Genomic DNA, 57,671 nt, shown 5'->3' with positions numbered 1-57,671 from the left:
AAAGCTTATTTGACAGAACAATTAGCCCTGTATCCTTCAGCTCTCCCTCCAGGATTTCCGGGTTGGTTTCAATTGCATAGTTGGCGATTTTTACCACCGGAATCAGAATTCCAAAGATACCAATCGTATAGATAAAAGGCATCAATTCAACCTTCATATGAATCAGTCGTTCAACTGCATATGCACTGAACATCAGGAAGTATAAAAAGATTAGAATGTCCACATCTCTTGCGCTAACGACATTCTTTTTTCTGCTATATTTAAATGAAATTGCAATTGAAATAATGAAATAAAATGCCAGAGATATCAGGTACAAGGTGTGGGCAAATCCGTAGGTTTTAATTAAATAACCACCATAAGGTCCATAATGGAATTCCACTGTTTTGTAGAAAATATCAAGCTGGCCTGCCGTACAGGCAGATAAAAATAGAACTATCTGAATCAAATACAAAACGATTTTTGTCTTTGTATATAAATGAATTTTGCAGATATCGCAGATATTAAAAAAGAAAAGCATTGGCGAAAACATACCTATAGTGTAGGTCAATTCATTGCTAAGCAGCGCCTCATTCAAAGATGTGGAGCTGGCCAGAGCATAGTAACCTGCGTCACCTATAACAGTAACAAAGGCTACAAGAATCGCGTTTGTGCCAAGCTTTCTTTCATTAGATATTATCCATACTAATATGGCTAGCGAACAGATAAAACAAACCAGATAATACATACCAATCCCCCACCTAATGTATTATTCCTTCTTATCTATTCTCCCTATCAATCATTATGCCATATAACGTAAGATTTTTTAACCAGTTTCTTGAAAATACTTAAAAAATACAAGTGAATGTGATGATGCCATCGCGCCAGTTTACTTTGATATCACCGTGATAGCGCTCCATAAGCCCCTGTGCTATAGAAAGGCCTACACCATAGCCTTCCTTGTCGATATTGTGTGCCTCATCGCCTCTGTAAAATCTATCAAAGAATCTGTGGTAATCAATGCCTGCACCAGATTCATAGCTGTTTGAAACTCGCAGATAGATATGCTTATGTTTTTTGTCGCTTCCAAGTCCAACAGTGACTTTACCCTTTGGATCACAATACTTAATGGCATTATCTATAAGCAGTGTTGTAATCTGACGGATGTCTCCCTCGTGAGCAAGAAGTTTAACATCAGATGCTATGCTAAGCTCCATTGTCTTTTCATCGGAAATGGCAACTGCCTCAAAGGATTTTGCAGTGTCAGTGACGATGGCCGAGAAATCTGTCTCCACTCTATCCTCTTTACTATCCTTTTCACTTGCTCGTGTAACCAAAACAAGGTTTTGAATGAGGCCTGTCAGTCTATCTACCTGGCGCATGGTAGACTTAGTCCATTCGTTTTCAACGCCCATGATTTCAAGCATTTCTGTATTTGCCTTGATAACCGCAAGTGGAGTTTTCAGCTCGTGGCTGGCATTTGTAATAAATGATTTTTGCAGCTCTGCATTCTTGATTTCAGGCTGAATAATCTTACCAGCCCAGGATTTGATAACAACTGCAGAAATCACCATACCAAATCCAATCAGGATACAAGCCAGTAATACAAGTCGACGATTGATAGCAACCTGAGTACTACAATCCAAAACTACAACAATTGTGCCTCCTGCATCTCTTGGGGCCACCATGTAGTAATAGTCGTCGTAGCTTCCAAACTTGAACCAGCGCTTCATTACTGTGTTGGCATATGTCACTGCCTGATCCGCTTCCACTGCTGCAGTGTGAGATGTGATTACCTTTTCAACATCTCCATCCTCAGTGTATGTGACAGCGAAGTATCTGGTTGAATAATAGAATTCATCAGATTTGTAATCGCTATCCACTCCAAAAAGCTTTTCAAGCTGATACACTAAATCGTTGTTATTATCGATTGTATCTTTGTTATCATTAGCATCATCTGATTCGATGCTTTCATACTGCATAGGCAAGATACCATCATTTTCAACAATATACATAATGTTATCTTTGATTTGTCCACGAGTCATCAGTGAGTTGATAACATAAATGCAGCCTGCAATAAAGCTCATTACAATAAAGAATGACACCATTGCAGTTATTATGAACTTATTCTTTAATGCTCGAATTGATTTTTCACTCATTCACTACCACCTGGAAAGAACCGCCCTTTTCACCTTTAATAGTTACTCCAGAATTAATGTACTCCAGCTTGCCCTGTAAGAAATTAACATAGAGCCAAACTGTATCTTCCTCAACATCTGTCTCATCATTCCAAACATGCTCTATTAGATAGTTTGTGTCCACTGGATGTTCCTGATTTAAAAGAAGAGCCTGCATCAATGAGAATTCCTTTAATGACAGACGAACTGTGTTGGCACAAATAAGCTCAAGACTTTCGGATTTAAGTGTGATATCACCAAAAGAAAGCTCCTTGGCTGCGTACTGGCTGCCTCGTCTTGTCATGGCCTTTACTCTAGCCATCAGCTCCTTCATGGCAAATGGCTTAGTAAGATAATCATCTGCTCCTGCATCCAGCCCTTCTACTCTGTCATCCACCTCTGCCTTTGCTGTAAGCATCAGCACTGGTGTGACGATGTTCCTTCTTCTTATTTCCTTTAATACTTCAAGTCCATCCATCTTTGGCATCATGATGTCTAGGATGATGCCATCATAGCCATTGCTAAGTGCAAGCTCCAAAGCCTGTGCTCCATCAATGGCACTGTCTACTACAAATCCCTGCATTTCCAGCATGGATGTAATAACCTTATTTAAATCAAGTGTATCTTCAGCAAGTAATATTTTCATAAATTTCCTCTCTTATTCGTCAATGCTTTCTGAGCGAATCAAGTCTCTGATTGTCTGCATAGACATATCAGTAGACGCCAGCTCATCAGCACATCTTTTTAGCTCAGCACTGATAAGTGCATCGCTTTTGGATACCTTTTTCTTGTAGCGCATATGATGCTCCAAGGCAGCCCATGTATCCATAGAAATGGTTCTTAACTGTATCTCTACAAAATATTTATTATCGTATTTCAAAATCATGTGCAAGCTTCTGTAGCCGTTTGGCTTAGCCTGCTTTATGTAATCCTTTTCCTCGATTACTTCCACCTTTTCCATTGTTCTAAGATGGTCACGAACAGAATAGACATCACTAATAAATGCACAAACAACTCTGATACCAATTGCATCATGAATCTGCTGCAATGCTGATTCTGTAGTCTCAGGAAGATTCTGCCTTCTGCATTTCTCCCTCATGCTTTCCTCGTCCTTAATGCGCGCCAAGCAATGCTCCACCGGATCACTGCCAAATTCCTTTATCATATCCTCCCTCAGCTCATCAATTGAACCAAGGATTATATTCATAACATTTTCCATCTCACTGCGATGGTTACCGTATATACTTTCTTCCAAAACTTTCTCCTATTTCTTATTGAATCCTAAACAAATTTAGTTTCAATGATAATTATTCCACATAAAAAGAGTTTACCAAAAAACCTTGGTAAACTCTCTTAAATTTTTCTAAAATTTATCTGAACTTTACTCGATGACTGCGTCAATCAATACAAAATATTTACCCTCGCCCTTTGTATATGTGGCAAAAGTACCAACTACTGTGATTGCCTCACCGTCGTCCGGGTACTCCTCATCCTCTGGAAGCAGGTACTCAATTCCCTCAGTGCAGCACCCCAAAGCATCGTAAACAATACAAGAATGTGTGCCACCATGAGTGGTGTTGCTGTCCCCATCCATTCGCACAAGCTGCCCCTTGTAGTTGGACGGATTTGCAAGCATGTCCGCCACATAAGAGTACACCATGGTAGATGACATGGTTGTTAAATCCACATCCACGTCTCCTACTTCAGAGCTCTTTCCACATCCTACGAAGCTAATGATTATGGTAAATACTAATAATAAACTAAGATATTTCTTCATAAGCCATAGTTTAACATATAATTTTTAAAAATCTATTACGGAATCTGCCACACCCATAGTGGATTTTCTGTGAGAAATTAACACTACCGTCTTGTCCTTGGCCTCTTCCTTTAGAGATTTCAGGATAATTCCCTCATTCAAAGAATCCAGTGAGCTGGTAGGCTCGTCCAAAAGAAGCATGTTACCACCATGCAAGAACGCACGTGCAATGCCGATTCTCTGTTTTTCTCCACCAGAAAGTGTAGAGCCAAGCTCTCCCACCTTTGTGTCATAGCCTTCTGGAAGACTCATAATGAAATCATGTACGCTGGCTTTCTTCGCTGCTTCCATAATCTCTTCTATGGTTGCATCCGGCTTAGCCACTGCTATATTTTTAGCAATAGTGTCCTGGCTAATCCAGGTTTCCTGGGTGACAAAGGATTGATTCTTTCTGAGGGACGCCGTGTTCACATCACCTATCTGGGTAGGCCCCTCAGTTTTATCGTAGTAATAAATCTGGCCCTTATCAGGCTTCCAAAATCCCATTAAAAGTCTAAGCAATGTGGATTTGCCGCATCCGCTTGGTCCATGGATTCCAAGGATATGTCCCTTTGGAATATCGATGGTTCTGTCCTTGATGACCTCCATATCCTCATAGGCAAATGAAACATTGTTTACTGTAGCGATGTTGCCCTTTGAGTTGGCCACCATTTCCAAATCCACCCCATCAGTCTCTTCCTCTACAAGAGGCTTTTCATCAAGAAGTGCAAGCACTCTCTCGCCACTGGCAAGAGTTTGATTAAGGTTGTTTGACAATGAAGCAAGGGCAACCACTGGCCCAAATGAACTCATCATACCAACAACTGCTATCATAACCTGTTCAAATGAGACACGGCCTTTGTTGTAGGCAACCACCATTACCACCAAAATGATTAATGAGAATGCCTGTATAGACAGATTTGTAAGTAGCTTCTGATTCTTTTCGTAGTCCACCAAATCGGATTTGATTTCAGCCAGATTATCCGATTTTGCATTTAATCTGTTTAGCTGCTTATGACCATTTTTGAATTGAATGGTATCATCAATGCCATATAAAGCACCTAAGATAAAGCTGTTCATCTTGCCAAACTTGTTTCTGAATTTAAGCCCTGCCTCGGCCGAACTCATCTCGTTAGAAACAGGAATCATTCCACCTACAGTCAGGTAAGCAATGGCAGCAATAATACCTGCCACTGGATACTGTAGCCACAAAAATCCTGACATAAACAATGACACTATTATCGCAATTGCGATAGGTGAAATGGTGTGAGCAAAGAACACCTCCAAAAGCTCTATATCAGTGGTAATCATGGTAATAAGATTACCCTTTTCTTTTGTTTCCAGCTTGGCTGGGCACAGCACACGAAGCTTATCGAAAACCTTGTGTCTGATGATGGCCAGAATTCTAAAGGCAATGTAGTGATTGCAATATTGCTCCCCATAGTGAAGCAGACCTCTAAGTATTGCAACTACTACAATAAGCTGGAAAAACTTTGGCAAGGTACGAACAAGTACTGGGTTCTCCAGACTGTTGATTACCATCACTATGCCCTCAGCTCCAAGCACTGTTACAAAAATGGCGCATAAATGCCCAAGGCTTCCCAGCAAAATTCCAAGAATCATAATAAATATCAGTGGTTTCACCAGGCCAATTAGACGTGCCATGATTTTTAATCCAGATGTTTGATTCTTCATTACATGGCACCTCCTGCATAGTTTTCCAAAGCATGCTGCTTCTTGTAAAGAGTAGCGTAGGCTCCATTCTTTTTAATCAGCTGACTATGGGTTCCAGATTCTACGATACTTCCACTATCAAGCATAAATATCTGGTCCGACTTCACCACATTTGCAAGTCGATGTGATATAAGGATAACCGTCTTTCCAAGCTCTTTCGAAAGCTTGCGGATGATACTCATTATGATTTCTTCTGATTCCATATCTATATTGCTGGTAGCTTCATCAAAAATATAGATTGGTGAGTTTTTAAGCAAGGCTCTCGCTATACATAGGCGCTGCTTTTGACCACCAGAAATATTAGCTCCACCCTCTGCAAGCTCAAACTCCAGTCCTCCAAGAGGTGCAAACTCATCCCAAAGATTTAAAAGCTTTAGAATGTTTACAAGCTTTGTATCATTAGCCTTTGGCTTACCCAAATGAAGATTGTCACGAACTGTTCCGTGGAAAATATAGCTATTCAAAGAAACTGCTGTCATAGCAGACATAAGTGATACTTCAGAAATATTTTTAAGCTCCTTGCCTGCAACAGTAATTGATCCATTGTAGTTTCTGTTTTGCTGTCTGAGAAGACTGGCGATTGTGGACTTTCCTGAGCCTGACACACCTACAATTGAAACAAGCTGCCCCGCCTGAATATCCATGGAGATATCCTTTAACGTCTCCTCTTTATTGTAAGCATATGACACCCCCTTAAATCGAATGTCGTATGGTCCCTCTGAAATTAAATACTTCCCTGCCTCAGGCTCTGGCAAATCTAAGAACTCGAATATCTTGTCTGCTGCCTTCATTCCATTCATACCAATGTGGAAGTATGAGCCAAGGAGTCTCATTGGAAGGAAAAACTCTGCCGACAAAAGCAAAAACATAATGGCGCTAACGAGAGTCATATTTCCATCTAGGAACTCACTGATTGTGGTGATGATTCCCACTGCTGCTCCTGCATAGGCAACAATATCCATAACGATGGTGCTGTTGAGCTGCATAGAAAGCACCTTCATGGTGATTTTTCTAAAACGCTCTGACTCTACATCCATCTCCTCCGCTGCCTGTCCATCAGACTCATAAATCTTTAGAGTTGTAAGACCATGAAGCTTTTCAAGGAATGTATCTCCCAGGCCATAGTATACTTTGAAGTATTTGTCCAAAAGCTTTCTGGCAACCTTCATAACAATCATGATAACAATTGGAATAAGTGGAACTGCGACAAGTAGAACAACTGCCGCTCTCAAATTGTATTGAAATAGAATTCCAAATAATGTGAGGGGAGCAATTAACGCATATACGAACTGGCTGATATACTTTCCAAAGTATATCTCCAGCTGCTCAACGCCCTCTCCCATCATCTGGGTAATCTGCGCAGAGGATACTTTGCTACGGTAGCTGCTTCCAAGACGAAGAAGCTTGCTGTAGATTTCCTCTCGCATCGTTTTTTTAACATCTACACTGGCTTCAAAAGAAGCTTCAGTGTAGAGTCTTTCAAAAACTAATCTAGAAAAAATGCAAAACAAGGCAACAGCAAGATAAATCACCAGGTGCTTTGTGTCTAATTTGCCGGCGTATGTGCCTCCGATTATTCTGGCAAAGCAACCTACTATGATAATCTGAGCAACAAGACCAAGCCACTGCCATAGAATTGACATGAACACGTGGCGTGTGCCTTGCTTCATCATTTTTAGTAATCTTGTTTTAATCATATTCTTCCCTCAAAACTATTTTTTAAGGAGTGCATATGCTCTAAGTATTTCGCCTACAGACCAAGCCTGCGCAAAACATCCCTTTGGCTGATATGGCTTTTCACTGTTAAAGTTCTCTGAGTAATTGCCAATACATTCTGTTACAAGATGCTTTTCTACTGGCTCAAACATAGCCTTTGCTTCTTCGATAGCCTGTGCGCTATGTCCGCCAACCTTAAGATATGCCTCAATAAATGCACCTAGCATGAAGCCCCAGGCTGTGCCTTCCTCCAATGATTTGATACCAACACCAACATACAGATTGTCTTTTACGACCTTTACTACAGACTTTTCCTTTTCAACGTCAAGCATTGTAAATGGAAGGCTGATAGCAAAAAGCTGATCAGGGCAGAGCGCTGTATCATTCTCCTCTTCGCTGATGGAATTGTATAGGTAGCCGCCCTCTTCGTACCAGAAATCTGTGTTGAATGCCTCCTTAACCCAGATAGCAAGCTGGCTGCAACCACCTGCGTATGCCAGATAGTTCTCTGGCTTGTTGTGAGTTCTTCTAGCGATTCCTCGTGAGATTTCCTCCATTGTCATAAGTGCGTTGTACCAAAGAGCATTAATATCAACAGGCTTGCACTTGCCTACCTGCATCAAAGCATCATCATCCATCTTGATAGAATATGATGTACCCTTTCTGTACGCTCCCATGATTTCCTGAAGATGAGGATAAATTTCATCCTCAACAAACTTCCAGGCCTCATCAGTATCAACGTATTTCAGATAATTATAAACTGCATAGAAATACCAGAGTGACGCATCAGCTGTATTGTTTGAAGGTGTGCCTCCCTCCTCCGGGAACTCATTAGGAAGCAAACCATTTTTAATATACTTTGCATATGTAAGAAGAATTGATTTGGCATCATCAAAGTGACCTGTCTCAAGGCAAATGCCTGTGAATGCCACCATTGCATCTCTACCACGGTCTGTGAGCCATGGATAGCCTGCAATAATACTCTTTTTATTAGAAGACTTTCTCTTTACGATAAACTGATTTGCCGCAACAGTAAGAACCTGTGCAAGCTCATCATCCTCATCAAATCCAGCAGTTTCAATAAGCGCCTGGACTCTATTCTTCTCTTTTTCAGCCTCTACAAAAGCTGTATCTCTATCAATATCTTCAAAATCTGGCCAGTTAACCTTCTTGCGGCCTGTGCTTGATTTCACATCCACAGAACAAACAAATGAAGCCTTTGAAACTCCACCTGCCGCAACTTCCATAACAAAATCATATGGCTTAATATGACAATCCAAACCATCCTTGCCATCATCAAGCTCATGCTGAAGCTCCATATTTTCATCGTACACGTTGTTGCGCTTTACCATCTCACAGCCTGCAGAAATAAGAGAAATTCTCACATCTGAATTGCTAACAGGACTATAGTAAAATCCAACATTGCCATTATTCTCGTTACGAATCTCCTGGAAAACTTCCTCTGGCAACTCAAATCTCAAATCATTGATAGTCATATGCGCTGAGTGCTTGCGATAATTCATAAGAGGTGTGATAACTACGCCTGCTGCTGGACCATTATTCTCCAACGTATATGCGATAGTACACTGATTCTTTTCATGAACCAAAGTAATTGTCTTTGTGAGACGCATACCACCCGCCTCATAAATAAAGGTAACATTGCCATCATACTTAAACTGACTCAAGTGCATATTACCCTGATTAAACTCGCTAGTATAAGGGCCCTTATGCTGAGCAGTAGTCAAATCATAAATCCTGCTACCACACACAAGGCGCTCATTTGTCTTTGAAAACGCAAGCACTCTATCAACCGGCGCCTGCAAGCTAGCAATCAAATAGCCCTGATGAATTCTCGAGTGTGCACCGATAATGCTACTGCTTCCATATCCACCAAGGCCATTTGTCAAAAGCCATTCTCTATTTAAATTATTCTTATAATTATTAAGCTTATCTAAAGCAAATTCAAAATTCATTTATTATTCTCCATCGTACACGCAAAAGTTTACATCTACATTATACACAAAAATCCCCCCATTTCTTCATTAAATTTGCAAAAAAACCGTATATAAATCATATGCTAACCTCTACATGATGTCCGGCAAAAATAAAAGGACCAGGCATGGGCGTGCCTAGTCCTTACAAAAAGGGAGAAATAATACGAATATATTAGACTAAATCAAAGAAGCTACACACTTCTCGACTTCTTTCATGTCAGCTGTTGGCTCGAAACGGGCAACTACATTACCCTGACGGTCAACGATGAACTTTGTAAAGTTCCACTTGATTTCTGGATTGTTCTTGTAATCCTTGTCAATCTTCTTGAGCATTGCGCTCATAGCAAGTGCCTTAGCACCCTTACCAAATCCTTCAAAGCCCTTCTGAGACTTAAGATACTTGAAAAGCTCGATAGCTGTTTCACCATTTACATCAGCCTTCTTCATCTGAGGGAACTGTGTGTTGTAGTGAAGCTGGCAGAACTCGTGAATTTCCTCGTCGTTTCCAGGTGTCTGACCTGCAAACTGGTTGCAAGGAACGTCTACGATTTCGAAGCCCTGAGCGTGGTACTGCTCATAGATGCTTTCGATGTCCTTGTACTGTGGTGTGAAACCGCATCCTGTAGCTGTGTTGACAATCATGACAACCTTGCCCTGATAATCGCTCATAGCCTGCTGCTCGCCATTTGTCTTTTCAACTGTAAGATCATAAAATCCCATTACTTTTCCTCCTTCACAGAAAAACATGTTCATATTTCTTTTTAATTTAATTGTGTGCAATCGATTATGATTGAATTGTACGCAATTAAATTTTATTTGTCAACACTTTTTTCAAATTTTATTTTTTTCCTTGTTCTGATAAAATAAAAATAACATTTGTATATGGAGGAAATATTAATTTGAACCTAAAAAATTTAAAAAAGATTTTTACTAAGACTGCCTTGTCCCTAGCCTTGGCATTGACTATTAGTTTTACAGTGCCTATGGCATCACTTCAGGCTGAGGCTGCTTATTATTCTGTTACACCTATATCTGCAGTGCTTTTGTCCTGCAATGGTACTGAAGTATTTGCTGATGCAGATACCACCACTTTCGTAAAAACTCTCGCAGTTAATACACCTGTGCAGGTTACAGGCCAGACATCAAATGGCTTTTGGCAGGTTAGCCTTGATGGCGGAATTTACTATATTTCTCAGCAGGCTCTTTCTGCTGCAGCAAATACTACTGCTGTTCGCTTTACTTCTTATGATGTAAATGCAGCCCTTGTTGCTAATGCAGCTTCAGGCAAAATCATTTATAGCCAGGGAGCAAATGACAAGCTTGAGCCAGCCAGCACCACAAAGATTATGACTGCTCTTCTTGTTATAGAAGCTATCGAGGCTGGACAGCTCACTTTGGATACACCTGTTTTGACTTCTGCAACAGCAGTTGCTTCTCTTCCATCTGATGCAAGCCACGTGGAGCCAAGACTTCAGGCTGGAGAAATCCTTACAGTGGATCAGCTTCTTACAGCAATGATGGTTAGCTCTGATTGCCAGGCCTGCAATATTCTTGCTGAGGCCGTTGCCGGTTCCGTGTCAAACTTCGTAGCACTTATGAATGCTAGAGCAACTCAGCTTGGTTGTGTAAATACAAACTTTACTAATCCATCTGGCTATCCAGACAAAAACATGTACACAAACGCTTACTCACTGTATTTGATTACAGCTAACGCTTACGCTCATCCATTGTTCAAGCAGTATTTTGGTATGGCAAGCGCTGTGCTTCCAGCCACAAACATGTGCGCTGCTCCTAGAGCACTTGTAAACACTGACGCTCTCGTAATTCCAGGCTCCGCTTACTACAACCCATACGTAGTAGGCGGCAAAACAGGAACAGCCAACCGCGCTGGCCAGTGTCTTGTGACTGTTGCTTCAAGAGAAGGCAAGACAATTATCACTGTTGTACTTGGTGGAAAGAACCGCACAATGTACGATGGAACCGTAAAATCATCACGTTATTATGAAACTAATCGTTTAATAGAACTTGGCTTTGCAAATTACTGGTAAAAAAGCCTTAAAATATACAGAATTTACATAGTTTTTTCACATCAGTGTCCGATAATCATTATAGAGAGATTTTTGGAAGGGAGTGTGATTTACAAATGAAACCAATTAGAAAGCTCTTACGAAAATATGTTGTAGTAATGCTCCTAGTTGCAATGGTTTGTCCTTCTATCACTGTAGATGCAAAACAACCTGTTAAAGAGACATCTACCCAGAAAGTAATTGTGATTGATCCTGGCTGTCAGATGAATGCCAACAATCGAAAGGAACCAATTGGGCCTGGAGCTTTCAAAACAACTGCACGTGCCACAACTGGTGTGGATGGAGCCGAAACAGGAATTCACGAATATGAGCTGAATCTGCAGATTGCCTTGAAGACATCTTCTCTTCTTAGCAAGCAGGGCTACACCGTACTCCTTACCAGAAATGAAAACGATGTAAATCTTAGCAGTGGCGACCGTGCAATGATTGCCAACACAGCAAATGCCGATGCGTTTATAGTAATTCAGACTGGAGAAAACAATGGAGTTTCTGTTGTATGTCAGTCAGAAGATAATCCATACAACTATGGAAATTACAATGATGCTAGATTATTATCAGATGCAATCCTAGGCTCTGTTGTCCAGGAAGCTGAGTGTGATAACTCAGGCGTCACCGAAGACGATGACAAACCTATCATCAACTGGTGTGCATCTCCTACCGCCATCGTAGAAGTTGGTGACCTCACAGACGTCGACGAGGAAGCTAAGCTTGTGGATGACGAATACCAATTGAAGCTTGCCCAAGGTATTGCCAACGGCGTAGATAGCTACTTTACACAGAAATAAAATAAAGCCAACCTTTTTAAAAAGGTTGGCTTTTTTTTATTCTGTGAATAATGGTGTTGAATAATATCTATCACCTGAATCAGGGAGAAGAGCTACAATTGTCTTGCCCTTATTTTCTGGCTTCTTTGCGAGTTCGATTGCTCCGTGGAGAGCTGCTCCTGAAGAAATACCAACTGAGATTCCTTCCTTCTTTGCGAGAAGCTTTGCTGCTGCAAATGCATCTGCACTGTCTGCTACGAAAATCTCATCATAAATCTCTGTATTTAATACGTCTGGAACAAATCCTGCGCCGATACCCTGAATCTTGTGTGCACCTGCACGTCCCTCTGAAAGAACAGGTGAATCCTTTGGCTCAAGTGCAACAATCTTAACATCTGACTTCTGTGACTTAAGGTACTCACCTACACCTGTGACTGTTCCACCAGTACCTACACCAGCGATGAAGATATCAACATTTCCATCTGTGTCTTCCCAGATTTCTGGACCTGTAGTTGTTCTGTGAGCTGTTGCATTTGCTGGATTTACAAACTGACCAGGGATAAAGCTTCCCTCGATTTCAGCTGCAAGCTCCTCAGCCTTTGCGATAGCCCCCTTCATACCCTTTGAGCCTTCTGTAAGAACGATTTCAGCGCCATATGCCTTAAGGATATTTCTACGCTCAACTGACATTGTCTCTGGCATTGTAAGGATTGCACGGTATCCCTTTGATGCTGCGATTGCTGCAAGACCGATACCTGTGTTTCCTGAAGTTGGCTCGATGATTACTGAACCTTCCTTGAGGAGACCTCTCTCCTCTGCATCCTCAATCATAGCCTTTGCTACTCTATCCTTTACTGATCCAGCTGGATTGAAATACTCAAGCTTTACAAGAACTGTAGCCTCAAGCCCAAGCTCCTTTTCAATATTAACCACCTCAACAAGTGGAGTCTTTCCAATTAACTCAATAGCTCCTTTATAAATCTTTGACATTTCAAGTCTCCTCCTAGTTTTTTTATATTATACCGCATTTGCGTTTTTTTCTGCATTAAAAACTTCTTCAATCTTCTCTGCATCAATTGCATCAAAGCCCTTCTGTAAATCCTCAATGATGTCATCAATGTGCTCTGTACCAATTGAAAGTCTGATTGTAGACTGTGTAATTCCCTGGTCTAAAAGCTCTTCCTCTGTAAGCTGAGAATGAGTTGTTGTCGCTGGGTGAATAACCAAGCTCTTTACATCTGCTACATTTGCAAGGATTGAGAAGATTTCAAGGCTATCAATAAACTTGTAAGCTTCTTCCTTGCCACCCTTGATTTCGAATGTGAAGATGCTTCCGCCATCCTTTGGGAAGTATTTCTTGTAAAGCTCATGATCTGGATGATCCTCAAGTGATGGATGATTTACATGAGCTACCTTTGGATGATTCTTCAAGAACTCAACAACCTTCTTTGTATTTTCTGCATGTCTGTCGAGACGAAGAGGCAATGTCTCAATTCCCTGCAAAAGGAGGAATGCATTAAATGGTGAGATTGTTGCCCCTGTGTCTCTAAGAAGAATAGCTCTGATGTATGTTACAAATGCTGCAGGACCGGCAACCTCAGCAAATGATACACCATGATAGCTAGGATTTGCTTCCGCGATGTTAGGGTACTTTCCGCTTGCCTTCCAATCATACTTGCCAGCTTCTACGATAACACCACCAAGTGTTGTTCCGTGTCCACCGAAGAACTTTGTTGCTGAATGTACAACGATGTCTGCGCCGTGCTCAATTGGTCTTACCCAATAAGCTGCTCCAAATGTGTTGTCAACAACAAGTGGAAGTCCTGCCTCGTGTGCAATCTTTGCAATTGCATCGATATCTGGAATATCGCTGTTAGGATTTCCAAGAGTCTCTAAGTAGATTGCTCTTGTGTTATCCTGAATTGCGTTTTTAACCTCATCCAAGTTGTGGGCATCTACGAATGTTGCTGTGATTCCATACTGTGTAAGAGTATGAGCAAGAAGATTGTAGCTTCCGCCGTAGATTGTCTTCTGTGCTACGATGTGTCCACCGTTTGCAGCAAGTGCTTGGATTGTGTATGTGATTGCTGCTGCACCAGATGCAACTGCAAGTGCTGCGCTTCCACCTTCAAGTGCTGCAACTCTCTCCTCTAAAACACCCTGAGTAGAATTTGTAAGACGACCATAAATGTTACCTGCATCAGCAAGACCAAATCTATCTGCTGCATGCTGTGAATCTCTGAATACGTAGCTAGTAGTCTGGTAAATAGGTACTGCTCTTGCATCAGATGCTGGATCTGGGTTTTCCTGACCCACATGAAGTGCTAAAGTTTCAAATCTATAATTGCTCATAATTCTTCCTCCTTTTTTTGCCTATCTGGTTGATATGTTTTTGTGTTGAAATGATAATACATTTAATTACCTATCAGGTCAATAGGTTTTACAATAAGCAAAAATTATAGCTAGCTATAAATTGAATTTATAACTAGCTATAGTCACACTTTTAATATTATATTTTCACATTTTGCTGCTACTATATCCTTATAAAACAGTAAAGGTAGGTGTTTTTTATGGATATGGTAAAACTTCGTTGCCCTATGTGCCGCAAAATGTTTGAAATATCAACAGTTGAATTAGAAAAAAAATATAAGTACGGTTTTGTGCCTATTTTCTGCAACTATAAATGTTTATTACGTTTTTCTAATCATAACTAGTAAGGCTGCAGTCGTTTAAATATACAAGGCACTATCATACTCAAAGGTTCTAAGGAACTTTTGAGCTCGTTCTGTAACAGGTTCCTTAAAGAATCCTTTTACGTCCTCTGTCTCTTCTACTATCTCACCATTGTCGAAGAATAGGATTCTATCTGCAACAGCCTCTGCAAAACTCATTTCGTGAGTTACTATGAGCATAGTGCGGCCACTTTTAGCCAGCTTAATCATAGTTTCAAGAACCTCGTGAACCATCTCTGGATCAAGAGCCGCTGTCACCTCATCAAAAAGTATAATCTCTGGATGCATTACAAGTGCACGTACAATTGCAACTCGCTGCTTCTGTCCACCAGAAAGCTGTCTAGGATAATAATCCTTTTTATCAGAGAGACCGACCTTGTCTAGAAGCTCTATTGCCTCCTTTGTAACCTCTTCCTTGTTTCTCTTCTGAACCTTAGTAGGTGCCAGTATGATATTTTCAATTACTGTCTTGTGAGGGAACAATTCGTAAGACTGGAACACCATTCCAATCTTCTGGCGAAGCTTTGTGATATCTCTTTTATCAGCCTCCACTGGAAGTCCATCAACGGTAATGATGCCTCCCTGAATTTCCTCCAAACCATTCAAGCATCTTAAGAATGTACTTTTACCACAGCCTGATGGTCCGATGATTACTACAACCTCTCCTCTTTTTACAGAAAGGTTGATGTCTTTCAAAACAACATTGTTTCCAAATTCCTTATGTAAATGTGTAACCTTTAATAATTCGCTCATTACGTCCACCTTTTCTCCAAATAAATACTAAGTCTACTGATTGGCCAGCAAACAAGGAAATACATAAGCATAACAACCCCAAACACGCCAAATGCAGCATTTGGTGAAGTGTTTCTGTTTGCCTCGATAATCTGCTGTCCTACCTTCAAAACTTCCACAATACCAATCATCATTACAAGTGATGTTGTCTTAATCATTCTGGTAATAAGGTTGATTGATAGTGGAATCAGACGTCTTATTGTCTGTGGCAATATTATGTATAAATAGGTCTGAAGCTTATCCATACCAAGAGCATATGCAGATTCAAATTGGATACAAGGAATACTCTTTATAGAACCTCTTACCAAATCTCCCATCTCTGCTGTGCCCCAGAATGTGAATACAAAAATTGCTGAAGCTTCTGCTGATAAGTCCCAACCAAAAACTCTAGTAGTTCCGAAATACACAATGAAAAGAAGCACCATCTGTGGCATGATTCTTACTGTTTCAAGATATAGCTTCAATACCGCTTTTAAAATCTTATTATCGACTGTCATCAATACACCGACAACAAGTCCAAGTAAAATACTAATTGCAACGGATATAAGGCTGATTTCAATTGAAACCCACAAGCCCTGAAGCAATCTCATGAAGTTTGTTCCTTTGAACAGAACATCAATCCCCAAACTGGCCATAGCGCAACCTCCTTTCCACAATCGCTCCTACAATCGATACTGGAAGGAGCATAATCAGGTAGAATACAACCAAAAGGAATAGGCACTCAATTGTCTTTGCGTACATTCCTATTAAATCCTTTGCAGTAAACATCAGGTCCATGAGACTGATTGTCGAAAACACTGATGTCTCTTTTAATAAGAATATTACGTTAGCCAAAAGTCCCGGCACGCTGATAGAAATTGCCTGAGGCATAATTACATGCCACAAGGTCTGATACTCACTCATGCCAAGGCTAAGTGCGCTTTCTTTTTGTATTACAGGAATTGCTTCCAGACCACTTCTAAAGGTTTCAATCATATAGGCTCCACCTAGAAGGCCAAGTCCTAGAATACCGCATGTTTCTGCAGTTATTTTGATACCCACCTTTGGCAACGCAAAGTAAATAAAAAATAGTTGAACCAAAAGTGGCGTGTTTCTAAAAATTTCAATATATATTCCAATTATTGTTTTAAGCACTGGAACTTTAAAATGCAGGATAGCAGAGCCTACGAGTCCAATGATTAGACTCATTAATATGCCCTGCCATCCTATCTTCATTGTAAGTAAAAGTGCTTCTTTATATAGTGGAATATATTCTCTAAGAATACTTATATCCATTACTAAATAAATAGCCTTTCAAATTTTCTTTAGGAATCTTACTGCTCTACTACAAGAGTATCTTCGTAGTCAGCACCGTATGTATCAAGAAGAGTTGCCTCGTAGTCAGCGTGGAAGAAGTTCTCATCGCCAAGTGTATCAAGCTCTTCGTTGAGCCAGTTGAGAAGTGTCTCATTGCCCTTTGTTACAGCTGGAGCGATTGTATCCTGGTCACCAAGCTCTGGAATACCTACTGTATATCCTTCATTCTCTATCGCAAATGCGATAACCTCTGTATTATCGTTTGCCCATGCTACGCCGTTGCCGTTCTCAAATGCTGTCTTTGCCTCTGCATATGCATCGTACTTCTGAAGCTTGATATCAGGATAGTTCTTTGTAAGGTATGTCTCTGCTGTTGTACCAGAAATAACAATTACCTGATCATCCTCACCTATATCATCAAGGCTCTCGATAACTGCATCTGAAGGTGATACAACGCCAAGTGCAACATTCATGTATGGAAGAGCGAAATCAACCTCCTGTGCTCTCTCTTCTGTTACAGTAAAGTTTGCAAGAATGATATCAACCTTTCCTGTCTGAAGATACTCAATTCTGTTTGCAGCTTCTGTTGATACGTAGTTAATCTCAACACCAAGATCCTCACCAATTCTCTCTGCAAAATAAACATCGTATCCTGCATACTCTCCATTCTCATCTACATAACCAAATGGGCTCTTGTCTGAGAACACGCCGATGTTAATTGTTCCGCTTTCCTTAATCTCATCAAGTGTTCTAAAGCCTGCATTTGAATCAGCTGCATCTGCGCCTGCCTCCACACTTGCATCCTTTACTTCCTCTCCTGCATCTGCACTTGAGTTTCCGCATCCAACAAATGCTGTAGCTGTAAGTGCTGTAATAAGTAATCCGCTTGATAATTTCTTAAATAAGTTGTTTTTCATATTAATTGTCCTCTTTCTATCTTTATATTTTTACCAACTTTTCATATATTGCTCCCGCGAGTAACTCATGGCTTTTGGCGTCCATGTGCTCCTGATCCAATTCTGATGGCTCCGCCACATCAGATGCTGCCAAAAACTTACAGTCATACTCCTCGGCAAGCTTTCTAAAGACTGCTTTCAATTCTTTAGAAATCACTACAGAGTGTTCATTGAATTCAGGATCATAATTGTTCTGCCATACCTTTTCTCCCAAATGAATAGGTGACACCAGGATGATTTCCATATCCTTCTTATATGACCTAATCTGCTTCAGAAGAATTTCTATCCCGCGGCCAATAACAACTGACGATGCATTGTAAATTGATTTGCAATCATTTGTTCCAAGCATCAGCACCACCGTGTCTATTGGATAATGTGACTCTAAAAATACTGGAAGATATAATGAACCGTTTCTGCCGATTCGCGTCCTATCCTCAAACACTGTAGTCCTTCCACACAACCCTTCCTCAACAACTCTGTAGTCGGAGGTACCAAGCTTCTTTGAAAGAATTCCTGTCCAGCGGATATCACTACCATATCTATCCCCGTTATCTGGGCGAAGACCATATGTATTTGAATCTCCAAAACACAATATGTTTTTCATCTGCTACCTCCTTCCTTGTTATGTGTGATATCTTATCTCTTATTACCTACTAGGTCAATAGGTTTTATAATCAAGGTTTCCTATACACCGTTATCAACAAAACCTATAGCAAGCCACCATCCACCTAATCCCCCACACACTTTCTCTTGGGCTCCCCCTGGGCCACGCCGCACCACTGCCAGTATGTAACATCGCATGAATATTATGTTTTTCTAAGACGCAAGGCTCGCATTCTTAATTTGCAGGTGTCTTTTGCAGGTCTGTACATTTTCTGAATCTGTATGTCTAAGGACGGACACACTGTTGTTGTATATATATGGATTTCCAAAACTATGGTAACCTTTGGGCGATTTTGGAATGAGTTTAGTAGAACAAAAAGAGATATTTGATATGGATGAGCAGCTGCCGCTAGGACGGCGGCAGCAGTGGTCACTTGAAACAGGACGTTGAATGTGCCACGGTGCGCATCCATACAAATATCTCTTTTATAGTTCTACTTAACGAATGTAATATGAGCCCAAGGTACCATAGCTTTGAAAATCCATATTGTTAGTTATAATGTGTCCGTCCTAGCCTATACAGATTCAGAAAAAGTTCATCCCGCAATAAGACACCTGCTGAATGCTCACCTTTTGCGTCAAGAAAAACTATAATATTCGCGAAATCGTTACATACTGACAGTGGTGCGGCGTGGCCTAGGGGGAGCCCATGATATATTACATATGGGAGTAGGTGGATGGTGGCAGGACACACTCCCCCTTGATTTACCTATTTACCTAGGATATTATAGTGTTAATAAGGAGGTACGATATGTTTAGTACTAAAGGTAGATATGCACTTCGTGTAATGATAGACTTGGCGCAGCAAGATAGCGAGGCTTATATTCCACTTAAGGATATTGCTGAGCGTCAGGATATTTCTAAGAAGTATTTGGAAATAATAGTTAAGGAATTGGTTAAAGGTGGCCTTGTGTCTGGAGTTAGTGGAAAAGGCGGCGGATATCGTCTTACCAGAAAGCCTGAGGAATATTCTATTGGAGAGATTATAGAATTGCTTGAAGGCAGCCTTGCTCCTGTGGCTTGCTTAGCCGACGGTGCAAAAGACTGCCCTCGTGAAGGTGTATGCAAAACTCTTCCTATGTGGACCGAGTTTTATTTGTTAGAACGTGATTTTTTCTATGGTAAGAAACTTAGTGATCTTGTAAACGAAGCTTAGTTTACGTGACAAGCTTCACAATCATGTTCTTCAGGAAAATCTGCTGGATCGTACTCTATGTCATTTTTGTCGTAGTAGTCCTTTACAGCAGATTTTATTGCTTCTTCAGCAAGAACTGAACAGTGAAGCTTGTGTGGTGGAAGCCCATCTAGTGCCTCAGTAACAGCCTTGTTAGTAAGCTGTAAAGCTTCTGATACCGGCTTTCCCATAATAAGTTCTGTTGCCATTGAGCTTGATGCAATGGCGCTACCGCATCCAAATGTCTCAAACTTAACGTCATCGATAATCTGCTGTTCATTAATCTTAAGATATATTTTCATGATATCGCCACAGACTGGATTTCCAACTTCACCTACTCCATCGGCGTCTTCAATAACTCCTACATTTCTTGGGTTTCTAAAATGGTCCATGACCTTTTCACTATATAATGCCATCTTTCTACTCCTTCTCTCTAGTATGTTTAAGCGATTTCCTTATGCTCTGCAAATACGTGGTTTCTCTTACCGCTAATTAAATCACCCCAGAATGGTGAAAAGCTTCTAAGGTACTCTATTACCTCTGAAACTGATTTAATAATGTAATCCACCTGTTCCTCTGTTGCATCCTCTCCAAGAGAAATTCTAAGTGAGCCGTGAGCCACCTCATGTGGTCGGCCAATTGCAAGAAGTACATGGCTAGGGTCTAATGAACCCGATGTACAAGCTGAGCCTGATGAAACTGCTACACCCTTATCGTCAAGTAATAGTAAAAGTGATTCTCCCTCAATTCCCTCGAAGCAGAAGTTTACATTTGATGTAACTCTAGCATGTCTGTCTCCATTTAACTCTGAGTATGGAATCTGGGATAATCCCTGGATAAGTCTTTCCTGAAGAGGTGCAAGATGCTCATTATTTGCGTCAATATTTGCAACAGCATCCTCAAGTGCAACTGTAAGACCTACAATGCCTGCAAGATTCTCTGTGCCTGCTCTCTTTCCTCTTTCCTGTGCACCACCGTAAATTACGTTAGACACTGGGATACCGCCTTTTACATAAAGAACTCCTACACCCTTTGGTCCATGGAACTTGTGAGCTGAAATTGAAAGCATATCAATATTCTGCTCTTCAACATTGATGTGAACATGGCTAATAGCCTGAACTGCATCTGTATGGAACCATACCTTCTTCTCACGACAGATTCTTCCGATTTCTGCGATTGGTTGGATTGTTCCGATTTCGTTGTTGGCATACATGATAGTAACAAGTGCTGTATCCTCACGAATCGCATTTTCGATTTCCTTTGGATCTACCACACCATTCTCATGTACATCTACAAGTGTGATTTCAAAGCCTTCCTTTTCCAACGCCTGAAGTGTATGAAGCACTGCATGATGTTCAAACTTCGAAGAAATGATATGTTTCTTGCCCTTCTTTGCACCTGCTTTTGCGGCAGACATGATTGCCTGATTATCTGCCTCACTTCCGCCTGATGTAAAATATATTTCTCTAGGCTTGGCACCTAAAATAGCTGCCACCTTTTCTCTTGATTCTTCTAATACTTCCTTTGCCTTCTGACCTACCGAATAAAGGCTTGATGGATTTCCATAAACTTCTGTGAAATATGGAAGCATGGCATCCACTACTTTTTTACTAACAGCTGTTGTCGCTGCATTATCTGCATATACAAACATAACTACTACCTTTCTTTAACATTATTCTAAGTTGCTCCTTTTACCTAGTAACCTAGTCTGTTAATGAAGATATCACCAAACACCTACTAGGTCAATAGGTGTTTGCATCTTTTAGCCTTATTAAGAAATCTTCTCATTAAACAAGAGATGCTAAATTGCATCTCTTGTTTCACACACTATTAAATATCCTTCTTTTAATGAAATACTGCCAACCTCTTCTGTAATTTCATTGCTAACAGTCAGGGTATTGAATCCTTCTATAGTGGCATTTTCCAATGGATATTTGAAACCTGTCATAGTCACTCCTGCCGCCTTGCCACCATAAGGGAATATTGAAACATAATGACCAAATTGAGCTTCCTCTCCCTCTCTGGAAAGATCAAGAACCTGCCCGGCCGAAATCATTTGAATGTAATTATACTCATCTACAATTACAACCTTACGCTGTTTCAGGCAGCCCATACCAAGAAGATTTACATTTCCAAGGAAGTGATCAAGGCGTTTGCCAGTGCCTCCTAAAATATAAATAAACTCCCCGAAGGAAGTTTTATGAATTGCTATATTTACGGCTGCTTCAATATCTGTATCATCCTTTACAGGATTGAGCTTGATAACCTCGGCATTGCTGTGCTGAAGCTTTTCGTATGCTTCCCTAGATATTGAATCAAAATCCCCAATCACCATATCAGGCTCTAAGCCAATGGCAAGACAGTTTTCATAACCACTGTCACATGCCATTATGCTTAATGAAGATTTATCTAGCCTACCTATAAAATCTTTTGCAAAGCTTGTATTGATGTTTCCGCCACCAATTATAACTATCATCGCATTTTCTCCATAAGAGTTTCTACGTTTGCTGAAATATCACCGTTAAACACAGCTGAGCCAGCTACGATAATATTGGCTCCTGCATCTAAAGCATCCTCAATAGTGTCTTTATTAATGCCACCATCAACTTCGATATCAATCTTTAATCCCTTTTGATTTAAAAGCTGTGATAGCTCTCGCACTTTATCAAGTGTGTATGGAATCAATGACTGTCCACCAAAACCTGGATTGACTGTCATGATAAGAACCATATCTACCTTTTCCAAAACATGGCTAATTGCACTAAGTGGAGTTGCTGGATTGATTGCTACACCGGCCATAGCACCACTGGCCTTAATCAATTCAATCGTTGCATCCAAATGCTTACAGGCCTCAGCGTGAACAGTGATAATATCTGCTCCTGCCTCGGCAAAATCCTTAACGTAACGCTCAGGATCTACTATCATCAAATGCACATCCATCATTCTGTCTGTGTATTTACGAATTGTTTTTAGGACAGGAAGTCCAAAGCTAATGCTTGGCACAAAAACACCGTCCATTACATCAAAATGAACATACTGTGCTCCAGCCTCATCAATAACCTCGAGCTGTTGTTTTAAAATTCCAAAATCCGCTGACAAAATTGAAGGTGCTAAACATTTTTCCATAATCATTACCTGTATTTATTATTCCTTTCATTAACCATTTCAGAATAAATCTGAAGGTAGTTCTCGTATCTGCTGGCTGCGATTTCACCAGATGCTACTGCATCTTTTACGCCGCAGCTAGGCTCCTTGTCGTGAGCACAGCCTGTAAACTTGCAGTAAGAAGCTGGCTCAATAAACTCTGGAAATAAGGTATATAAATCCACAGGCTCAATCTTTGGTACAAACAAAGATGAGAAACCTGGTGTGTCCATAATGAATGTGTCGTCACCTAAATATAAAAGCTCGGAATGACGTGTCGTATGTTTTCCTCTACCGATTTTTTCAGAAACCTCTCCTGTCTCCATGGTCTGGCCCTCAGTCAGTTTATTGACTATGGAGCTTTTGCCAACACCGGATGGCCCTGCCACGGTAGATGTTTTGCCTTTTAATATTTCTCGAATGCCATCTATGCCCTCGTCGTTTTTTGCAGAACAGAAAATTACTTTGTATCCTGCATTTTCGTAAGTAGCACGCATTCTCTCTTCAAAGCCATCGTCTGCTATGTCTTCTTTATTGAAGCATATGACGATAGGCAAATCCTGCTCTTCCATCATACAGAGGAATCTGTCCAAAAGATTAAGATTTGGCTCAGGATTTTTAGTTGCAAAAATGAGCAATGCTTGATCAACATTTGCAACAGCCGGTCTGATAAGCTCAGACTTTCGCGGCAAAATGCTTATAACATTGCCCGTCATTTCCTCGGAAGAGATGACGTCAATTGTAACGTCATCCCCTACCAAAGGCTTTATTTTATCTTTTCTGAAGGCTCCCTTTGCCTTACACTCGTATACGCCCTGGTCCTCCACATATACGTAGTAGAACCCAGCGATACCTTTAATAATTTTTCCTATCATTATTGCTCAACTGTACCCTGTATAGTTTCGGTTTTGGTTTCAGTTTTGTCATCAAGAGCTACCGTACTTCCATCTGATGCAGTAATTGTAGGAGTGTAAGTCAAAGTAATAGTGAGTGATGACTTTGGTGAATTGCTAATGTTGATTGCACCATTCTTTGGAATATTACCTGACTGGTTTGTCTCTGCAATTGAGTATGTACATGGACCATCAAATGGGTTTGAAACTGTGTAGCTGTATGTAGTCTCTTTCTTACCTTTACTGATAACAAGTGTAATGCTTGTGTTTGGTGCAACCATTTCACCTGCTTCGATTGACTGGCTGATTACTGAGCCAGATGCAACATCGTCTGAGTACTCCTGTGTTGTGCTTGTAACAACGATTCCCTTTGCATCCAAAACAGTTGTAGCTTCTGCCTGTGAAAGACCAACTACGCTTGGTACTGCAACTGTTGAATCAGAATCTGTTGAGCTAGATGATGAGTCGTCCTTGCTAGAGCTGCTAGAGCTACTTGAACTGCTTGAGCTACTAGAATCTCCTGAGCTCGAGCTATCTGAGCTTGATGAATCACCTGAGCTGCTTGATGGATCTTCACCTGCAACAGTAAGTCTTAATGTATCTTTGAGAGAGAACTCCTCGCCCTCTGCTACTGACTGGTAAATAACTGTGCCATCTTCGTAATCGTCGTTTTCCTCGTATGAAACAACAATATTGTCCTCTGTATCAAGACCAAGGCCTTCCAACTGCTCAACAGCAGCCTCATAAGATGAACCAACAACGTTAATCATTGTTACTTTCTTTGCGCCAAAGTTGAAAACGCCAAATACATTTCCAAGAATAGCAACTAAGATAGCAACGATAGCAACACCAACACCAATGCCTGCGAATGTCATGATTCTGTCCATCTTAGAATCTTCTTCATCCTCGTCATCGTCGTCATAATAATCGTCATCATCGTAATATTCATCGTCATCGTAGTACTCTTCTTCGTCGTCATAATCATCGTCGAAGATAAGTGCTGCTGCTGCCTTCTTTGTGATTGATTCTTCTGTCTCAACAGGAACCTTAGGCATAACCTTTGTCTGGCCAAGATCTGCTGCACCAACGATTGTAACGAAATCCTCATTAGGGCTAACAAGCGCTTTCTTTAAATCCATAAGCATGTCAGAGATAGTTGGATATCTTCTATCTGGTGACTTCATTGTAGCCTTGAGGATGATTTTCTCAAGTGAAATTGGAAGATCTGGAGCATATGCTGAAGGTGCTACCATCTCCTCCTGTAAATGCTGGATTGCGATTGCAACTGTATTGTCTCCGTCGAATGGAACACGGCCTGTGACCATTTCATACATAACAATACCAAGTGAATAAATGTCACTCTTTCCATCAACAAAACCGTTTCTAGCCTGCTCTGGTGATGAATAGTGAACTGATCCCATCACATCAGCGTGGATTGTGTTTGAGCTTGCTGCATGAGCAATACCAAAATCAGTAACCTTAACCTTTCCTTCTGTGGAAATGATAATGTTCTGTGGCTTAATATCACGATGGATAATGCCCTTTTGATGAGCTGCCTCGATACCACGTCCAACCTGGATGGCAATTGAGATAGCTTCCTTGAAATTGAGCTGTCCCTTTTTCTCGATGTATGTCTTGAGAGTAATACCCTCTACATACTCCATAACAATGAAGTACATTCCGTTTTCAGAACCTACATCATATATATTAACGATATTTGGATGTTCAAGACCTGCTGCTGACTGAGCCTCTGTTCTGAACTTTGCTACGAAAGTAGCATCCTCGGAAAACTCCTGCTTTAATATTTTTATTGCAACTTCACGACCAAGAATGTGATCCTTTGCACGATAAACATCAGACATTCCGCCTGATCCAACTCTATCTATTACTTCATATCTATCCGCTATAAATACGCCTTGTGTAATCATGTATTCTCCTTTATACAACCTATTTCTTATTCGATAATAATAACTGAAACATTGTCTTTGCCACCATTTGCATTGGCACGCTCAACGAGCTTGTTTGCCCTGCTTTCAATGGTTTCCTCAGATGTGAGAATCTCATAGATTTCCTGATCCTCGACCATGTTGGTCAATCCATCTGAACAAAGTAGGATGTGTTCATTACCGCTGATTTCCACATCAAAATAATCTGGTGTAATAGTTTCTTCGGCCCCGATAGCTCGAGTAATCATGTTCTTACGTTTGTCATATTTAGCATCGTCTTTATCTAACTCACCAGTTCTAACTAGTTCAGCAACAACAGAGTGGTCCTTTGTAACCTGCTTTAACATTGCTCCATTAGCAACATAGAGTCTACTATCACCCACATTTGCCACATAAAGATGTCCGTCGAAAACTGTAGCCAAGACCAAAGTAGTCCCCATACCAGTTTTGCTAGAATCCTTATGAGACTCTGTAAATATGCGATTGTTTGCTGTCTGAATTGCCTGCTCTAAGATTCTGACAGTCTCAAGCTCATTTGAATTGGTAATTGAATCGATTATGATTTCCACGCATTTTGCAGAAGCATAATCACCTGCCAATTCTCCACCCATGCCATCGGCCACAATGTAAAGGTTTGGAAGCTTTCCAACCCTTGTGTCAGATGCATAGATAGTGTCTTGATTTACCTTTCTCTTGACACCGACATCAGTTTTTTCATAGCTTATCATTAAGTAGTCCCTTTCGAAGCGTCTTTTGCGTCCATTGTTCGCTTTCTAAGTTGTCCACAGGCCCCGTCAATATCGCGACCCATTTCCCTTCTAATAGTAGCATTATTCACGTATTTTTCAATCTTTTTTTGGAATGCGTAGGCCCTGTCCATGCTTGGTGAAACGAAATCGCGCTCCTTAATTGGGTTCACCGGAATAAGGTTTACATGGCAGTTAAGATGGCCTATTAATTCACCTAATTCTGTGGCATCCTGGTCTCTATCATTGACGCCACCAACAAGAGAATATTCGAAGGTGATTCTTCGACCTGTCTTGTTGAAATAGTATTCACAAGCATCGATTAACTCGTGAATCTCATACTTGTTTGCAATTGGCATAAGCTCTGCTCGCTTCTGCTGGTTTGGCGCATGCAAAGAAATGGCAAGTGTGATTGTCAAATCCTCATCCGCAAGCTGCTTTATGCGAGGAACAATACCGCATGTGCTGACTGTGATATTTCGCTGTGAGATATTCAGTCCATTTTCATCTGATAATAGTCTAACAAATTTAACTATATTATCATAGTTGTCCATTGGCTCGCCTGTGCCCATAACAACCAAGTTTGAAACACGCTCTCCTGTATCCCTTTGGATGGCATAAATCTGTCCAAGCATCTCTGAAGCTGTCAAGTTTCTCACCCATCCGTTGAGTGTAGATGCACAGAAACGGCATCCCATTTTACATCCAACCTGAGAGCTGATACACACAGAGTTGCCATGCTTGTAGCTCATCCAAACACTCTCTACCATTTCTCCATCATAAAGCTCAAAAAGGTATTTGCGAGTACCATCAATTTTGGAAACCTGCAAATCAATCTGCTTCAATGGATGGTAGTTGCATCTGTCTGCAAGCTTTTCCTTGAGAGACTTTGGAATGTTTTTCATCTCGTCATAATCCTGTGCCAAATGCTGATGCATCCACTCATAGAGTTGCTTTGCTCTAAACTTTGGCTCTCCCAAGTCAGCTGTAACAAATTCTGTTAGTTCGTTTAAGTTTAGTGACCTAAGGTCTACTAGTTCTTTTTCATTACACATATAAAAAATCCATCGTGACTAGAATCAGGCAACAGCTGTTCCATGTTAACCATTGTAAAATCCTTATGTGATGATAAGAAGTTGCTTACCTGATTTTCGTTTTCATCTTTGTTAATAGTACATGTGCTATAGCACAATGTTCCGCCGGCCTTTACGTACTTACAAACAGTATCTAGAATATTTGCCTGAAGCTGAACCAGCTCATTCAAGCTTTCTTCTGTCTGATTGTATTTAATATCCGGCTTCTTTCTGATAATACCAAGACCTGAGCATGGCAAATCAGCAATTACCACATCATACTGATTTTCTGCTGCCTGGTCAAATTCTGTGGCATCCCACTGCTTGGCAGTGATGTTTGTAGCCCCAGTACGCTGTATGTTTTCATTTATAAGTGAAACCTTTGCCTCGGTAAGGTCTCTGGCTTCTACACTTCCTTGGGAAGCAATCTGCGCCGCATGAAGTGCCTTGCCTCCTGGTGCTGCACACACATCGATGACTTTATCAGTATCCTTGATGCCTGCCCTGTATGGTACAAGCTGTGAAGAATAATCCTGAATATAGAAAAGTCCTTGATTAAATTCTGGAATACTTGCCAGAGAATCATATCCATTGATGTAACATGCGCTGTCGATTGTATCGCATATACGTACTGAAATGTTTCTGCTTTCCAGTTTCTCTTTCAGTTCTTCCCTGGTCACTTTGCTAAGGTTAACCCTGATGCAAAGATCCTGTGGCTCGTAGAAGCCCTTGAGGATTTCTTCCGTTTGTTCTTTGCCATACTCTGAAGTCCACTTGTCCACAATCCACTGTGGCATAGAGTACTTTGTACACAAATCTGTAAACTTAACTTCTGATTTTTGTCGAGATATGTTCCTAAGTACTCCGTTAACAAATCCTGACAAACCAGTAAAGCCTTTTTTCTTTGCAATCTTTACATATTCATTGCAGGTTGCAGAGTCTGGAACGGAATCCATGTAAAAAATTTCATAAGCTCCCATTCGAATAATGGTGCGAATTACAGGCTTCATTTTTTTAGCCTTTGTTTTTGAAAAGCTGTCGATGATGTAATCAAGCTGAAGCTTTCGCTCCACTGTACCGTTTACAAGACGCGTGATAAATGCTCTCTCGTTTTTATCAAGATATGCGTATTTATCTAGAACAGCTTTTAAATATATATGAGAGAACTGACCATGCTCAAGAATCTCAAGTAGAGTTTCAAAAGCAATCATTCTCGTGTTTATCTTATTGTTATCTGACATCAAATATCCTCTAATTAATTCTTACTATTTGATAGTTTGGCACCAGTCTCAAGCTGATATCCTCTTAGGAAATCACCTGCTGCCATACGCTTTTTGCCTTCAAGCTGAAGCTCATTTATCTCGAGAGCCTTGCTGCCACAAGCTATCGTAAATACGTTCTTATTTACATCAATAACTGTGCCAGCCTCGCCTGACTTATCAACAACAGTTGCTTTCCAAAGCTTTAGCTGCTTCCCATTAATAAATGTAAATGCTGATGGCCATGGATTAAGACCTCTGATAAGGCGCTCGATTTCCTCTGCTGGCTTAGTCCAATCAATATTTCCCATATCCTTTGAAATCATACCTACGTGTGTAGCCTGTGATTCATCCTGAGGGATTGGTGTGATTTCTCCTCTATCAAGAGCCTCGATTGTCTTTACTGCAAGCTGTCCACCATCAAGAGCAAGCTTATCAAAAAGGCTACCGCCTGTCTCGTCTGCTGCAAGTTCTATCTCTGACTTAAGAAGCATATCGCCATCATCAAGACCTGGTCCCATAAGCATTGTTGTATTGCCTGACACCTTTTCTCCGTTGATAACAGCCCACTGAATTGGTGCTGCACCACGATACTTTGGAAGAAGTGAGCCGTGTACATTTACACAGCCAAGGCGTGGCATATCAAGGATAACCTTTGGAAGAATCTGGCCAAATGCAGCCACAACAAATACATCTGCCTGGAACTGTCTTAAATACTCAACTGACTCCTCTGCCCTGATTTTCACTGGCTGATAAACTGGGATATCATGCTCCATTGCATATTCCTTTACTGGAGTAGGCTGAAGCTTACCACTACGTCCCTTTGGCTTATCTGGCTGAGACACTGCAAGGATAACCTCATGCCCAGCCTCATATATTGCCTTTAAAGTCTCCACCGCAAAATCCGGTGTACCCATAAATACTACTTTCATCTATATCAATCCTTTCTGCTATTAACATAAGAAAAAACGTCTCAAGACGCTACTTCTAAGTGTAACATTTTAAGACGTTTTTGTACAATCGCAGTGACCTGACATAATATACGTAGGGCATTTTATAATACCTTCTCCATAACTGAGACTGATGATTTCTTGTTGCCCCAAGTCAATTCATCCCGCCTCTTTGCCTCAAATCCCAACTTCTTCCAAAATGGAAGAACATTATTTTCATAGTCATCAACTACATCAATTCTAATAATTTGTGCTCCAGAATTACGTATCATTTCTTCAAAGAAATTATAAACAGCTGTACCTAGGCCATTTTTCTGCTTTTCCTTTGTAATCATCATCAGAGAAAGATAAACATATCCTTCACCATTTATCATATAGTCAAGGATGCCGATGGGCTCATTGTCTACAAGTATATAGTTAGATGTAAAACCATGGGCCTGCATTTCTTCAAGCTCATTTTTAAGGAAGCTTTCATCTATATGATCTTCCCCTATATGATGTATTAGAAAATTTGTATTTGAATTATATATTTTTATGGCATCTGCCATGTTTGTTAATTCTATTGTTCTTTGTTCCATTATAATTTGTAGCTTCTTTCTAGTGATTTATTATTTCTAGCAATTATCAAGCTCTATCTGCTAGCTTCAGGATGGATTAATGAGTCTTTAGATAGCATTCTGGAGCCAAGTTAAGTGAATTACTGAAATCCCCAAATTCACTTACACGCAAATTGAATAAAAGTTAAGTGAATCTAAAAATCTTTTAAATCTCACTTAAAAATGAAACATGGCATTAAGTGTATTAAAAATATCTCAAAATAAACTTAACTTTTTCATCCTAAAATCTCCGCTTCTTAAGTTTATTATGTAATAAGCAAAATAAACTTAACTCAATCACACTGTTTATTAAGTTAATTTTTGATTATCTAATAATTGACTTAACTTTATCTAAAATATTTTAACTTGTTTTAAGTTTATTTTTATTCTTCCCATATTCACTTAACTGCCAAATCACTTTTTAAGTGAAAAATAGGTTTTCATATTTTAACTTAACTAAATTTCTCCTCAAGTCACGAATTATGAATCCACATTAATGTATCAATCTACAGAGCACCAAACCTACTCAACCGAATAAATTGTATTCTTCTCAAACAATCCTATGGCGAATCCCATCTTCATAAACAGTGGCATATTTTCGTATGCCTGAAAGCTGGTTCGCTCCAGTAGCTCTTCCAGTGTAAGCTCCTCGTAATAGCCGTATGGATTGGCTACAGTAATTTTATCATTTGGAATATCTGCAGCGATGATCAATGAATAATGCAAAGTCCATTCGTCTCCATACAAAGCTGCCCACTCAAATGGAACAGGCTTTCCAGATGCCAGAGTATTGTACATGATGTCGATGAACTCGGTGTTTTTCACATACTTGTGAATCTCTGTTTTGTACTCAGGAAACTGCTTATTCATCTCCTGGCAAAACTTATTTCCTGTAGAAGTGACAACCTTGCCATATTGGTCATACAAGCTTTCTTCTGTAATGTCGCCACCATTCCAGGCTGAAAACATTTCAATTACAGCATAGCCACAGGAAATATCCTGGGTAATTACCTCAACATTTTCAGCCCACACAGGAGTCTGATATTTTTCATCTGTATATACACTGGAATAATCATCCTGCGTAAGCTTTGTGCGAATGCCTGTAATTCCCAGTGCAATCAAAGCCACGCAGATGACTAAAACCAAAACGCACCCTAACACTTTCAGTACTTTTTTCATATATTCTCCTTCTCCTGTGCATCCTATAGCATTTTCACCATAGTAAACTCATCGCGATATCTACCATCATCATACTTCAATGCCTTTAGTGTCTTGCCGATTTCAACAAATCCCATCTTTTCATAAAGATGCTTTGCTCGATTATTGCCATCAACTACACCTAACTCAACCTGCTCATATCCCATGTCTTTAGCCAGAGATAAAGAATACTTCATCATTTCAGTGCCTAGGCCTGCATCACAAAACTCCTGCGCCAATGCTATTGCAAAATCACAACGATGACGAATTCTGCGAATCTCTCCCTTTGTCATAATGCAACATGTGCCTGCAAGCTTTCCTTCTACTTCTGCAGCCATCATTATTTCCCTAGGAGCATTGCGCTTGCCCTCAAGAAGTTTAGCTTCATCCTCAGTAGTGTATGTCACTTCATCTGCATAACGAAGCAGAAACTCAGTTTCATCAGAGACAATACGTAAATATTCAATCATATCTGCTGCATCGCTCTTATCAATTGAACGCAACTTACATTTTCTTCCATCTTTTAATATGATTTCTTTTTCTTCAAAAACCACGACTTATTCCCCCTACTCTCTTAAATTATTGTTTCTATTCTATATGTTATGGCTTCATAAATAAAGAAAAATATTCACACTATCTGGAATTTGTTGTCTCCTACTATTATTCTTCAGCTATTTCTTTTGCTAGCTCTATAATTTCATATGCATACATGGACTTTCCCTTTTTCAAAAGTTTTAAATATAGTGGATAGTTAATGATGCAAATTGCAATTCCTATAATTCCAAGAATTATTCCAAATACCATTGCTGCTATGCCAGATCCAAGCACGCCCATAGAAAAGCACATTCCGGTTCCTAAAATCAAAGCACCTACTATACCTACCGATAAAGCTGTAATAAATGCTGGCTTTTTCGCCTTGTCATCAAGCTTCTTCAGCTGGCGCACCTTGCTTGTTTCCTTTGGCATATAGTCCTTTGCAATACTTTCTGCATATACTTTGTCTAAATTGTTCATTTTGTTTTCCTCCATCATAATCAAAATTATTTACGCTATTTTTCCTGTGTCTTTTAACCATCTGATTTCATCACGAATTGTTTCTCTGTATGGTCTGGTTGTATAGCCAAGTTCCTTGGCTGCTTTGCTTGAATCAAAACGATTATTTCTTGCTAAATTGTATACAGAGAATGTAGTCATAAGTGGCTTTTCGCCTGTTTTCTTAGCCTTCTTTTCAAGCATCTTTGCAAGTAAATTTGCAGCTGAAATTGGCAAAAAGAATTTCAATGGCTTGCAACCGCTTTCCTCTGAGACAAGCTTGGTGAAATCTTTAAAGCTGACTGGCTCATTCCCAAGAATATAACACTCTCCACTCTTTCCCTTGTCTGCTGCGCCAATAACACCGTCTGCCAAATCTCTTACATCACATAAATTAAAACTGCCATCTATTCCAGCAGGCATTTCACCGTTGATGATATCTACAAGTGTCTTTGTTGTTTCGCCCATTGCAAAATCTTCTGGTCCAAGGATTCCAGAAGGATGAACTACACATGCGTTTAATCCATCAGCTGCTGCCTTCAGTACTACATTTGTAGCCATAGCTTTTGACATTGAATAACAACCTTTGATTCTCTCTGGATCAAGAGGAATAGAACCTTCGCATTCTCTGATTGTTCCTTTTTCCTCTTCTGGAATAGCTCCTGTTGAAGAGCAATAAACCAGCTTAGATACTCATTTATCTTTACCTCCATCACTTTCATTTTTCAGCTCCTTGCTTTGAGCTTGATGTGATTATAGGAAAAAGATTCTATAAACAGAACAACACTTTCCACGAAAAGTGTTGATTTCAGGGACTAAGGTCCCAACACGATTCATGAAAAGTGTTGTATTTTCATTTATTTAGTTTTAGTTGCTAATGCGCAGGCCTCACAATACACTTTTGAATTATGCTAATTATTTCCTCTTTTGACTGTGCACAATCCCTAGCCAGCCACTCGTTAATCAAACCTATGATACCATTCAAATAGAAAATCATGATGAATGGTTGCTCTTCTTCTGATACTCCAAATCTAGTAAGAATCGGTCCAAAAATATCTGTAAACCATTTCTCGTAGGTTTTCTCGGCCCCCATCATCTCATTCTTTTCATACATAATAAGAAAGAGCTTGCGATTGTCCTCCACAAATTCCAAATATGGCATCAAATACTTAGGCGTAACCAAAAACAGTTCCTCATCAGTCTTATCAACAATATTAACTTCCTTAGGCCCCTCTGCAGAAAACCTGCTGAAGAAATCTTTATAAACTGCTTCAATTGTCTCTTTCAAAAGGTCGTTCGTATTATCGTAATGAAGATAAAATGTGGATCTGTTAACCCCTGCCACTTCACATATCTCTTTAACAGTAATCAGCTCAAAATCCTTCTTTTCTATTAATGAAATAAGTGCAGTGTGCATCTTTTCTGCAGATTTGAAATACTTGCTTTCGTTTTTGTTCATAGCTCAATTACTCCTCGTTAATTGTATTGACTAAGTTCCAACAATACCCAATCCTGGGACTCTATATCGTATTCAGTTCCACAGAATGGACAGTTCTTGTTGAGGACTGCATTGAAACTTCCAGAGCATTTAGGGCAAGATATTCGTGTCATTGAAAACTGAAGGTTCAACGGAATATCTACTCTTCTGCGAAATACAGCTCTGTATTTTTCGTGCTTGTATTTGATTTTGTTATCAAAAGCATACAGCGTATCAAAGAACACATCCATGGCAACGGTCACCGAACCATTATTTTCCGTAAAGCTAATAAGCTTCATGGCATTGCCATAGTTCATGTCGATAATATCCTTGAATCTTTTATCGAGAGCTGGTCCCTTGTAAAAAAGCAAATCCTGCTCATCTTTTGAATACACGGCTGTCTTAATAAGGGATAAGGCCTTTCCCGAAAAATAATCGAAGGAAAACTCTGGACTATATGCCTTCATCATGTGTTCGAACTTGCCATGTGTACCTGCCGTGCCCCATTTACCTGCATTATTAACTATACCCCTGCGTATAAGATTTAAAACATCCAGCACGCAAAAGGCTGAGTAAGTAATCAGCATACCAAAAATAGTAACGACAAAATGTTCAAAAAGATTATATTCATCGTCGTATACATTCATGGAATACAGATTCAAGATTGCACCGATAATGAATCCCAAAATTAATCCGCCAAGCAACACCTTTCCTCGAAGCCTAGTGTCTTCTCGCTCCTTTGGAGCAGCGTCCTCGGTAAAATAATATCTGGTGATACGTGGGAACAAATCGTCCATCTTGTACATGGTTTTGCAATATGGACAGCCATCCACCAATCTAGAAATGGTACTTACTGCGCCACAGTTGGGGCAAGTACAAGGTTCCAAATCAGCTCTTATTCCGCTTGTCACATCTGTAATGACAGTATGAAGTGTGTTGTGTCTGCGGTCGCTGTATTGCTTTTTGCCATCCTGCTTCACAGTTCGTTTTACATCATATTCCTCAAGACAAACGTAATTCTGATAGTGAGCATCTTTCCAATCGCTAAGAACCATTGGGCCCAAATCTAACTCGTCTTCTTCCTCTTTGTCGGTAACCTCATAATCAATCGAAAGGCCCTTATTCATGATGCGCTCATGCTGAAGCTTTAAAAGATTGGTTATGTCATTATCTGCGAAAGAGATTTTCTTACCTTCAGATATAGCTAATCCCAAATTTTCTGTAAAAGCATCATATTTCTTTCGGTATAATTCTGTCAGTCTTACTGGTCCAATATTAAACCCCATAACAATATTCTGTTAGCCCCCTTTATTTGCATTCTATTGTTATGCTACCAATTTCCCCATTATTTTTCAATTGTCTACATTTCGCAATACTGATCGTAGACAACTACGCTAACAACTGGCGAATCCCATGATTCATATTTAAGCGAAGCATTTCCTCTTTCATAAATATCTGAGCGGATTGATGCTTCATCAATAATGAATTCGCTACAGCAGCTTGATTTATATGTGAATGTGTTTGTTGAATCTGTATCTACATCTGCTTTTGCGTCACCCATTATGCATTCAATAATAACGCCATTTTCAAGAACAAGATCGATGTACTGACCAGCTGCTGTATCAAATCTACTTCCGATTGCAATCAAATATCTATTGTCCAGCTTCATAAAGCCATCGCTATCAGGTTCAGCTAAGTCATTAATATCTCCTAAATCACCATATGTGATTTTGCTTGAACGCTCGATGGTTTTTCCACCCTTGTAGCTAACTGTGTTTCCAGATACAGGATTTACATAGCTACTAGGAATCTCATATACAGTTTTTTCAACTTCCTCAATTTCTTCTTCAACTTCTTCTATAGAGTTTCCAGCATCTTCAATAATTTCTGAGATTATTTCTGTGCTTTTCATTGCTATTTCTTCTTCAACAATTATCGCTTCTTCCTCCACCATTTCCATGGCATAGCTTCTGAGATAGTAATAGCAATGCAATATTAATAATAATGATGTGATTAAAATAATACTACAGGCCCGGTGGCCCGCTCGAGTGTAATTAGAGTTCAATCCTTTCATGTTTTTAATATCCTTTCTCTCATAAAGTGGGTAGTCTAACAAAAAAAATGACATCTAGCAATGGCTAGTTGTCATTTTTGTGGCACTATTCACTCTGAGAGAAAAGCGAGTAACAAGCATAAGCTTTTCCCTATTTTTGAAAGGATTAGTAATAAATATAAATGCTTCTTTTATTCACCTTTAAAAGCAGAAAAAATATCTATAGAAGCAGCCATCTTTTTAAGCTCTGTAAGGTGTTCTTTTAAATATCTTTCCAACTGCTGCACTTCAATTTCAGCAAATCCATCATTTTTTAATATTTTACAGTCAGGAATTTTTCCTTCAGCTGTCCTAACACCATCCTGAAATGTAACAAACGCATACTTATCCCCCTGTTCACTCCTGCAAACAGATGATACTGTCATTTTTAACTCACCGGCTTTCAAATCTTCCATCTCATCCTCCAGTTGTTGTTTAACCAAGTCCTCTTAAATCATATTACCATAACTAGATTAAATCCCCGCTAAAATGTTGAATTTCATGCTGTATAATCTGTGCGGTAAAATCTGTATACTTGCCATGCTGAGGCTTGAAGTTTTGATCAAGATAATCCACTTCTATTTCCTTGTATCTAACGCATGGTCTTTCACCGTCCAACGACAGGCAGCTTTCCTCTGTCTCATACTTACCGCTCTTGGCAGTAATCACCGGATTGACCATTGGGAAAATGAAAGGCCCTGCGGCCACAACAATGATTTGCTTTTTAACACCAATCATATTAGCAGCCATTCCCACACATCTATCTAAATTTGCTTTTAATGTATCAATTAAATCCACTATAACCTGCGCGTCAGCCTCTGTGGCCGGCTCAGACTTCTGTTGCAAAAACAATGGATCTCTAACTATTTTTTTTACCATAAATACTCCTTCAAGACTTTTATCGGAAAAACCGACAGAAGTCTCCTCTCATTCGTTAAGCCTTTTTCTACAAACTGCCGATTTACCCGAATTTATCTTTCACAAAACTCAAATACTTTATTGTAAAAATCCTTATCCTCTTCAAACAATCCGTGACCCAAACCTACAAAGATAAGCATCTCACTGTGCTCAATCCCAGCCTTTAACTCATAAGGAGCATCATTTCCAACTGTATTGTCACTGTCGCCAGACATAATATATGTAGGACATTTTATTTTTGATAAAACCGGTCTTGCGTCGAAGTTTAATATCGCATATGCGTTTTTGCAAAACCTGTCATAATTCTTAGGCTTTGTAAATCTAGCCAGAAATGGTAAATACTTCTTATTCTTCTCGTTGAATTCCTCTGTATAAACTTTCTCCGCTGTATCCAGCATCAGCTCTGTATGAGTAGCATTTCGGGTCATTTCTATCCATTTCGTAACTACGTTTTTAATTGTTTCGTTGGCATATGGTGCAGTGACTACGAGAATCAATTTCTCAACTAACTCGGGATGCTTCGCCGCCAGATATTGAGAAATCATCCCTCCCTGGGATACCCCCATAACCATTGCCCTGTCTATCCCCAGATTCCTCATAGCTATTGCCTGATCATCTGCCATTTCTTCTATTGAATACCCCTCTGGAATCTCATTCTTTCTACTGAACATGTAAACAGTATAATCCTTGAAAAACCTTTTGTAGGAACCTGCCAGAAGCATAGCCTTTCCCTTTACCGTCCACAATCCATCTGACAAGCCAGGTAAAACTACAAGATTCTTTTTTCCTTCTCCGAAGGCCACATAATACATGACTGTATTACCAACTTTCACAGATCCATTTTTTTGCATTTTTATAGTACCTTCTCCCTAACAAATACTGATGAGTTTGCCTAGTGTATATTGTGCATTATGAAATCCATATTATCGAGACAATGTCAATGTCACATCCCCATTACTTAATAACTCAGTCAGCTCATCTTCAGACAGATTGATTTTACCAAGCCTGGTGTATGCCCATGAATTAGAGCCATAGAATACAACAATCTGATTGCCTGAATAGAGCACAATATCACCTGCACTTGTGGTGGTCTGCTTATCATCTCTGGCAATGCTTGAGCCAATGGAGCCCACCTGCTCAAATCCACCGTACATAGACATCTGGATTTCTAGGCCATTAGCTGCAAGTTCACTCAAGGCATCCACAGATGCATTATCTTCCCAGGTCACTGGTATTTCTTTTCCATCAATTTGTAATATCATCTCTACCTCTTCCTCTGAATCTTCTTCAATAAATTCTACAAGTTTCTCAGCTATTATATCTTGCCTAAAATTATGTACATAATGACCACAATCCAGTTCTATAACTTCTGCATTTGTAAGATCTGAAACATAATCACTTTGAATATCTATCCAATTTTCAACACCTGTTTCATGTCCATCTGATACAAACATGAGCATTGGTATATCAGGCTTGGGCTTACTATCAATTTCTGTTACTGCATCCGAAATTGCCAAACCCTCATTTATGATACAAGTATTTACTGCTTTACTTGCAGCAAGCGCCCTATAAATCTTCTTTTCTTTGTCTGTAAGTTTTTCTGGAAGCTGACTATCAGAATAAAATAACCTAACTATCCCTAGTTCACGAGCAAAAGCTGCCAGCCTTTCCTTTTTAATTGTGCTGTCCCAGTCCCAATTATCGTAGGCTCTCGGAAGCGCCATATCAAGACCAACAATAGCTTCCACTTCATCCGGATAATTTTGAGCCCACATTATTGCCTCAATTCCTGACATAGAATGTGGACAAAGAATATACGGGCCTTCTATTCCTGCCTTGGTGAGTGCTTCCCTATCTTGTCTAAGAATAGTTTCAAAGGATCTCTCACTATCGACCACGTCACTAAACCCATACCCAAATTTTTCAATAACAACTATTTTATAATCGCTACTCAAAAGAGAATACAAACTTTTAAAATCAAGAACCGGTGCAGCTGTTCCTGAACCTGAAAGGAAAAGAAGTGTATGTTTTCCTTCGCCTTCGGTGTATATATTCATCTTGTGACCATCCACCTCGACATATTGCCCAATAGGTTTCTCTATTAGCGCCTCTTCAGATACAAGCATAATCTTGTTATAGATAAAAATTCCACCAATAATAAAAACCAACACTATGAATAGTAGTAATAAAATCTTCCCAGTAATTCTAAATATTTTTTTCATTTTTTCTCTCTTCATATATAATTCATCATCTGAACAACTCAAACTATTTGGCCTGCTCTAAGGCAATCTCCATCATAAAGCTTCCACGGCCCATCAAGCCTTCCAAGGACGATTGCCCTCCGTCCAACCTTTTTGCTTCCAATAATCCATATCCAAAGGGTTATATCCATTCTTTTGTATCATTCGACAGATCATAAACCAGCCTTTTAATTTCATTCCCGGCTTCACTTTACCATGATTGTTTTTGATATCTGTCGCAAGTCGATCCATGTCCTTATGGATCTTAGCCAGTTTCTTTTCGGAAACTTCCTCCCAACCGGTAGCAGCAACTGCCATCCCATATTTATATATCTTCGGAATTCCCCAGTTAAAAAGACTGTCTGCCATGTCCTTATTGGTAGACTTCATTCCTGCTCCGGCTGCAGTACTGATACAAACACCTTGCTTTTTAAACATCTTTTCCTCAGGACGATGAACCATCCAGCGATAACCAAGATGATCCAAAAACGCCTTCATAGAGCCGGATGCATGCATCACGTATACAGGACTTGTTAGAATTACAACATCCGCCTCATCAAGAGCCTCGACGATTGGCTTTAGTTTTTCATGATGTGGACAGTGCTCTTCACCCTTTACAAAGCAATTGGTACATCCAATACAGAATTCTCCAAAATCTTTGGGAAGGAAAAACTCCGTTGTCTCGCCGCCGATTTTGTCTGCCAACTCTTTGCCAATATGGTACGTCGACCCATGATGATTCTGACCGTTAATGATTAAAACTTTCATATCACATGCCTCCTACAAACTGGATTTTATGCAATTAACATCCTCTACAATTATTTACCGTTAAAAGAATTGAACCATGCTCTCTCTTCAAAGCTCTTTTTAGGCGGAACCATAAGCCCTGCTTCCAAGATGGTAACCAGGTCCTCTCTAGGCACTTTTGCTCCAGTGTATTTTCCACGATAACTATGTCTGTTTTTGATTGCATCTATAGTATTCATATTATCTTTCTATCACCATAAAATCCCATTAAAATCAATATCAATGCACTTCCAGCAAGAATTCCATCCATAATGCCGGCTGGCAATAAAAACATCATCAGCGTAATGGTTATTATGCAGATATTATCTTGGAATTATTGAAGCTTGAATTCAAAAAACTTTCCAATATCAAACTTATCATTTCCTAGTAACAACGCGGGTATCATACATAGCACACCAGCCAGTTCCATGAATCCGCCATGAATAATCATGATAATTGCTGCTATCTTATATTTTTTCATAGTTTTTCCTCGCCCCATAAACTCTAATTTGTATATTTCACTGCCTTTAATTATACAGAATCCTTAGTCGTCGCGAAATACCAAATCGATATTCCTGATATTTAAGCAGTCCTGTTGTAATATTTTTATCAATCATACAGTTATAAAATGTATTTATTAATAATAACTGTACGTCTTCAATCTGGCGTTCAAGAACCGCCACACAGCAATAACCAAAAAGGCCCAGCCCCGGCAAAAAGCCAAGGGGCTGAGCCCAATTATTTCATTTTATGCAACGCAGTGTAATAATCTCAGATTACTTGTTAGCGATAGCTGCCTGTAGTGGTGTGCTATCCTACGACACTTTTTGCAACGTTCACATTATTGCTCAGAAAGAGCATCATAAACAATTTTATATAAATACTCTTTTTTGCTAAAATCACTTCCATCAGAAAAGAATGCATTGTATGCAACAAGAGCAGTTCTAACATAGCCAGCATTTTCTTCAAAAAGCTTTCGATTAATCATTATTCCTTGTGCTTCAATAAATTGACAGCAAAAAGTTATTGTAGTTCGAGTATTTCCTTCTCTAAATGGATGAATTTTCCACAATGCCGCTAAAGAATCGCAGAATTGATTTGCTAATTCTTCATGATTAAATGCATCCCATTCTTTTTCTCTCATGTCTTTCAATACATGATGAATATCAGAAACAATATCAAACGGATCAGAATACTCTACAGATTGTCCACCTAAAACATCTTCCTCTTTATAAATCGAAATAGTTCGAGGCGAACCCGCCCAATCAAATATATCTTGAAAGATAACCTGATGCATCCTAAGAAAATGTTCCGTGTGATAATCTCCCGGCAATGGATTAATTGCTACATCTTTTAATCGATATACAACATAATCAGCCTCAGCTTCATCCAGCAATTCTTGAGATTTTATACCAAGAATATTTTTTAGTACAGGAACGTCCTCATAAAGATAAGGATCACGCATTTGTGGACTCCTTCATCTTATATTTCTTATCTAAAAAACGCTTTGCATCCTCCATTGTTACTTCACCACGTTTTTCTTTTTCTATATATTCTTTAAAATCTTTAGTTGGCTCTAGACCGTCTACTTTAATCATACCTATTGCATAATTCCATGCGTCAGCATTAGTCATAATATCCGCCTCCTTTTCTATTATATTTTAACATATATCGGCATATATTTCGATTTATATCCGCGCAGTCTTTTCAATTAGTGTAGAAATACATTTTTACAGGCGAAAACTATTAAACCCGACGCAAGTACAACGTAAATTTTTACGCCGCATTTTCAAAACTTTAAATATATTTATTTTTTTGAAAGTAAAAAATGGCAGTTATCTTTCGATAACTGCCATTTGTAATGTTCATTATTCAGTTAAGAGCTCGACAAACTGCCGATTTGTCGGTCTACATTGTATTCCGGTTAATACGACTATCACTTTCCTGCAAGTTTTAAGAATTTCTTATCGTTCATTTGCTCGTTTGTAACATACTCCCCATCATGGAATAACGCATAATTCGTAATCGGTGTCGGTGCATTCTGTGCTTCTTCTTTGCTTTTAAGATGTATTGCCTTGAATGCAATACCATTTTCTTTTGCCGTCTGCTCCAAAACTGGGACATATTTTGCATTGAACGGGCACTGATTCGTATAGTACAGAACATATCCCTTCTCTTCTATATGCGGATGTTTTGCACATTCCTTAAACACCGGAGCTTTTGCATTTTTATCAAACGGCATATACCAAAGCTGAATACCATTATCAGCTTCATCGCTCACGACAAATCCTTTGTACTTCAGAAACTTCGGATCAGCCAGAAACGGTTTCTTCTTTGAAGCGCAAAGAATACAAAGCCCTTTTTTCCCCTTTTCCTTACTATCCTCGATGCAGGCAGTAAGTAGATCAGTAGAATATCCATGTCCTTTGAAAGCCCCGGACACCCAGAGACAGTCAATGTACATATATCCATCTGCCTCTATCGGAATCCATGCGTTTTCCGCTGAGATATATTCGATAAAGCACTTTCCGCGCTCTACGCTCTTTAGGAAAACGAGTCCTTCATCAAACCTCTCCAAGAGCCATGCCTTCTTAGAAGAAACCTGAGCATCCTTATTATTTGATATCGCGCAGCAAATATGCTCCTCTTCGAGGTTATCTTTTGTTACATAAACATATTCCATGACCGCTCCTTTCAATAATATGCCAAGGAACACTTAAGCTCCTTGGCATAGATAGTATTTACTCAATAGGGAAACAAGCTTCCGTTACATACTCATCAGGATTCTGTGTCTGTGCAGGACTCACATGATAGATATTAAACATAGGTCCATTCATTTTATATCCATTAGCTTTGATCCATGACGCCACAGTTGCATATGCCTCACCCATCTGGTCGTAGCTGCCTTTAATGATACAACTTGCAACCTTTACTGCAGGAAGATTTTTAAACTTTACATGTTCCGTATCGCTATAAGAACCATTCACAGTCATCCACGCAATGATTTCGACATTTTCTTCCTTGTACTCGGGATCGAGGAACTCAGCCGCCGCAAGGCACGGGTCAGCCGGCACAAGATTCTTGCATTCGCTCATCATTGTATTCCAAAGCATTCCTTCATCTTCATAGTGAGGAACCACCATCTGAACCGTGGCAGCATATCTCTCTGGTATTGTTTTTACAGTTACATCAAAACTCATATTCTGCTCCTTCCTCAGCCTCTTTCTGGCTGTTTCCAGAAGCATCAGTTTGTACTCCGTTTCTTTGGAAAGCTTTGAGAGCTCCTTCTGCCTCTCTGACAGGAAGGCATCCATCTTTTCTTTATCATCATAGCTGTCAAGAATCTTGATAATATCTGCAAGGGCAAAACCCATATCCTTGAGTGATGTGATCCTTCCGATGGTAAAAAGCTGTTCCTCGCGATAATAGCGGTACCCAGTAAAATTATCGATTTCAGCCGGTTTCAAAAGTCCGATATCATCATAGTGACGTAACATCCTGATGCTTACTCTGGATAGTTTTGAAAATTCGCCTATTTTAAGCATTTGTTCCTACCTCCATGGATGTTTTTCTCTTGAGCTCACTACAACGATAATCCCTCACATAATGTGAGAGTCAATATACATTTTTTAAGTTTTCATAAAACGTAAAACTGAAAGATATTCTCGTTAAGTATTCTCAAAGAACTCTATTGTTCGTTTACATACATCAACCATAGTTTCATCTGATGGCAGATGTTTACTGTCTATTTCAACCATCGCGACAGGTCCTGCAAAGATTTTCCCTGCCTTGTTAAATACTCTGCCTGCCGGAAAAAAGATATCCTTTTCCGACGCAATTATCAGAAGCGGAGCTTTAAACGATATCATTTCCCTCTTCTTATATTCCCTTGGCGGTCTCATCTCCATCTTGTATGAAGACATCATAATGTCGAAGAATTCTCTCCATATCGAATCCCCTTTTCCACCCATAGACTCAATCACTGCATCAAGTGTTTTCCCGGAAGGACTAAAATAGTATTTCATAAACGGAACGACCATCTTGCCCAGCATAGGCAGTATCGAGCCATGTGCAATTCCTGACGGAACCAGAAGCAATGCACTTCTTACATTCTCCGGATACATCCTGGCAAATGAAAGAAACATAGCGGAACTGTAGGAAGATACAACAAAGGATATCCGATCTTCTTTGTAATAATCCAGTACTTCCTTGATCCACAGTCCGTACTCATCCTTCTTGCTGCTTATATTTCTGTATGGATCACTTTTCCCCGGCATACCAATCACATCCGGTGCAATGATACAGTATTCTTGAAGCAATGGAAGAAACAGTTTCAGATTCAACGTTGTGATCCCGTTTCCGCCATGTATTGTACATATCCTTGGCTTTTCAGGATCACCAACGAGAAGGCAATGGGTTTTGCCAAATGATGTATCAAAATAATCTTCCGAATATGGTACATCAAGAGATGCAAGGGTCTTATCGTAGAACTCATGCATCTTCTTCCTGCCGTCTTCATTTTTATAAACGAACTTTCCGTTCTTTATATTGCCCATAATACGTTATCCTAAAATATAATTCTCTCTACAATTATTTACCGTTAAAAGAATTGAACCATGCTCTCTCTTCAAAGCTCTTTTTAGGCGGAGTCATAGGCTCACCCTCAGCAGTTCCAACAGGAAGAATGCATACTAGTTCATAGTCCTCAGGAACGTTCAATATTCTTGCAATCTTGTCACCAATCCTGTCCTCGTCAGTAACATGGCCTTCAAACCAGCAGCTCTGATATCCCAGATCAACAATTGCTAAAAGCATGTTCTCGATAGCAGCAGAATAATCTTGAACAGAATAACACCTGTCTCTGTAGGCAATGATTCTCTTTGTCAGAACACAAATTAGAGCTGGAGCAGTCTCAACAACAGGAGGATCAATTACTCCCATAACCTTTTTAAGAACCTCAGGATCATCAACGCAGATAAGACTCGTTGTCTGCTTGTTGCAACCTGATGGAGCCATAAGCCCTGCTTCCAAGATGGTAACCAGGTCCTCTCTAGGCACTTTTGCTCCAGTGTATTTTCCACGATAACTATGTCTGTTTTTGATTGCATCTATAGTATTCATAACATCCCCTTAAAAATCATTAGTTATCTTTCTATCGCCATAAAATCCCATTAAAATCAATATCAATGCACTTCCAGCAAGAATTCCATCCATAATGCCGGCTGGCAATAAAAACATCATCAGCGTAATGGTTATTATGCAGATGATTACCGACAGCACTAACCCCCACATTCTATTTTTAAGCAGTCCTATAGCACCAATCAGTCTAATCACACCGTAGATTGCCCCCATAACAATCATCATATAAATGTTATCTTGGAAATATTGAAGCTTGAATTCAAAAAACTTTCCAATATCAAACTTATCATTTCCTAGTAACAACGCAGGTATCATACATAGCACACCAGCCAGTTCCATGAATCCGCCATGAATAATCATGATAATTGCTGCTATCTTATATTTTTTCATAGTTTTTCCTCGCCCCATAAACTCCGATTTGTTAATTTTCCTGCCTTTAATTATACAGAATCCTTAGTCTTCACGAAATACCAAATCTATATTCCTGATATTTAAACAGTCCTGTTGCAATATTTTTATCAATCATACAGTTATATTTGTATTCTTTCAGAAAAAAACTGTATCCGTCTCAAAAAGTCTCTCCTAGTGTGTATTATTTCCACAAAAATGCTATACAGAATATTAATCATGAGTAGCAATACGCTGTCATATCGTCATAATGCTTTCAAAGCTATTTCAACTAGGCATTTCCATACAGTTAAAAAATGTATTTATTAAATAATAACTGTACGTCTTCAATCTGGCGTTCAAGAACCGCCACACACCAATAACCAAAAAGGCCCAGCCCCGGCAAAAAGCCAAGGGGCTGAGCCCAATTATTTTCATTTTATGCAACGCAATGTAGTAATCTCAGATTACTTGTTAGCGATAGCTGCCTGTGCCGCTTAAACTGGGATACACCATTTTATTAGCCTTAAACATTTTCTTCTTCCAGTCTGTTGTATCTACCTCAAATATTGCGTTTCCGACCTTCGGATTCAGATACCAAATAAATTCTCCCTTATCATAAATGATTCGCTCTACGAATCCATCAATTATTCTATCAGGAATCTTGGCTCTAGGATCAAAAGCTTCCATATTAATAAACGCAGTAAGGCTCTTAATTCTCTCCTGCTTAAGAATATCATTTTCCGATTCGAGCATCTCCTGCTGACATTCTTCATTAGATTTCTCAAGATTTGATATCTGCTTTTCTATCTTTTCCTTCTTTCTTTGATACATTTCTCTGGAAATATCTCCCAAAGTGCACATATCTACAAGTACTGATATCTGACTCTTTAGCTTATCAATTTGTTTGATGTTATTCTCAACCTTTTCCTTAACATTTGTTCCATTTGATTTTACATCAAATAAATCTTCAGCCATAGATATCGCATCATTATAAATCGCTTGTCTATTAGATACCAATTTCTTAAATAGAAAATCCGCTTGAACGACAAGTTTCCATTCCATAAATGTATCATTGTCGCAAATACCCTCTATATCAAGCCCCTTTTTCTTTCTAAAACTAGGAGTACCAGTATGAAGCTGATCATAACATTGAAATACAAAGGAAGGATCCCCAGTCTTGGACATATGTGCCATTCTTCTATTTAAAGCGTGTCCACATTTACATTTGCATTTTCTTCCCCAGACATTCTTGCAAGGAGACTGGCCGTTCATCTTTATATTTCCTTTGGCATCCTTCTTTTCAAATGAATTCAAAGACCTCATTCGCTGAGCTTCATCGTACATCTCTGGAGTAATAATAGGCTCATGATTTCCCTCAACATAAACCTTTTCAACCGCTCCATCATTACGTATCTTTTTCTGAGTAAGGTAATCCGGCACGTATTCCTTACGATACTCAATTCTTCCACAATAAAATGAATTCTTAAGGATTCTACTAATATTACTAGAAGACCATCTGGTAAGGCCTGTTGCCGTTTTGCGACCTTCCTGCTCCATGATATCTTGGATACGTCGCACCCCATTGCCATCCAGGTATAATTCATATATTCTCTTAACTGTTTCCGCCTGCTCCTTATTCACAACAAAATGATTTTTATCAACGCGGTCATATCCAAGAATATTTCCAGTTCCATATATGACGCCATTTTTAAATGAAATCATCTGGCCAGCTTTTACTCTCTGAGATATCTTCTTGCTTTCATTCTGAGCAAGTGTAGCCATAATCGATAATCTCAGTTCACCATCTTCGTCATTCAGTGTCCAGATATTATCTTCTGTGAACCACACTTCGACTCCATAAGACTTAAGTATTCTAGTCTGCTGAAGAGTATCTACCGTATTTCTAGCAAATCGTGATACCTCTCTTGTAATAATAAGATCGAACTTTCCATCTTTGGCATCCTGCATCATTTGAAGGAATCCCTCTCTCTTATGAATAGAAGTTCCGGTTATTCCTTCATCAATATATCGTTCAACAAGTGTAAGCTCAGGATGACGTGACAGAAGCTCATCATAATACTGCACCTGGTTTTCAAGTGCAGATATCTGCGCCTCGTGTTCTGTAGAAACACGAGCGTAAATTGCTGCTCTACGTGTCATCTGTTTCCACCTCATTTTTATATTTTCATCTAGATGATGACATCATGATAAAATCAAGCTGTTATTCTCACAAGGATGTCAATATCTCGTTTCTTGGCAATATATTTCAATTCATCTTCTGTTATCTTTCCTTCGTCACAAAGCTTTTCCATAATACTGAAAGCAGCAAGCTTAATGGCTAACTTTTCTGCTTCCGGTGAAAACGTGACTTCCTGCATTCCTTCCATTTTTTTCTACCTCCCTTAATCTCCAACTGAATACAAAGCGTCTCGTCAATTACGTTTTTCATAAAACTCTCTGGCAGACTCCCTATATATCGCATCAACTTTTCGCGGCCTATGGTTGTAATTTGTTCTGCCATAGAAGCTGACTTCTCATCCAAGCCTCCCACTTTGTCTATGATGGCATGTGTAGGAAACCATTTGCTTTTATGAATCTTAGTTGTTATAGGTATGACTGTAATGGTTGGTGAATACTGATTGCCCTTATCATTCTGAACAACCAATACTGGTCGCTCACCTTTTTGAACAGAACCAATATTCTCTCCCAAATTAGCCAGGTAAATGTCACCTCTTCTTATTTCTCTCATAAATCCTCCTAAGTAAAAAGAAGGCACCCCTCCAGTACTAGGAATGCCTTCTATAATTCAGTTATCTGTCTCTCTAATTTGTTCTCAACACCCCAGAGATGCGGGAAATCACTAAGCGGCTGTAGCACAGCTCCATAGGTTCTTCCTCTTCGCGGTTCTCGCGTAGCTGCCCCCATTGCGTGTTCAGGCAAAGCCCTACTGGCTGTGGCTAGGCAGAAGTATCATTATACCCGTATCCATCAAGGCAAGGGCCGGTGCTGCCGACTTTTCAGGGAGGCTATCTCGCTCATGGCGGGCCTATGGTGCTCCGAAATACGGGAACGTACTTAGTGAATGTGTATTCTGTTGTCAAGGAACATGTAGAGAAGTATACAAATTTCTCATCTTTTCTCTACATGCTTAAGTCTAAATGGGAACCGCTATGAAATCGTTAGCGTAGATGTGAACTTGATGTACACAGAACGTGAACATCATTTATCAAGGATCTCTATTTGCTTTAAAATAACAACCGCAGCTGACTTTGCCTCATCACTCTTTAGCTGAAATAATATATTTGAAGCTTGATTAGTAACTGGATCAGCATTATCGGGTGTATCACCAAATAATATATAGTCCGCAGATACATTTAAAGCTGCGCATAGTTTTTGTAACAAATCCTGGTATAAATATCTACGATTATTTTCATAATTTGAAATTGCTGACCCTCCTTCGAGACCAATTAATTCTGCCAGCTTCTCCTGTGTGTATCCAGCATCAATTCTAGACTTTTTAATTCTTCCACCAATCGTAGTAGTATCAATATTCATACTCAAGACCTTCTCCCCTCGTATTCGACACAAATACTTTAATCGTTCAATTTTAAAAGCCACAAAACACCAACCATTATCAAGAATAGAACGCATTTCTGCTGTAGCATTCTAGATTAGTCGATGTTTTGCGGCTCTACGCTCTCATGTAATCAATTCAAGAATCCAAGTCTCATCGTCATGTCTTTTCATATTCACCTATACTAGGCTTCCTTTAGATATATTATTGGAACATTGTTTTCATACGCATATGTTTCTAACCTTTCCTTTAAATTAATATCGCCTCTATAAGAGTTATCATTCATTACTATTGGACAGCCTGCAGCCGAAACAAAAGATGTATGCAACTCAAAAATCGAAGTATCAGACAGTGTTTTCATATTATTATTGAAGAAATACTTAATCCCACTATTCTCTCCATACTTAAGTAATTCATTCGCTCTAGTCTTCCGTTCCACAACACTGTTAGAAGAAATAATAGCAGGAATAGCTCTAGTCACATAGTTTGCAGCTTCAATAGCATTTAATGATTTAAACTTTATTGCATTCTTCAAATCATGAATGGGGAACAGCTTTTCTAAGCGAGCTTTCTCAATTTCATTCAAAACCCATTCAAGCTCATTCCATAGTTCCGGTGTTAATTCACTAAGTCCCCAGAAAAGCTCAACTATATTTATATTTTTGATTTCAAATCCAATCACACCATTCAAATATGCAACCAAAAAACCTTTGTTTACTTCCAAGAAAGACATTTTGTTATTAAGTATCTTTCTTTGAGCAACGGCAATCTGCCAATCTCCTTTTCTAAATGCCTTCATATCATTTTGGGAATTAATAATAGCCTGACTAACAATAAGACTTAAGCATTTTCTTAAACTTTCATCTCCATCTTTACCCAAATAAAAAATGTTAATCTTCTCAATAAAACTAAAGTGATAATTGAACAACAATAACAGTATTCTCTCGATATGATATCTCAGAAATGGTTTTCTCTTAAAATAAGAACGAATTTCATCCCAACTTAATTGCGGATAAAGTTCCTCCTCTTTAGGTGTATTCTGAAAAAAAACATTATCCTGCATATTACCAGAATCATCAGTATAGCTTTCTTCATCATCTTTATTACTAGGCAAATCCTGTTTTTGAGGAATCTGTTTAATAAGAATCCTTGAATCAATATCTAATACTTGGGCAATTATTTCTACTGTCTCTATATCAGCTGGAAAGTTATATCCATACTGCCAGTTGTTTACCGCTGAATCAGAAACATGTGCTTTTTCAGCTATTTCTTTCTTAATAGATTCTGCAGTGCGTTTATCATTTTTCATTAATTGTTTAAATAATTGACCGTCAAATTCAATTCTATTCTCATTCTTGTCCTTAAGCATTAATGTTCCTCCCTTTTGAGAATTCTAAATTCAATTTAGCCTATTTAATAGTGAAGAGAATAGTTAGTTTTTTTCAATTAGGCCGATTATAAAAAAACTAACCATTGTTTTAAATTTCCTAACTATCTTTCCGTTTATATAGTAGCGCGCTTTCTATGTTTAAAACTATAATAAAATTCCATTTATATATCCACCATATTTGATACATATTGCAATATTCATTTAATATGTTATCATATTCCTTAGATATGCTTTATATACTTCTGTAATTTTTACTATTTGATATATATTAGGAGGATTATTTTGAACTATATAGAAAATGCACACAATTACATTTCCAAAAAGCTTGATGAAACAGGAATGACACAAACCAAATTTGCCAGTACCATTCTGGATATGAAACAATCTAATTTCAACAAGGCACTAAATCAAAAAGATGGCCATGATTTTACACTTGAGCAATACTTAGCCATGGCTGATTACTTCAATATATCACTAGATACTTTATTTGGTCGTGATTCTCAGTCCTCTCAAATTAATCCCCAAAGCATTTGTTCATGGATTATGAGTTTATATAAAACAAAGCGTGCCATTTTAACACCAATAACGCTTAGCGAAAAAGATGCCAAACTAAGCTCCGATTCAATGCCAATGGATAATAAGTATAAAGCCTTAGTATTTCCAAACTATGACAATAATAGTAGTAAATTTAAATCAAATGAATTCTTTAAACTATGTAATGGCGGTTTTGGAGGTGATAACGGCTACGATAATAAGGACTACGATAATATAGCCATTAACAATTTTATACAAAAATTCATAGACATTGATTCATTCTATACAGAAAAAGGAATGCCAAAAGAAGCATATGACATTGTAATCCAAAAGTATCTGGAGGAACTAAGTTCTAATCCATATTGTATGCCTCAGGATATTCAACCTTCAAAAGATCAAGATAACGACACAAGTAGTCTTTAATAAATAAAACCTTTGGCAAAATCCAGGGATTTTATTATCAAAAAATTTTTTGTGTAATTTTTACACCAATAAAAATGGACAAGATAGCTAATCTATCTTGTCCTTCATAGTTTTATACTAACTTTTACCCTGATACCCATTCTTCTGAGCTATTTCATTAATAGTCTCAGCATACAATGCTCTGGATCTCTTATCTGGATTATCATTATAGTTTTTCTTATCAAGATATAAATCCCAAACATCTTCCCAAAGTCCATTGTGTTTAATCCACTGAACCTTCTTTTCTAGACGATATCCATCAGGTTGATCAGACCATACATAATTTCCTTGTTCTTTTTGAAACCTTATATACTGCTGATGCTTCTTGCCATTATCATCTATCCAGTCATAGACTAATGCAAAGTCACAACTATACTCTATTCGATTTCTAGAAGATGACAATCTTTTTAATGTAATGACCCTGGTAGAATCCTCACAGAACTCATATCCTCTAGGACGTGCCACCGTATTAATGGCATTCATGACATTGTACTTGATTTCTTTTGCAGAAAACTCTTCGTCATCATCATTGATATGAAGATTCACATCAAAATCAAACCCTTTGTTAGTAGTGTAATCACAAGTAATCATATTCCGTGCGCTACTACCAATAAAATCATAACTGAAAGTAAACTTGTCTCTCAGTATATCCTGCACCTCATGGATGATATCAAGGAATTCATCTCTATATGGTGCGGCTTCTTTCCTAGACACATACTCGTAGTGATACATACCGCTCTCCTTTCTATTCCCCAAACCGTCCATCTAGTGTCATCACTAAATCGTTATATAATACAATATTTGTGATAAAATTTACAACTAAAAGTATGTAATAACCCAAACATCGGTACCATATTATTATCTCCCAAAGCTATAACTATTACAGCTCTACACTTGTTTGATAACATATTCAATCTTCTTTTGGAGTTCGACATTTTCAGCTTTAAGATATCCATCAAAGCAATAGGGGAAGGAAAATCTACGTTCACCACTTTCAAATTCAACATCAACAGTCTTTCCATCGCATGCCAATATAACACCAGTTCCATATTTACCATGTTGTACTGATTCATTAAGCACTACACTAGAAAGTTCATCGATTGTAAATGGTCTATCCTCTTCATCAGCTTTTGCAAAAGGTGCATAGTATACCTCACCATGAACTTGCACATCGACCGCGGTTTCTTCACTTCGAATCTCATACCGTTTTTCTGGTAATCCATATACGTTCACAAGCTGATGGCCTGTCGAAAAAGCATTTTCTTCTAAGTATGTCTCGTTATCGAACAATAATTCTTCTATTTCTCTTGAAGATTTTTCTACGTAAAAATCCTTCTCAATAATTCTACGAAGCTTATTTATCAAGAACAGATTCTGCACATTCTCCGTATCCTCATTAGGCATGAGCACAAATAGATAATCCTTCGCTCTACTGATAGCAACGTTTACAATATTCTGCTTGTTAAGGAACATATCCTTGCTTGTACTAATACTTGGTGGAGGATTAAAGAGTGCAAGAACAATATCACACTCATCTCCTTGAAATCCATGAATAGTTCCGATATCAAGTGAAATATCCTCTGGTATATCAGCTGATGCCACAAGCTTATCCAACAATCCTGCTTGGGCACTATATGGTGCAATTACACCGATTCTAAATAATTCACCCTTATTACATCTAGCCAATGCTTTTGCAATATATACTACAAACTCATACGTAAATAGTGCAGAATAAACATGAAAACTACTGAGCTTTAGCCTCTTGGATCTATAAATACTTTCATATTTACTTACAGGGAACGTAATGATATTCAAATTATCATAGTCCAAGTATCTTTCTATATTAAGCGGTCTTGCATCTTCATTAGAACGGGCGTGCTTCAGAACACCATTATATGTTAGCTGGCTAAACACTTCACCTACGCTTTCAATGCTTCTGTATTGCGTGGTTAATAGTGTTATTTCATACTTATGCGGAACAGTATCTGCATCCTCAGAAAATTCTTCAAGATGTACCATCTTATAGATATTTTCTGTTTTCCACTCAGCCACAGCTGTCGTAGGCTCAATCTGGAATGGATCACCGGCAACAATAAACTTCTTTGGAGTTTTCAAATACATCATGTAAACCATCTGAATCAGCGGAATCATTGAAGCTTCATCCACAACAATATAATCCCAATTGATTCCATGGAGATGATTACGATTTCCATTTGAATCGATGAAATAATCATATGGCAATCTTGCCATTGTAGTAACAACAACACACTTGTCATAATCATTTATTTCAAGTTTTTTTCCATGAAAAATTTCACTCTTCTCAATATTTTCATCTCCGGTAACCCCGTAGCGAATCAGCCAGTCAACATAGGAATCATCTTCTCCCATCTCCTGCATTATCCTTGATGCCAATACATCAGCTGCCTTATTAGTAGGTGTTAGAACTAATACCCTACACTTCTTTTCTTTCTTAATAAGTGGAATAAGGGTTTTACCAGCGAGATATGTTGTCTTTCCTGTTCCGGGAGGTCCAAAAATAAATCTGATATTCTCACAAAGGTTCTGCTGCATATCATATTCATCATCAAAGTTATATGGATTCTCTGCAAACTTTGCAAACTGCTTCTGCAGTTCACGTGTTAAGAATGTTGGATTCTGAGCAACTATTAAAGCTTGTGTTACTTCTGAAAAATCTGCTTCATCCAAGAAATCATCCTGTTTAATCTTTACTCTGAGGGTATAAGATTGAACATTAGCAACTTCTATTACCAGTCTTTTGGTTGCCCCATCCATAAATGTCAGATCCAATGGTATATCCACAAGTTCTTCCATTACTTGAGGAATATTCTTATCAGGGTGCTTTAGTATCAACGTCCTATTTGTTCCAAGCTCCCTTTCAGCTGCAGCAAAAGAAATTGAAACCTCTCGGCTTCTGGCGTTTTCATCACCATTAGCCATTGATTCCAATTCGAGTAAAGCCTTAAACCAACCATATGAATACTTTGTTGCATGAAGGGCACGTTCCTGGGCTTCTTCTATTTGCGCAAGCTTAGAAATCTCTTCTTCAAACTTCTTCTTGGTCTGTTCAATCTTCTTGGAATAATCTACCGGAGCCTTTGTTATTTCATCATTATCTGCTTCTGGCGCTTCTTCTTTTTTCTTTTCCTCTGGTTCAGGTTCAGATTTTTGCTTCTTTACTCGTTCCTTGATGTCATCCAGCACTCGATCCTCGAATGATTCCTCTGTTTTATTCTCTGGAGATCCATCGTTTTTATTACCAACTTCTGAAACATCAGTATTATCTTTTAGAAGCTCCTCACTAAGAAACCTCTTTAATTTTTCCTCCTGTTCAGGAGTCATCTTTTCAAAATCAAGTCCCATTTGATGCAGCTTATCGCGCATCATGAATAAACCTTTAGTTTCCTCATCAAGTTCATCATACTCAGGATGTTCATTTTGGATTCCAAGGCGATCAATCAGTCTCTTTGCTCCATCCGATTTTATATCATATCTCGAATCAAGTTCTTGGATAGTAATGTTTTCTGGGCTACAAAGGACTCCGCTTTTGTTAAAAATCCATTCCATTTCGTGCAATAATGCTGTTCCTGGCCCATCAAATTTTTTATAAAGCTGTTCTCTGAAGAAGTATCTGTATGCACCTCCATAATAAAGTCCAGAACATCCCGTTCGGTTAGTTTCAAAGAATTTTACTAACTGCTTCCAAAAATAAACAGATAGTTCTACATCGTCATTATCTTTGATTTTGTTTAAAACAAATTCATCGTGGTCAATTCTATATTCCGTCCATTTTTGGTATCTAGTCGTTCTTGGCCACTTACTTCCAAATTCATCGGCTTCATCTCTCGAATATTCTACTTCAACGAGATCAACTGCCTCCAAGACTCCCAAATCTATCAAAAAGTCATGTAAATACTTGGATTCCTTCTTTCTCAAATAATCAATATACGTATCAATATCAACAAACATAGAGTCACATGTACCCTGAAAATAGTACCTTAGCTCATCTGAAGGATAATATAAGTCACTTGGTACGTATGCATCACCTGAACTTGTGCCATCTTCACTTATTCCTAAAACAAAGTGCTTGTCTCGTATCTGTCTAATAAATGGATATGTTTCTTCATCTCCCTCAGTCAACTCAATGTAGTAATCCAAAAATGCTCTAAAATCGCTTTTCGGATTAAAATCATCCTTCTTAAGAATCTTATTAAATATCTTGTCCTTCAATTCAGGAGTTTTGATTCCTAAGCGTTCAATCAATTTTTGCGTCTGTTTCTTGTCAACATACTCTGATGAAATAGTGTTATATCCCCTGCTGTCTTCATCTTCCAAGAAAAGAATTGCTACACCACGAGAGTCAAATGCTGCAGAAGCTTCACCCTTTTGATTTATAAAAATAGGCGCAGTTCTAGCTTTCTCTACTCTCTTATCGGTCTCCAAAATAAAATCATACAGTTTATAAATCCATGTTTTCTTTTGTGATTCGATAAAATCAGCAGTCAGGAGCTCAATAATCTTAACATCCTCAATATAGTAGTTTGTCCACCTACCCATTAAGCTACGTAAATAATCAGCTTTACCATCTCTTGCTCTGTAATATGTCTCATAACCCTTTGTTGGCAAAATCCATTTAGCATCTTCGTTTTTAATCAATACCGCTAGCTGATCATTTGAAAACAGATCCGAGATGTTCGCCCAATAAGGCGCATATGCGTTCTCTGCAGTTACATAGTCGTCAAAACTAGGCAGAATTTCCTCTGTGCTAAAAGTATCTTTTATCTCATCAAAAAATGGTCTGAAGGAAATATCATCCCTTTCATTCTTAGGCGTATATAAATCTTCGTCAATCGGCAAGTAATCCAATATATCATCATTGATGTACATCTTACCTGCTTCGAGCCCTATATCACGCAAATACACAAAACTATCTGCAGATAGTTCTGCCAAAAGCTCAATCATTCTCACATTATGCTTATCATTAGCCTTAATTCCCTCACGACTATCAGTAAGTAAAAATGGCGCATTAATAATGAAATTCAGATTAGTTGTCTTCTTTGTTGGGAAGAAGCAAAATGCGTAATAATCCGTCTGCTTAAGCTTTCCTTCTTCATCAAAAATAAAACCAACAGAATACTTATAATTTTCCTCGGTCTTTCTTGAAAACAGCCACATTTTTCCCTTTTCCTTATCCTGGCCGTTTACAAGTTCTATTCTTTCTGCCGTGGTTTCATCTATAGTTCTGGTTTCTTCAATCTGTTTCTCATATTCACCATGTTTTTTCCCAATTTTATATGATATCTTCTTAAGGTTGTTCAGAAACAATGTTGGAAACAGCAAATTCTGAAGCTTATGAGAAATATCTTCATATGCCTCAGCAGCTTTTCTATCTGGATGATTGAATGGAAATACAAATGCAGTCTCATCATTTTTCTTTAGGTTGCAATCATCCTTTATAATTACCGGAACGATGAAACGCTCTATTTTGAAACTGATTTCCGGATCATAAATATATGGAGTCGTTGTGTACTGGAAAACAGCTTTAAAACCAACACCAAATTTGCCGATAGACGCTGCTGTTTTGTTTGAATTAGCTATGGATGTAATAGCATTAAGATCCCCCAAAGCTCCTGTCTTTGTATCATCTTCCTCTTTATCAAGGTCACTGACATTAAAATGTCTTGAGCCATTGTGGATAAAAACCAACTTATCATCAAACAATTCAAATCGTGCTTCTGTTGCTCCGACATCATCTGCATTCTGAATAAGCTCATAAATGAAATGAGCCTGATCAGAATATTTTTCTACAACGCTTGTCTTAAGACCTCTCATGGAAGCCTTTTCAAGCATTGCTGCACTTTCTTTTCTATCGTTTGTTAGTTTTTCAAATAACTGTTTATCTTTCTCAGTCATATGCACAACCCTACCAATCTACAACAGATATTCATCAATCTTTTCC

The 57,671-nt window shown here is 38.9% G+C and carries 61 protein-coding genes (2 of these 61 only partly in view); 4 read left to right on the top strand and 57 right to left on the bottom strand.

Going from position 1 to position 57,671, the window contains the following annotated elements; genetic code table 11:
• The 9 genes from BM102_RS05860 to BM102_RS05820 all read right to left on the bottom strand — a co-directional run.
• Nucleotides 1-724, bottom strand: the 5' portion of a protein-coding gene (locus BM102_RS05860; RefSeq protein ID WP_090479958.1) for a histidine kinase N-terminal 7TM domain-containing protein. The gene continues 269 nt to the left of window position 1, outside the view; 724 of the gene's 993 nt are visible here — the first part of the coding sequence; its start codon is at nucleotides 722-724; the stop codon falls past the left edge of the window.
• A gap of 100 nt (nucleotides 725-824) precedes the next feature.
• Entirely contained in the window at nucleotides 825-2,135 is a 1,311-nt protein-coding gene (locus BM102_RS05855) for a sensor histidine kinase (protein WP_090479954.1), read from the bottom strand.
• Nucleotides 2,128-2,799, bottom strand: coding sequence for a response regulator transcription factor (locus BM102_RS05850; RefSeq protein WP_090479951.1), 672 nt, complete (start codon nucleotides 2,797-2,799; stop codon nucleotides 2,128-2,130). The genes BM102_RS05855 and BM102_RS05850 overlap by 8 nt, the downstream gene beginning before the upstream one ends.
• Before the next feature lie 12 nt (nucleotides 2,800-2,811).
• The gene (locus BM102_RS05845) at nucleotides 2,812-3,408 is read right to left on the bottom strand and encodes a GTP pyrophosphokinase (protein ID WP_242942906.1); all 597 of its coding nucleotides are present in this window, start codon (nucleotides 3,406-3,408) and stop codon (nucleotides 2,812-2,814) included.
• A gap of 126 nt (nucleotides 3,409-3,534) precedes the next feature.
• Nucleotides 3,535-3,930 carry a hypothetical protein gene (locus BM102_RS05840; RefSeq protein ID WP_143064495.1) on the bottom strand — a complete coding sequence of 132 codons (396 nt, stop codon included), beginning with the start codon at nucleotides 3,928-3,930 and terminating at the stop codon, nucleotides 3,535-3,537.
• A 24-nt stretch (nucleotides 3,931-3,954) separates the two neighbouring features.
• Nucleotides 3,955-5,643 (bottom strand): amino acid ABC transporter ATP-binding/permease protein, encoded by a 1,689-nt coding sequence (locus BM102_RS05835; RefSeq protein WP_090479948.1) that lies wholly within the window; start codon nucleotides 5,641-5,643, stop codon nucleotides 3,955-3,957.
• Complete coding sequence (locus tag BM102_RS05830) at nucleotides 5,643-7,379, bottom strand: ABC transporter ATP-binding protein/permease (RefSeq protein WP_090479944.1); 1,737 nt, start codon at nucleotides 7,377-7,379, stop codon at nucleotides 5,643-5,645. The genes BM102_RS05835 and BM102_RS05830 overlap by 1 nt, the downstream gene beginning before the upstream one ends.
• Nucleotides 7,380-7,394: 15 nt before the next feature.
• Complete coding sequence (locus BM102_RS05825) at nucleotides 7,395-9,371, bottom strand: amylo-alpha-1,6-glucosidase (protein ID WP_090479940.1); 1,977 nt, start codon at nucleotides 9,369-9,371, stop codon at nucleotides 7,395-7,397.
• A 198-nt stretch (nucleotides 9,372-9,569) separates the two neighbouring features.
• Nucleotides 9,570-10,112: a glutathione peroxidase gene (locus tag BM102_RS05820; protein ID WP_074790751.1), complete on the bottom strand. Its 543-nt coding sequence runs from the start codon at nucleotides 10,110-10,112 to the stop codon at nucleotides 9,570-9,572.
• 179 nt (nucleotides 10,113-10,291) lie between these two features.
• Here BM102_RS05820 and BM102_RS05815 point away from each other — a divergent pair, with 179 nt between their 5' ends.
• Together BM102_RS05815 and BM102_RS05810 are read left to right on the top strand one after the other, a co-directional pair.
• Nucleotides 10,292-11,440: a D-alanyl-D-alanine carboxypeptidase family protein gene (locus tag BM102_RS05815; RefSeq protein ID WP_090479937.1), complete on the top strand. Its 1,149-nt coding sequence runs from the start codon at nucleotides 10,292-10,294 to the stop codon at nucleotides 11,438-11,440.
• 95 nt (nucleotides 11,441-11,535) lie between these two features.
• The gene (locus tag BM102_RS05810; protein WP_090479934.1) at nucleotides 11,536-12,264 is read left to right on the top strand and encodes an N-acetylmuramoyl-L-alanine amidase family protein; all 729 of its coding nucleotides are present in this window, start codon (nucleotides 11,536-11,538) and stop codon (nucleotides 12,262-12,264) included.
• 36 nt (nucleotides 12,265-12,300) lie between these two features.
• Here BM102_RS05810 and cysK read toward each other — a convergent pair whose 3' ends face one another.
• The 7 genes from cysK to BM102_RS05775 all read right to left on the bottom strand — a co-directional run bounded on the left by cysK (nucleotide 12,301) and on the right by BM102_RS05775 (nucleotide 18,623).
• Nucleotides 12,301-13,233 carry a cysteine synthase A gene (gene cysK / locus BM102_RS05805; protein WP_074790757.1) on the bottom strand — a complete coding sequence of 311 codons (933 nt, stop codon included), beginning with the start codon at nucleotides 13,231-13,233 and terminating at the stop codon, nucleotides 12,301-12,303.
• Between the two features lie 27 nt (nucleotides 13,234-13,260).
• On the bottom strand, nucleotides 13,261-14,595 hold the full coding sequence (locus tag BM102_RS05800) for an O-acetylhomoserine aminocarboxypropyltransferase/cysteine synthase family protein (RefSeq protein WP_090479931.1): 1,335 nt from the start codon (nucleotides 14,593-14,595) through the stop codon (nucleotides 13,261-13,263).
• Nucleotides 14,596-14,972: 377 nt separating this feature from the next.
• Complete coding sequence (locus BM102_RS05795; RefSeq protein ID WP_033153837.1) at nucleotides 14,973-15,728, bottom strand: amino acid ABC transporter ATP-binding protein; 756 nt, start codon at nucleotides 15,726-15,728, stop codon at nucleotides 14,973-14,975.
• Entirely contained in the window at nucleotides 15,728-16,402 is a 675-nt protein-coding gene (locus tag BM102_RS05790) for an amino acid ABC transporter permease (RefSeq protein WP_090479928.1), read from the bottom strand. Before BM102_RS05790 ends, BM102_RS05795 begins: the two co-directional genes overlap by 1 nt.
• Nucleotides 16,383-17,042, bottom strand: coding sequence for an amino acid ABC transporter permease (locus BM102_RS05785; RefSeq protein ID WP_090479925.1), 660 nt, complete (start codon nucleotides 17,040-17,042; stop codon nucleotides 16,383-16,385). The genes BM102_RS05790 and BM102_RS05785 overlap by 20 nt, the downstream gene beginning before the upstream one ends.
• A gap of 38 nt (nucleotides 17,043-17,080) precedes the next feature.
• Nucleotides 17,081-17,980: a transporter substrate-binding domain-containing protein gene (locus BM102_RS05780; protein ID WP_090479923.1), complete on the bottom strand. Its 900-nt coding sequence runs from the start codon at nucleotides 17,978-17,980 to the stop codon at nucleotides 17,081-17,083.
• Between the two features lie 22 nt (nucleotides 17,981-18,002).
• Complete coding sequence (locus BM102_RS05775) at nucleotides 18,003-18,623, bottom strand: GDSL-type esterase/lipase family protein (protein WP_090479920.1); 621 nt, start codon at nucleotides 18,621-18,623, stop codon at nucleotides 18,003-18,005.
• 810 nt (nucleotides 18,624-19,433) lie between these two features.
• Here BM102_RS05775 and BM102_RS05765 point away from each other — a divergent pair.
• Nucleotides 19,434-19,838, top strand: coding sequence for an Rrf2 family transcriptional regulator (locus BM102_RS05765; RefSeq protein WP_044933799.1), 405 nt, complete (start codon nucleotides 19,434-19,436; stop codon nucleotides 19,836-19,838).
• Here BM102_RS05765 and nifU read toward each other — a convergent pair.
• From nifU to BM102_RS05595, 38 genes are all read right to left on the bottom strand, one after another.
• Nucleotides 19,835-20,272, bottom strand: a complete 438-nt coding sequence (gene nifU, locus BM102_RS05760; protein WP_090479914.1) for a Fe-S cluster assembly scaffold protein NifU — start codon at nucleotides 20,270-20,272, stop codon at nucleotides 19,835-19,837. The genes BM102_RS05765 and nifU overlap by 4 nt on opposite strands.
• Nucleotides 20,273-20,298: 26 nt before the next feature.
• Nucleotides 20,299-21,507: a cysteine desulfurase NifS gene (gene nifS / locus BM102_RS05755; protein ID WP_090479911.1), complete on the bottom strand. Its 1,209-nt coding sequence runs from the start codon at nucleotides 21,505-21,507 to the stop codon at nucleotides 20,299-20,301.
• A 150-nt stretch (nucleotides 21,508-21,657) separates the two neighbouring features.
• Nucleotides 21,658-22,332, bottom strand: coding sequence for a thiamine diphosphokinase (locus tag BM102_RS05750; protein WP_090479908.1), 675 nt, complete (start codon nucleotides 22,330-22,332; stop codon nucleotides 21,658-21,660).
• Nucleotides 22,329-22,982 carry a ribulose-phosphate 3-epimerase gene (gene rpe, locus BM102_RS05745; RefSeq protein WP_081828694.1) on the bottom strand — a complete coding sequence of 218 codons (654 nt, stop codon included), beginning with the start codon at nucleotides 22,980-22,982 and terminating at the stop codon, nucleotides 22,329-22,331. The genes BM102_RS05750 and rpe overlap by 4 nt, the downstream gene beginning before the upstream one ends.
• A gap of 5 nt (nucleotides 22,983-22,987) precedes the next feature.
• Nucleotides 22,988-23,875 (bottom strand): ribosome small subunit-dependent GTPase A, encoded by an 888-nt coding sequence (gene rsgA / locus BM102_RS05740; protein WP_090479905.1) that lies wholly within the window; start codon nucleotides 23,873-23,875, stop codon nucleotides 22,988-22,990.
• Complete coding sequence (pknB, locus tag BM102_RS05735; protein WP_090479902.1) at nucleotides 23,875-25,821, bottom strand: Stk1 family PASTA domain-containing Ser/Thr kinase; 1,947 nt, start codon at nucleotides 25,819-25,821, stop codon at nucleotides 23,875-23,877. The genes rsgA and pknB overlap by 1 nt, the downstream gene beginning before the upstream one ends.
• Nucleotides 25,822-25,847: 26 nt before the next feature.
• A complete protein-coding gene (locus tag BM102_RS05730) occupies nucleotides 25,848-26,567 on the bottom strand; it encodes a Stp1/IreP family PP2C-type Ser/Thr phosphatase (RefSeq protein ID WP_044933788.1) in 720 nt (239 codons plus the stop codon).
• Nucleotides 26,567-27,640 carry a dual-specificity RNA methyltransferase RlmN gene (gene rlmN, locus BM102_RS05725; protein ID WP_044933787.1) on the bottom strand — a complete coding sequence of 358 codons (1,074 nt, stop codon included), beginning with the start codon at nucleotides 27,638-27,640 and terminating at the stop codon, nucleotides 26,567-26,569. The genes BM102_RS05730 and rlmN overlap by 1 nt, the downstream gene beginning before the upstream one ends.
• Entirely contained in the window at nucleotides 27,619-28,899 is a 1,281-nt protein-coding gene (gene rsmB / locus BM102_RS05720) for a 16S rRNA (cytosine(967)-C(5))-methyltransferase RsmB (protein ID WP_090479898.1), read from the bottom strand. The genes rlmN and rsmB overlap by 22 nt, the downstream gene beginning before the upstream one ends.
• A 14-nt stretch (nucleotides 28,900-28,913) precedes the next feature.
• Nucleotides 28,914-29,849 carry a methionyl-tRNA formyltransferase gene (gene fmt, locus BM102_RS05715; RefSeq protein WP_090479894.1) on the bottom strand — a complete coding sequence of 312 codons (936 nt, stop codon included), beginning with the start codon at nucleotides 29,847-29,849 and terminating at the stop codon, nucleotides 28,914-28,916.
• 122 nt (nucleotides 29,850-29,971) lie between these two features.
• Nucleotides 29,972-30,445: a GNAT family N-acetyltransferase gene (locus BM102_RS05710; RefSeq protein WP_090479892.1), complete on the bottom strand. Its 474-nt coding sequence runs from the start codon at nucleotides 30,443-30,445 to the stop codon at nucleotides 29,972-29,974.
• A 540-nt stretch (nucleotides 30,446-30,985) separates the two neighbouring features.
• Entirely contained in the window at nucleotides 30,986-31,642 is a 657-nt protein-coding gene (locus BM102_RS05705; protein WP_090479889.1) for a hypothetical protein, read from the bottom strand.
• 23 nt (nucleotides 31,643-31,665) lie between these two features.
• Nucleotides 31,666-32,214, bottom strand: coding sequence for a GNAT family N-acetyltransferase (locus BM102_RS05700; protein ID WP_090479886.1), 549 nt, complete (start codon nucleotides 32,212-32,214; stop codon nucleotides 31,666-31,668).
• Nucleotides 32,215-32,320: 106 nt separating this feature from the next.
• Nucleotides 32,321-32,674: a dihydropteridine reductase gene (locus BM102_RS05695; protein WP_090479881.1), complete on the bottom strand. Its 354-nt coding sequence runs from the start codon at nucleotides 32,672-32,674 to the stop codon at nucleotides 32,321-32,323.
• 30 nt (nucleotides 32,675-32,704) lie between these two features.
• Nucleotides 32,705-33,325, bottom strand: a complete 621-nt coding sequence (locus BM102_RS05690) for an NAD-dependent epimerase/dehydratase family protein (RefSeq protein ID WP_330388594.1) — start codon at nucleotides 33,323-33,325, stop codon at nucleotides 32,705-32,707.
• Nucleotides 33,238-33,414 carry a hypothetical protein gene (locus BM102_RS14625; protein ID WP_330388592.1) on the bottom strand — a complete coding sequence of 59 codons (177 nt, stop codon included), beginning with the start codon at nucleotides 33,412-33,414 and terminating at the stop codon, nucleotides 33,238-33,240. The genes BM102_RS05690 and BM102_RS14625 overlap by 88 nt, the downstream gene beginning before the upstream one ends.
• Nucleotides 33,415-33,566: 152 nt before the next feature.
• Nucleotides 33,567-34,151: a TetR/AcrR family transcriptional regulator gene (locus BM102_RS05685; protein WP_090479876.1), complete on the bottom strand. Its 585-nt coding sequence runs from the start codon at nucleotides 34,149-34,151 to the stop codon at nucleotides 33,567-33,569.
• Nucleotides 34,152-34,168: 17 nt separating this feature from the next.
• A complete protein-coding gene (locus BM102_RS05680; protein WP_090479873.1) occupies nucleotides 34,169-35,455 on the bottom strand; it encodes a hypothetical protein in 1,287 nt (428 codons plus the stop codon).
• Nucleotides 35,456-35,529: 74 nt separating this feature from the next.
• Complete coding sequence (locus BM102_RS05675; protein ID WP_090479870.1) at nucleotides 35,530-36,129, bottom strand: hypothetical protein; 600 nt, start codon at nucleotides 36,127-36,129, stop codon at nucleotides 35,530-35,532.
• A gap of 284 nt (nucleotides 36,130-36,413) precedes the next feature.
• Complete coding sequence (locus tag BM102_RS05670; protein WP_044933767.1) at nucleotides 36,414-36,677, bottom strand: hypothetical protein; 264 nt, start codon at nucleotides 36,675-36,677, stop codon at nucleotides 36,414-36,416.
• Nucleotides 36,678-36,729: 52 nt separating this feature from the next.
• Nucleotides 36,730-37,140: a peptide deformylase gene (locus tag BM102_RS05665; protein ID WP_090479867.1), complete on the bottom strand. Its 411-nt coding sequence runs from the start codon at nucleotides 37,138-37,140 to the stop codon at nucleotides 36,730-36,732.
• A gap of 92 nt (nucleotides 37,141-37,232) precedes the next feature.
• Complete coding sequence (locus BM102_RS05660; protein WP_090479864.1) at nucleotides 37,233-38,030, bottom strand: alpha/beta fold hydrolase; 798 nt, start codon at nucleotides 38,028-38,030, stop codon at nucleotides 37,233-37,235.
• Nucleotides 38,031-38,102: 72 nt separating this feature from the next.
• On the bottom strand, nucleotides 38,103-39,416 hold the full coding sequence (locus tag BM102_RS14490) for a cyclophilin-like fold protein (protein WP_242942905.1): 1,314 nt from the start codon (nucleotides 39,414-39,416) through the stop codon (nucleotides 38,103-38,105).
• A 78-nt stretch (nucleotides 39,417-39,494) separates the two neighbouring features.
• The gene (locus tag BM102_RS05650; RefSeq protein ID WP_090479862.1) at nucleotides 39,495-40,187 is read right to left on the bottom strand and encodes a flavodoxin family protein; all 693 of its coding nucleotides are present in this window, start codon (nucleotides 40,185-40,187) and stop codon (nucleotides 39,495-39,497) included.
• A 50-nt stretch (nucleotides 40,188-40,237) separates the two neighbouring features.
• A complete protein-coding gene (locus BM102_RS14170; RefSeq protein ID WP_143085464.1) occupies nucleotides 40,238-40,405 on the bottom strand; it encodes a nitroreductase family protein in 168 nt (55 codons plus the stop codon).
• A gap of 134 nt (nucleotides 40,406-40,539) precedes the next feature.
• Nucleotides 40,540-40,686, bottom strand: a complete 147-nt coding sequence (locus BM102_RS14290) for a hypothetical protein (protein ID WP_177175569.1) — start codon at nucleotides 40,684-40,686, stop codon at nucleotides 40,540-40,542.
• Between the two features lie 360 nt (nucleotides 40,687-41,046).
• The gene (locus tag BM102_RS05645) at nucleotides 41,047-41,670 is read right to left on the bottom strand and encodes a Fic/DOC family protein (RefSeq protein WP_090479859.1); all 624 of its coding nucleotides are present in this window, start codon (nucleotides 41,668-41,670) and stop codon (nucleotides 41,047-41,049) included.
• A complete protein-coding gene (locus BM102_RS05640) occupies nucleotides 41,663-41,839 on the bottom strand; it encodes a hypothetical protein (protein ID WP_176757607.1) in 177 nt (58 codons plus the stop codon). The genes BM102_RS05645 and BM102_RS05640 overlap by 8 nt, the downstream gene beginning before the upstream one ends.
• A gap of 302 nt (nucleotides 41,840-42,141) precedes the next feature.
• Nucleotides 42,142-42,888, bottom strand: a complete 747-nt coding sequence (locus tag BM102_RS05635) for an N-acetyltransferase (RefSeq protein ID WP_090479856.1) — start codon at nucleotides 42,886-42,888, stop codon at nucleotides 42,142-42,144.
• Nucleotides 42,889-42,946: 58 nt separating this feature from the next.
• Entirely contained in the window at nucleotides 42,947-43,750 is an 804-nt protein-coding gene (locus BM102_RS05630; RefSeq protein WP_090479853.1) for a MerR family transcriptional regulator, read from the bottom strand.
• Between the two features lie 123 nt (nucleotides 43,751-43,873).
• The gene (locus BM102_RS05625; RefSeq protein ID WP_090479849.1) at nucleotides 43,874-44,761 is read right to left on the bottom strand and encodes an alpha/beta fold hydrolase; all 888 of its coding nucleotides are present in this window, start codon (nucleotides 44,759-44,761) and stop codon (nucleotides 43,874-43,876) included.
• Between the two features lie 34 nt (nucleotides 44,762-44,795).
• A complete protein-coding gene (locus tag BM102_RS05620) occupies nucleotides 44,796-45,326 on the bottom strand; it encodes a nitroreductase family protein (protein ID WP_090479846.1) in 531 nt (176 codons plus the stop codon).
• Between the two features lie 9 nt (nucleotides 45,327-45,335).
• Nucleotides 45,336-45,734 (bottom strand): DUF2127 domain-containing protein, encoded by a 399-nt coding sequence (locus BM102_RS05615; RefSeq protein ID WP_090479843.1) that lies wholly within the window; start codon nucleotides 45,732-45,734, stop codon nucleotides 45,336-45,338.
• Between the two features lie 471 nt (nucleotides 45,735-46,205).
• The gene (locus BM102_RS05610) at nucleotides 46,206-47,894 is read right to left on the bottom strand and encodes a recombinase family protein (protein ID WP_090479841.1); all 1,689 of its coding nucleotides are present in this window, start codon (nucleotides 47,892-47,894) and stop codon (nucleotides 46,206-46,208) included.
• A gap of 53 nt (nucleotides 47,895-47,947) precedes the next feature.
• Nucleotides 47,948-48,121 (bottom strand): hypothetical protein, encoded by a 174-nt coding sequence (locus tag BM102_RS14285; protein WP_177184215.1) that lies wholly within the window; start codon nucleotides 48,119-48,121, stop codon nucleotides 47,948-47,950.
• Nucleotides 48,073-48,483, bottom strand: a complete 411-nt coding sequence (locus tag BM102_RS05605) for a type II toxin-antitoxin system PemK/MazF family toxin (protein WP_090479838.1) — start codon at nucleotides 48,481-48,483, stop codon at nucleotides 48,073-48,075. Before BM102_RS05605 ends, BM102_RS14285 begins: the two co-directional genes overlap by 49 nt.
• Before the next feature lie 470 nt (nucleotides 48,484-48,953).
• On the bottom strand, nucleotides 48,954-49,289 hold the full coding sequence (locus tag BM102_RS05600) for a helix-turn-helix domain-containing protein (protein WP_177194917.1): 336 nt from the start codon (nucleotides 49,287-49,289) through the stop codon (nucleotides 48,954-48,956).
• Nucleotides 49,290-49,492: 203 nt separating this feature from the next.
• The gene (locus BM102_RS05595; protein WP_090479833.1) at nucleotides 49,493-50,677 is read right to left on the bottom strand and encodes a helix-turn-helix transcriptional regulator; all 1,185 of its coding nucleotides are present in this window, start codon (nucleotides 50,675-50,677) and stop codon (nucleotides 49,493-49,495) included.
• 303 nt (nucleotides 50,678-50,980) lie between these two features.
• Between BM102_RS05595 and BM102_RS05590 the strand changes: the two genes are divergently transcribed.
• The gene (locus tag BM102_RS05590; protein ID WP_090479831.1) at nucleotides 50,981-51,655 is read left to right on the top strand and encodes a hypothetical protein; all 675 of its coding nucleotides are present in this window, start codon (nucleotides 50,981-50,983) and stop codon (nucleotides 51,653-51,655) included.
• A gap of 117 nt (nucleotides 51,656-51,772) precedes the next feature.
• Here the strand turns inward: BM102_RS05590 and BM102_RS05585 are convergent, their stop codons facing one another.
• The 3 genes from BM102_RS05585 to BM102_RS05575 all read right to left on the bottom strand — a co-directional run.
• On the bottom strand, nucleotides 51,773-52,426 hold the full coding sequence (locus BM102_RS05585) for a hypothetical protein (RefSeq protein WP_090479828.1): 654 nt from the start codon (nucleotides 52,424-52,426) through the stop codon (nucleotides 51,773-51,775).
• 156 nt (nucleotides 52,427-52,582) lie between these two features.
• Nucleotides 52,583-57,625, bottom strand: a complete 5,043-nt coding sequence (locus BM102_RS05580) for a DEAD/DEAH box helicase (RefSeq protein WP_090479825.1) — start codon at nucleotides 57,623-57,625, stop codon at nucleotides 52,583-52,585.
• A gap of 18 nt (nucleotides 57,626-57,643) precedes the next feature.
• Nucleotides 57,644-57,671: the end of an AAA family ATPase gene (locus BM102_RS05575; protein ID WP_090479821.1), read on the bottom strand. It continues 3,710 nt past the right edge of the window; 28 of the gene's 3,738 nt are visible here — the last part of the coding sequence; its start codon lies off the right edge, out of view — the gene reads right to left on this strand; it ends in the stop codon at nucleotides 57,644-57,646.

Source organism: Pseudobutyrivibrio sp. JW11 (assembly GCF_900115355.1).
Classification (GTDB): Bacteria; Bacillota; Clostridia; order Lachnospirales; family Lachnospiraceae; genus Pseudobutyrivibrio; species Pseudobutyrivibrio ruminis.
This window is presented reverse-complemented; position numbering and strand designations above follow the sequence as displayed.

What these genes read in the sequence shown, in the direction of transcription:
- BM102_RS05610 (WP_090479841.1), bottom strand. Translation starts at nt 47,894, where the DNA reads ATGACACGTAGAGCAGCAATTTACGCTCGTGTTTCTACAGAACACGAG.
- BM102_RS05840 (WP_143064495.1), bottom strand. Translation starts at nt 3,930, where the DNA reads ATGAAGAAATATCTTAGTTTATTATTAGTATTTACCATAATCATTAGC.
- BM102_RS05790 (WP_090479928.1), bottom strand. Translation starts at nt 16,402, where the DNA reads ATGGCCAGTTTGGGGATTGATGTTCTGTTCAAAGGAACAAACTTCATG.
- BM102_RS05615 (WP_090479843.1), bottom strand. Translation starts at nt 45,734, where the DNA reads ATGAAAAAATATAAGATAGCAGCAATTATCATGATTATTCATGGCGGA.
- BM102_RS05855 (WP_090479954.1), bottom strand. Translation starts at nt 2,135, where the DNA reads ATGAGTGAAAAATCAATTCGAGCATTAAAGAATAAGTTCATAATAACT.
- rlmN (WP_044933787.1), bottom strand. Translation starts at nt 27,640, where the DNA reads ATGTGTAATGAAAAAGAACTAGTAGACCTTAGGTCACTAAACTTAAAC.
- BM102_RS05620 (WP_090479846.1), bottom strand. Translation starts at nt 45,326, where the DNA reads ATGAATACTATAGATGCAATCAAAAACAGACATAGTTATCGTGGAAAA.
- BM102_RS05850 (WP_090479951.1), bottom strand. Translation starts at nt 2,799, where the DNA reads ATGAAAATATTACTTGCTGAAGATACACTTGATTTAAATAAGGTTATT.
- BM102_RS14625 (WP_330388592.1), bottom strand. Translation starts at nt 33,414, where the DNA reads ATGAAAGTGATGGAGGTAAAGATAAATGAGTATCTAAGCTGGTTTATT.
- BM102_RS05680 (WP_090479873.1), bottom strand. Translation starts at nt 35,455, where the DNA reads ATGGGGTTTAATATTGGACCAGTAAGACTGACAGAATTATACCGAAAG.
- BM102_RS05640 (WP_176757607.1), bottom strand. Translation starts at nt 41,839, where the DNA reads ATGACTAATGCTGACGCATGGAATTATGCAATAGGTATGATTAAAGTA.
- BM102_RS05795 (WP_033153837.1), bottom strand. Translation starts at nt 15,728, where the DNA reads ATGAGCGAATTATTAAAGGTTACACATTTACATAAGGAATTTGGAAAC.
- BM102_RS05830 (WP_090479944.1), bottom strand. Translation starts at nt 7,379, where the DNA reads ATGATTAAAACAAGATTACTAAAAATGATGAAGCAAGGCACACGCCAC.
- BM102_RS05800 (WP_090479931.1), bottom strand. Translation starts at nt 14,595, where the DNA reads ATGAGCAATTATAGATTTGAAACTTTAGCACTTCATGTGGGTCAGGAA.
- BM102_RS05820 (WP_074790751.1), bottom strand. Translation starts at nt 10,112, where the DNA reads ATGGGATTTTATGATCTTACAGTTGAAAAGACAAATGGCGAGCAGCAG.
- BM102_RS05750 (WP_090479908.1), bottom strand. Translation starts at nt 22,332, where the DNA reads ATGATAGTTATAATTGGTGGCGGAAACATCAATACAAGCTTTGCAAAA.
- BM102_RS05785 (WP_090479925.1), bottom strand. Translation starts at nt 17,042, where the DNA reads ATGGATATAAGTATTCTTAGAGAATATATTCCACTATATAAAGAAGCA.
- BM102_RS05600 (WP_177194917.1), bottom strand. Translation starts at nt 49,289, where the DNA reads ATGAATATTGATACTACTACGATTGGTGGAAGAATTAAAAAGTCTAGA.
- rsmB (WP_090479898.1), bottom strand. Translation starts at nt 28,899, where the DNA reads ATGTCAGATAACAATAAGATAAACACGAGAATGATTGCTTTTGAAACT.
- BM102_RS05810 (WP_090479934.1), top strand. Translation starts at nt 11,536, where the DNA reads ATGAAACCAATTAGAAAGCTCTTACGAAAATATGTTGTAGTAATGCTC.
- BM102_RS05710 (WP_090479892.1), bottom strand. Translation starts at nt 30,445, where the DNA reads ATGGAACAAAGAACAATAGAATTAACAAACATGGCAGATGCCATAAAA.
- nifS (WP_090479911.1), bottom strand. Translation starts at nt 21,507, where the DNA reads ATGTTTGTATATGCAGATAATGCAGCGACAACAGCTGTTAGTAAAAAA.
- BM102_RS14285 (WP_177184215.1), bottom strand. Translation starts at nt 48,121, where the DNA reads ATGGAAGGAATGCAGGAAGTCACGTTTTCACCGGAAGCAGAAAAGTTA.
- rpe (WP_081828694.1), bottom strand. Translation starts at nt 22,982, where the DNA reads ATGGAAAAATGTTTAGCACCTTCAATTTTGTCAGCGGATTTTGGAATT.
- BM102_RS05775 (WP_090479920.1), bottom strand. Translation starts at nt 18,623, where the DNA reads ATGAAAAACATATTGTGTTTTGGAGATTCAAATACATATGGTCTTCGC.
- rsgA (WP_090479905.1), bottom strand. Translation starts at nt 23,875, where the DNA reads ATGATAGGAAAAATTATTAAAGGTATCGCTGGGTTCTACTACGTATAT.
- BM102_RS05630 (WP_090479853.1), bottom strand. Translation starts at nt 43,750, where the DNA reads ATGCTTAAAATAGGCGAATTTTCAAAACTATCCAGAGTAAGCATCAGG.
- BM102_RS05645 (WP_090479859.1), bottom strand. Translation starts at nt 41,670, where the DNA reads ATGCGTGATCCTTATCTTTATGAGGACGTTCCTGTACTAAAAAATATT.
- cysK (WP_074790757.1), bottom strand. Translation starts at nt 13,233, where the DNA reads ATGTCAAAGATTTATAAAGGAGCTATTGAGTTAATTGGAAAGACTCCA.
- BM102_RS05665 (WP_090479867.1), bottom strand. Translation starts at nt 37,140, where the DNA reads ATGGTAAAAAAAATAGTTAGAGATCCATTGTTTTTGCAACAGAAGTCT.
- BM102_RS05675 (WP_090479870.1), bottom strand. Translation starts at nt 36,129, where the DNA reads ATGGAAATGGTGGAGGAAGAAGCGATAATTGTTGAAGAAGAAATAGCA.
- BM102_RS05660 (WP_090479864.1), bottom strand. Translation starts at nt 38,030, where the DNA reads ATGCAAAAAAATGGATCTGTGAAAGTTGGTAATACAGTCATGTATTAT.
- BM102_RS05825 (WP_090479940.1), bottom strand. Translation starts at nt 9,371, where the DNA reads ATGAATTTTGAATTTGCTTTAGATAAGCTTAATAATTATAAGAATAAT.
- BM102_RS05730 (WP_044933788.1), bottom strand. Translation starts at nt 26,567, where the DNA reads ATGATAAGCTATGAAAAAACTGATGTCGGTGTCAAGAGAAAGGTAAAT.
- BM102_RS05705 (WP_090479889.1), bottom strand. Translation starts at nt 31,642, where the DNA reads ATGAAAAAAGTACTGAAAGTGTTAGGGTGCGTTTTGGTTTTAGTCATC.
- pknB (WP_090479902.1), bottom strand. Translation starts at nt 25,821, where the DNA reads ATGATTACACAAGGCGTATTTATAGCGGATAGATATGAAGTAATAGAT.
- BM102_RS05635 (WP_090479856.1), bottom strand. Translation starts at nt 42,888, where the DNA reads ATGGAATATGTTTATGTAACAAAAGATAACCTCGAAGAGGAGCATATT.
- BM102_RS05580 (WP_090479825.1), bottom strand. Translation starts at nt 57,625, where the DNA reads ATGACTGAGAAAGATAAACAGTTATTTGAAAAACTAACAAACGATAGA.
- BM102_RS05695 (WP_090479881.1), bottom strand. Translation starts at nt 32,674, where the DNA reads ATGAACAATTTAGACAAAGTATATGCAGAAAGTATTGCAAAGGACTAT.
- BM102_RS05625 (WP_090479849.1), bottom strand. Translation starts at nt 44,761, where the DNA reads ATGGGCAATATAAAGAACGGAAAGTTCGTTTATAAAAATGAAGACGGC.
- BM102_RS05765 (WP_044933799.1), top strand. Translation starts at nt 19,434, where the DNA reads ATGTTTAGTACTAAAGGTAGATATGCACTTCGTGTAATGATAGACTTG.
- fmt (WP_090479894.1), bottom strand. Translation starts at nt 29,849, where the DNA reads ATGAAAGTAGTATTTATGGGTACACCGGATTTTGCGGTGGAGACTTTA.
- nifU (WP_090479914.1), bottom strand. Translation starts at nt 20,272, where the DNA reads ATGGCATTATATAGTGAAAAGGTCATGGACCATTTTAGAAACCCAAGA.
- BM102_RS05585 (WP_090479828.1), bottom strand. Translation starts at nt 52,426, where the DNA reads ATGTATCACTACGAGTATGTGTCTAGGAAAGAAGCCGCACCATATAGA.
- BM102_RS05780 (WP_090479923.1), bottom strand. Translation starts at nt 17,980, where the DNA reads ATGAAAAACAACTTATTTAAGAAATTATCAAGCGGATTACTTATTACA.
- BM102_RS05650 (WP_090479862.1), bottom strand. Translation starts at nt 40,187, where the DNA reads ATGAAAGTTTTAATCATTAACGGTCAGAATCATCATGGGTCGACGTAC.
- BM102_RS05685 (WP_090479876.1), bottom strand. Translation starts at nt 34,151, where the DNA reads ATGAACAAAAACGAAAGCAAGTATTTCAAATCTGCAGAAAAGATGCAC.
- BM102_RS05835 (WP_090479948.1), bottom strand. Translation starts at nt 5,643, where the DNA reads ATGAAGAATCAAACATCTGGATTAAAAATCATGGCACGTCTAATTGGC.
- BM102_RS14170 (WP_143085464.1), bottom strand. Translation starts at nt 40,405, where the DNA reads ATGAATACTATAGATGCAATCAAAAACAGACATAGTTATCGTGGAAAA.
- BM102_RS05670 (WP_044933767.1), bottom strand. Translation starts at nt 36,677, where the DNA reads ATGGAAGATTTGAAAGCCGGTGAGTTAAAAATGACAGTATCATCTGTT.
- BM102_RS14290 (WP_177175569.1), bottom strand. Translation starts at nt 40,686, where the DNA reads ATGAAAAAATATAAGATAGCAGCAATTATCATGATTATTCATGGCGGA.
- BM102_RS05605 (WP_090479838.1), bottom strand. Translation starts at nt 48,483, where the DNA reads ATGAGAGAAATAAGAAGAGGTGACATTTACCTGGCTAATTTGGGAGAG.
- BM102_RS14490 (WP_242942905.1), bottom strand. Translation starts at nt 39,416, where the DNA reads ATGAAGAGAGAAAAAATGAAAAAAATATTTAGAATTACTGGGAAGATT.
- BM102_RS05595 (WP_090479833.1), bottom strand. Translation starts at nt 50,677, where the DNA reads ATGCTTAAGGACAAGAATGAGAATAGAATTGAATTTGACGGTCAATTA.